This window comes from Rubricoccus marinus (assembly GCF_002257665.1).
GTDB lineage: Bacteria > Bacteroidota > Rhodothermia > Rhodothermales > Rubricoccaceae > Rubricoccus > Rubricoccus marinus.
The window spans coordinates 1,021,651-1,074,488 of record NZ_MQWB01000001.1 but is presented as its reverse complement, the minus strand read 5'-3'; the positions used below and the strand labels follow the sequence as shown (position 1 = coordinate 1,074,488).

Here is a 52,838-nt window from a genome sequence, read left to right as displayed (position 1 = left end):
CCACGTGCGCGTAGTGCCGCGCCTCCGTCTCGTACTCCACGTGCGCCGTCGCGATCGTGATGCCGCGCTCCCGCTCCTCGGGCGCGTTGTCGATCTCGTCGAACCCCTTCGCCACGCCGCCCGACTTCTCGGCGAGCACCTTCGTGATCGCCGCCGTCAGCGTGGTCTTCCCGTGGTCGACGTGGCCGATCGTGCCCACGTTGACGTGGGGCTTCGTCCGCTGGAATTGCTCCTTAGCCATGGTGAGCAGCGAGCCGGGCTCGCGAGTAGTGCTGGTTCAGAGAGAGAAAGACGCCTCTGGCGTCAGAGCCTCCTCCGGGAATTGAACCCGGGACCCCTTCCTTACCATGGAAGTGCTCTACCGCTGAGCTAAGGAGGCGAAGATGAACGCGGCGGGCGGCAGCCACGGTCATGGGGCGGGAGACGGGACTCGAACCCGCGACCACAAGCTTGGAAGGCTAGTGCTCTACCAACTGAGCTACTCCCGCGCGCGCCTCTGGCGGGACCCGGGGGTCACCGCCAGAGGCGAAGCGCGTATACGTGGGCAGGGAAGGATTCGAACCTCCGTACTCGTGAGAGAACAGATTTACAGTCTGTCGCCTTTAACCGCTCGGCCACCTGCCCAAACAAAAAAGAACATTCCGCTCCGCCAGAGGCGGCTCGGAGAGCTGGCGGAGGGACTCGAACCCCCGACATGCTCATTACAAATGAGCTGCTCTACCAACTGAGCTACGCCAGCAGCGTGTGTCAAACGGAGCGCGAAAGTACGGAGCCGCCGGATCGCGAGTCAACGTGTGCGGGCGGCGCCCGGCGCTTATGGGGGTGTCTTCTCGGTTTCTTGGGGTGCGGCGCGTCGGCCCCTCCGGCCTCGTACCCACCGCACGGCTCCGATGAGCACGATCCCGCCGACCAGCGCCGTGATGACTTTGCCGTACGTCCCGAGCGCGTTCAGCACGATATCCCATCGCGTCCCCACCCACGAGCCAGCCGCGACGAGAAGCGCGCACCACAAGAGAGCGCTGAGCGTCGCCCAGATGGTCGTCCGGAGAACAGGCAACCGCGACGCGCCAGCGAGTAGCGAGACCACCGACCGACCGCCTGCCAGAAACCGGTTCGCCACCACGACGCCCATCCCCCATCGTTTCAGCCACCGCTCGGCCGCCGCCAGAGGCCCGCGCGGGATCCACCGCAAGCGCGTGGGATCGGCGATGGCTTCGTCCAGCCTGTGGCCGACGGCGTAGAGCGTCATAAACCCCAGCGAGCCGCCGAGCGTCGCGATGGCGACCGTGGGCACGAACGCGATGGTGCCGATGCCGACGAGCCAGCCGCAGAGCACGATCAGTGTGTCTCCCCAGATGGGCGGCACGATGTTCTCCAGGTACGAGACCGCGAAGAGCACGCCGTAGATGCCCAGCGGAGGCAACGCCGCCAGCCAGTCCGCGAGCCCCTGGACGGATTCCATCATTCGCCTCTGGCGCCAGAGGCCCCGGTGCCCTCGTACTGAGGCAAGAGGAGCGCGACGGCGTGCGCGGCGGCGCCTTCGCCGGAGCCGACCCAGCCCATCCCCTCCCCCGTCGTCGCTTTCACCGAGACGGCGTCGAGGTCCACGCCCATCGCGTCGGCCAGCCTCTGGCGCATGGTATCGATGTGGGGGCGGAGCTTGGGCGCTTGTAGCACGACGGTAGAGTCCACGTTGCCCACGCGCCAGCCTCTGGCACCGATGCGGCGCACGATCTCGCGCAAGAGGCCAATGCTGTCGGCGTCCTTCCACTCGGCATCGGTATCCGGGAAGTGCGCGCCGATGTCTCCCATTGCGGCGGCGCCCAGGAGCGCGTCCGTAATGGCGTGCGCGAGCACGTCGGCGTCCGAGTGCCCGTCGAGGCCGACCTCCGATGGGATCTCGACGCCTCCGAGGACGAGGCGGCGGCCTTCTTTCAGGCGGTGAACGTCGTAGCCGTGGCCTATGCGCATATCCGATGGGTGTGTGGCGGGGACAGGAATCACGCCAGAGGCGGCCTCTGGCGCAAGAGGGAAGCGCCTACATCTCGCGGTGCGCCCAGAGCGCCCGCGCGAGGAGCCAGTCTGAGGGCCGCGTCAGCTTGATGTTGCGCTCGTCGCCCTCCACGAGCGCCACCGCCGCGCCCGTCCGTTGCAGCACGCCGACCTCGTCGGTCGCGGTCCAGCCCTCCCGTTCGGCGCGTGCGAGCGCATCGGCCAGAACTTCGCGACGGGAGCCCTGCGGCGTTTGCATCCGCCAGAGGCCCTCGCGGTCCACGGTCGCCTCGAACCGGCCGCTGGCGCCGCGCCGGAGCGTGTCGGCCACTGGAACGGCGAGCGCCGCGGCGCCAGAGGCGCGAACCGCCTGGATCACGGCCTCGATGTCCTCCGCTCGCACGAACGGACGCACCGCATCGTGGACGAGCACGATGCCGACCTCGTCGGGCACATGCGCGACGCCTCTGGCGACCGATGCCTGGCGCGTCGCGCCGCCCGCGACGACGGCTTTGAGGGCGTCCGCCAGAGGGGCGTCTTGCGACAACAGCTGACGGACGGGCTCCACTTCCTCCTCCCCCACCACGACCACGAGCCCCGTCACCCCAAGCGCGGAGGCCAGCGCGCGGAGCGTGTGGACGAGAACGGGCGCTCCGTCCAGTTCGCGGAATTGCTTCGCAGGATCGCCTGCCTCGCCGCCCATCCGCGAGCCGACGCCCGCAGCGGGCACGACGGCCCACGTCTGATCTGTCGTCATCTCGGACTTAGGGGGTGAGGCGCAAGAGGCGCTAGCTCATCGGTTGCTTGCCCAACCCTTCGGCCTCTGGCGGGGCGGTCGGGAGCGGGGCATCGTCTGGGACCGAGACGTCCAGCCCGGCCTCTTGCGGAGGGGCCTTGTCGGGGTCCGGCGGAGGCGCGCTCTCGTCTTCGCTCTCCTGACCGGGGTACTTCACGCGGAAGTGGTAGATGCCGCAGAGTAGCGTGTGGAACGTCTCGCGGATCTTGGCGAGGTCCGAAAAGGTGAGGTCGGTATCGTCGAGTTGGCCGTCGGCGACGCGGGAAGCGAAGATGGCCTCTACGAGCGAGCGGAGGCGGCGCGGGTTTGGCTTCTGGAGCGAACGCGAGGCCGCCTCCACGGAGTCTGCGAGCATCACGATGGCCTGCTCGTTCGTCTGCGGGCGCGGGCCGGGATAGCGGAACTCTGCTTCCTTGACCTGATCAGCGTCGTCGCCAGCGGCCTCCTTGGCCTTGCGGTAGAAATACTCGATCAAGCCCGTCCCATGGTGCGTGCCGATAAAGTCCAGGACCACCTTCGGGAGCTTGTTCTCGCGGCCGAGTTCGAGCCCGTCTTTGACGTGCGCCGCGATCACGATCGCGCTCATCGACGGCTTCAGCTTTTCGTGCGGGTTCTCGCCGGGCTGCTGGTTCTCAATGAAGTACTCGGGCTTGAGCATCTTCCCGATGTCGTGGTAGATCGCGCCCACGCGGGTGCGCAGCGCGTTCGCGCCGATGGCGTCGGCGGCGGCCTCGGCAAGGTTGGCGACCTGGAGCGAGTGGTTGAATGTGCCCGGAGCACGCATCGAGAGCTCCTTCAGCACGGGCCGGTTCGTGTCCGAAAGCTCCAGAAGCGTGATATCGGTCGTCACGCTGAACCCGCGCTCGATGCCTACGAGGATGGGCCAGACGAGGAGCAGCAAGACCGCGTTGATGCCCGCAGCGAGGAGTTCGTAGACCAGCCGGTCCCCGAACGGGTCGGCACGGAGCAGCGCGTAGGCGAAGATGACGAGCGCGTAGGCGAGGAACACCACGCCGCCGGAGGCCAGGAGCTGCGTCCGGTTTTTGACGTCGCGGACGGAGAACACGCCGAGCAGGCCCGCAAAGATGGTTGCGAACGCGATCTCGAAGTTGCCGCCGAAGATCAGACCCGCCAGAAGCCCGAGCGAGAGCGTCGCGAAGGCGGCCACGCGGCTGTCGTAGACGATCGCCATCAGGATGGAGACGAGCGCGACGGGGACCGCAAACGGCGCCGCCGAAAGGCCCACCACGCCCGCGATCCAGAAGCCGACAAGCACGAACCCGATCAGCAGCGCGACGAGGATCATCTGACGCAGGTCGTCGAAGATGCTCTCGCGCAAGAGGTAGAGGTAGAGGAAGAACAGCGAGAGCGCGGCGAACACGAGCAGGATCCTGCCGATGACCGTTCTAGGGAAGCTCCGATCCCCGGTGCGGGCGCGTTGCGCGATGTTGAGCGAGCGGAGCTGCTCGTACTGCGCGTCTGTCACCACGTCGCCGGTGCGGATGATGCGGGTGTTTTCTCGCACCTGCCCCCGGTTGGGCTGCACTTCGCTCAAGCGCTCCGCCCGCCGGCGCTCCGTGGCCTCGGCCTGGTAGATGTAGTTGGGCTCGAACGTGCGGCGGAAAAAGGTCATCCCGATGTCCACCGTATCCGGCCGCCCGGGCGCAACAGCGCGAAGCGAGCTCTGCGCGAGCGCAAATGCCTGGAGCTTGCCGACCACCTCGGCGAGCGGTACCTCGCTCTCGGTCCGCACGGCCGGGTCCACGTTGCGGACCACGAGGGTGCTCGCCAGAACGTCGTCGCGCGGCACGTCCAGCACGCCGCGGGTGAGGAGCTCGCGGCTGAGCCGCCCGGCCTCCCCTAGTAGGCGGTCATCCAGCGGCAGACCCGCTTCCTGGCCTCTGGCGTGGGCGTACGCGCTGCTTACCAGCCAATCAAGTTGCTGGTTGGTGAGGCCGCCACCCAGGTCCGCACGGAGCGCGAGGTAGCGCAGGCTATCCGTCTGAGCCGCCAGGTCCGGTCCGCCAGAGGTGCGCACGGTGCGCCAGCGGACGTAGGCGGCAAACGTGGAGTCCAGCCGCGCGTCCAGGGAATCGATCTTCGCGAGGGTGTTGTCCAACGCGTTCACGCGCTCGACGAAGATCGGCGGCTCCGCCCGTGCGACGGAATCGCGCTGGGCCTCCAGTTCCTCTTCCGGCAAGCGCACCGCGAAGTCGAACGGGGCGACAACGTCGTCGCGCGTCCAGACTTCGCCGACGCGGGCCGTGCCGTCGTAGACGGAGATCCGGGGGAACGCCAGCAGGGCGAGCACGCCGAGGCCGAGCAGCAGCGCCGCCCGCCAGAGGACGGCCTGGCGCGTCAGGCGTTGCGCGTCGTCGTCGGACGGGCGCTTCTCGATCTTGAGGGCACCGCTGCGGCGGCGGCCGGGCTTGGGGCCCAGCCCGAGGCGGTCTTGGATTCCCACGGGTGGTCGGATGGCGTGGCGCTAAGATCCGGCATTCCCGCGACGCGTGCCGCCGACTCTCGCCAGAGGCCTCTGGCGTGACGCGGAGCGCCGGGTGCAGGACTCCAGCTGCGGGCTCCTACGGTGTGGCCGTCTGCGCTCTAAAGAAGCCGCGCGCCCGGCCGCTTGCCCTTTACCGGGACGCTTGCTGAGGCGGGACCGTTTTGGCGCTTACGCGAATGCCTCGGGCGATGCCATCCAGCAAAGGCGGAACCGCCGCGATCACGCCTGCGGGCGCCGAGACATGAACGGACCAGAACACCTCACCGCGCTGCACGAAGTAGACGCGGCCGATCGTCTCGCCCCCCGCGATCTCAAACGCGGCGCCGGGCCCGAACGCGAGGTCCTCGTCTGGCACCGCGCCCGTCGGGCGGAGCCCGTAGTAGCCGCTGGCGACCTGCCCGCGCCGCCACCGCTCTTGCATCAGCGGGTTGAGCCCTACGACGCGCTCCACCACGACGACCGTTCCCGCCAGAGGCGCGGCAGTGGCTTCCCAGCGGTAGGTGGCGCGGCCGGGCAGCGTGGCTTCGTTGACCGCGTGCGTGCCGTCCCACCCCGCGGGGAGGCGTACGCGGAGCTCTGTCAGTTCGCTGAAATACACCACCGCCTCTGGCGTGGTGGTCTGCGCCTCCGCTAGCGAGGGCGCTGCGGTGAGCGCGGCCAGGACGACAAGCAGAGTCAGAAACGGAGTAGAGGTGCGCATGGCGGACCCAGGGAGTGCCTCCTCGGTATCGGCCGGCGGCGGGGGCGCTAAAGCGGCCCTTGGCGCCAGAGGCTACCCGCGCGTCGCCGTCACCCGGTCCGGGCCCTCCTCCTTGACCACGTGGCAGCCATCGTCCGCCAGCACGAAGCGCGCCGAGGCCCGCACGCCCTCGCCCGACGCTGTGAACGCAACGGGGTCTCCGTCTACGCGCAGACGCCGCGCGTCGGCGTCCGTTGCGACGGTGTAGCGTCCTTGCACGCCGGCCTCTGGCGCGTCCGTCGCGCCCATCGCCACCGCCAGAGGCTGTCCGGTCCGCTCGTTGACCGACTGCGTCGAGAGGCCCTCGACCGGGCGCCCGGCGCTGTCCACGACCTCAACCGTGATCATGACGAACTCCTCGGTGCAGACGAAGGGGTCCGCAGCGGCGTCGCACGAGGCGAGGGCGAGAGCCCCCGAGAGGAGAAACAAGCGGCGCATAGGTGGCGGGCGGTGCGGTCGCTACGCTACAGCCTCCAGCGTGCCCGCTTCAACGCCTCTGGCGTGAATCGCCCGCGCGCACGCGTGAACCGTTGCGGCCTCCTGCCGAACGGTCCGCCTCTGGCGCCAGAGGCGCGGATTAGAGCCGTGCGCGGATCTGGAGGCCCACGTCCGTCGCGCGGTTGCCGTCCACCAGGTTGTTGCCCGAGCCGATGCTGCGGCGGTCGCGGAACAGGCTCGTCCCGATCTTGCCCTGGATCTGGATGCCGTCGGTCGGCTCCAGCGTCAGCAGCGTGTAGGCGCGGGCGCCCTGCCCGTAGAGGACGGGGACAGCGAAGACGCCTGTCAGGTCGTTCTCGTAGGTGTACAGCCGCGAGGCGAAGCCGTCGGTCGAGAACAGCGTGAGGCGGGCGTCCAAGCGAAGGCCGTCGCGGATCTGCCAGCGCACATCGTTGAACAGGAGCCCACCGGTTTCGGTCGGCTCGCCAGAGGCTCGCGGCGCGAAGCGGACCACCTCAGCGCGCGTGCGGAAGCGGAGCTCGCGGTTGGCGGCCCACTCGCCCTGCACGCGGAGGGTCTGGCGCGTCTCGGGCGCGACGCCTTCGAGGATCGTCGTCGGGACGCCGCCTACAAAGTCGAGATCGCGCTCACGCGTCTCGGTCCGCGCCTGCATGTACAGACGGATCCAGCGGCGCGGGCGATGCTCCACAAACAGGAGCGCTTCGTACCCACGCGTAGGACGCGGCGTGGAAAAGCGGAGCCAGGGGAAGCGGTACTGGTCCAGATATGTGGAAATGGTCCACGTGCTGGAGGGTTTGACGCGGAGGCCGGTGTACAGCCCGGTCTCGTTCTGCCCGATCCCGTTGCGCTCGCCGAACGGGTAGCCGTGGAGCGTTGTAAAGCTGCGCGGGTAGTGCCGGCCGACCACGAGCAGGTCCGTCCCGCCGCCCAGGTCCGCCAGGAGCCCGCCCAGCCCACCGACGGCACCGCCCGGTGCCCGCGCGACTTCGGTAAAGGCTTGACCCGCACGCGTTTTCGCGTCGGCGTAGATCGAGACCATCGCGGCGTCTTGTCCCGCGAAGTCGAAGCGGTCGTCCGGGCGCTCGCCCGCCGCCAGAGGCGCGTCGAACCGTGCGGCGTAGCCGACGACGCCGATGCGGCCTTCCACGCGCGAGGTGGTCACACGGTACTCCGTTCCGCCGCCGACGATCGTCTCGCCAAGTGCGTCCTTCCGCGCGATCTCGCTTTCCGTCCGGTGCAGCCCGTCAATGCCGAGGCCGCTCACGAGGCCGCCCTGAAGCGCCTCTGGCGGGATGTCCGGGTCGGTGAGATCAAGCGAGTCCAGGCTGAAGACCGTCGCGTCCAAGCGCCGCCGGGAGGCGAAGCCGCTGGCGTAGAGCCGCGGCGTAAGCGCCACGCTCAGGCCGACGCCACGGAAGAACTGGTTTTCATCGACGGAACCATAGGGCCGAATCCCGCGGCCGTTGCGGATCGGCCCGCCCACTGCGTCCGGGCCCTTCCCGAAGCCCGCTGCGCGCCACAGCGTCAAGCCTTGCCCGTACTCCGCCACGAAATCGCCAATCACGAGCGCGTCGATGCGCCCGGCATCCAGAATCGCGAGGTGTGCGGAGGCGTAATCGTAGCCGTAGGTCTGCGTCTCGGGGTCCCAGCGGAACTGCTCGCCGGGGTCTTTTTCGAGCGTGAGGTTCAGGCTCACCTGGCGCCGATAGTTGGCCTGGATGCGGGTGTAGATCCGGTCTCGCGAGCCGGGATAGGCCCGCGTCGAATCCGGACCCTGGAAGCCCGAGGCCACATCCAGGCGGCGCTGCACGCGCTGCGTCAGCCGTGGCTCCAAGCCGCGCACAACCGTTCGAAGTCGTGGCGGCGTTGGAAAGCGCGGCGCCGCGGCGGCGCTTACGTCCAACGTCTGGCCAATCGTGAGGTACGGCCGCGCCTCTAGAAAGACATCGGACGTGAGCCCCTCCACGCTCTGGATCTCCGGGAGCGAGCGGAAGGCGCCCGTCGCCGTCCTCTGGCGCACGATCGCCGCCGCCAGGAGCCCATCGAACGCGGGGATCTGCGCGAGTTCGGAGACCGTCGCCGTGTTGATGTCGAGCGGGTTCTCGCGGAGGTCCTGGAGCAGTTCAAGAAGCACGGTCGGGTCCCCCGCCGACTCGTCCTCCAGCAACGCCTCCAGTTCATCCACCACGCCGTCCTGCGGGACCGAGGTCGTATCCGGCACGGGGTCCTGCGCCCAGGCCTCTGGCGCGAGAGCCAGGAACGCGAGGAGCACGGTCGCGAGACCGAGCCTCTGGCGCCAGCGGTCTTCAGAGGAGACAGGCGCCATGCTCAAAACCCGATCTGGAGCGAGACCGCCGGCGTGAGCCCGAGGTCTTCGTGGTGCTCCACGGCGAGATCTGCCGCCAGAGGCCCGGCGTAGATCCCCACGCCCGCCGAGAACGTCGTCGGGCCGGTGCCCACGCCTGCGCGCACCGCCAGAGGCTGCACCACGCGGGCTTCCAGCCCTGCGCGGACCGAGAGGTCACCGTCGAGGTTCTGATCGAGGTCGAGCGCGAGCAGTGCGCGGTCGCTCGGGCGGAAGGCGAGGCCGGCGGCGACACTCGGGACGGAGCCCAACGGACGCGTGAGGTCGGCCTCGGTATCGTCGAAAAAGCCGAGCGCGTTGCGGAGCGCGAAGCCGGCGCGGACGGTCGGGACCACGTCGCCTTGCACGCCGACGGAGAGGTGGAGCGAGCCCTTTGAGCCGAAGTCGTCGATGCTCACGCCGTCGTAGCCCACCGCGAGGCCAAGGGCGAGCGTGCGCGCGCTGCTGAGCGGCACCTCGCGGGCGAAGCCTGCCAAGATCCGCGTCTCGGCGTAGCCGTCGGCCCCGTAGGTGCGGCCGCTGGCGGCGAGGGTCCCCAGCGCCAGAGGCACGGACGCGCTCGCGCCCGCGATGCGGAGCCCTTCCAGTCCGTACGCCTGGCTGGCCTCTACGCCGAGTCCTCTGGCGGCGGTCGCCCACGTGGCGGGGTTGGCCTGCCCCCACGTCTGGCCACCGAGCGCGACTCCGACGCGGCCCATCGCGAGGCCTCTGGCGCCGCCTTCGGCGTACTGCGCCCGCGCAGTCTCCGCGCCGCCAGAGGCGAACGCGAGGGTCAGGGCGGCAAGGGCTAGGGCACGCAACATGGGCGCGGGCGGGTCGTTGGGGCGGCGTAGCTTTGAGAAGGTAGCCCCCTCCCCCGTGCGTCGAATCGTCCCGCTTCTGTTCGCCCTTCTGTTCGCCGGAGCGAGCCATGCCCAAGAGCTGAACTGCACCGTCCGCGTGGACCGCAGCCAGCTCAACGGCGACGAGTTCGCCTTTCTAGACGAGCTCCAGGAGGACGTCTCGCGGTACATCAACAACCGCGCGTGGACACAGGACGTCTTTCAGGACCGTGAGAGGATCGACTGCTCGATGCAGATCATCCTCAACGAGGCCGACGGGCTGAGCATCTTCAACGGCGAGATTGTTGTCCGCGCCTCGCGGCCCATCTACGGCTCCGCGCAGCCCACCCAGCTTGTCCTGATCAGCGACAACGACTGGGCGTTTACCTACACCCGCGGCCAGAGCCTCGTTTTCGACCCGGAGCGGTACGACTCGTTTACGTCGGTCCTGGACTTCTACACGTTCCTGATCCTCGGATACGACTACGACTCGTTCGCGAGTCTGGGTGGCACGCCGCACTTCGAGCAGGCCCGGCGCATCGCCGAGCGGGCGCGCTCCAACGCCGGCGCGCAGGGGTGGGGCAACGAGTTCGGCGAGGAACGGTCGCGCTACGACCTCATCCGCGAGCTTCTCGACCCGGCCTTTCTCCCGCTCCGCCGCGCGCACTTCACCTACCATTTCGAAGTGCTGGACCAGTTCCTGCTTGGTCCCGAAGACGCCTGGGACCGCGCCACTGGCGTTCTAGAGGAGCTCCACGAGCTGTTCCTCCAGTTCAACACGCGGCGCTACGCGACGGATGTCTTCTTTACGGCGAAGTACCAAGAGCTCGCCGCGCTCCTGCGCGAGGCACCCCAGCGCAGCGAGGCCTACGCCTTCCTCAGCGAGATGGACCCGGCCCACCTCTCCGAGTACGACAAGCTCGTGAGCGGTCGCTAGCCTCTGGCGCCCGAGGCCCTGTCGGTTCTCTAGGGCGGCGCGCTGTCTCTGGCGAGGCCGGCGGCGCGCTCAACTGGGGGCTCGGTCTTGCCCCGTCCGGCTACGCGGAGCGTCCGTACCTTTGGGGCGCACACCTCACGCCCATGCAGTTCGAAGGCTCCCTCGTCGCCCCCGACGGCTCCCGCTTCGCCATCGTCGCCAGCCGGTTTAACGACGCCATCGTCCGGCGACTCGTCGATGGCGCGCAAGAGGCCCTGGTCCGCCACGGTGCGGATGCGGACCTCATCGACACCGCGTGGGCGCCCGGCGCGTTCGAGCTCCCGCTCGTCGCCAATCGGCTCGCTGCCACCGGCCGCTACGACGCCATCCTTTGCCTCGGCGCTGTTATTCGCGGCGCGACGGCTCACTTCGAGTACGTCTCGGGACCCGTCGCTAGCGGTTGCGCGCGCGTGATGATGGACACAGGCGTCCCCGTGATGTTCGGCGTGCTGACTGTGGACACGCTGGATCAAGCGTGGGAGCGTGCGGGCACCAAGGCCGGAAACAAAGGCGCCGAAGCCGCCGCTGGCGCCATCGAGATGGTGCACCTGCTCCGTTCCATCGACGCGTCCGAGGGCCAGCCCTCCTAGCCCCAGCCCGCACCGCTTGAGCCTTCGCTACGCCGTCTCCTCCGGTTTGCTCATGCGGCTCCGCCTCGCGTTCACTCTTCTGCTGGCTTGTCTCGCCGGCGGTTCCTCCGTTGCCCAGACGTGGCAGGCTTACCCCGCCTACCGCGACGTTCGGGCGGTCGCGGCCTCTGGCGACGCCATCTGGGCCGCAACCCCGGCCGGCATCTTCGCCGTCTCTACCGCCGATGGCGCCTTCGAGCGGTACACGACCGTCGACGGCATCACGGGCGGTCAGGTCCGCGCCCTTGCTGTCGATGAGAACGGCCGCGTGTGGGCCGGCTACGCCGATGGCACGCTGGACCGCATTGACCCGGCCTCTGGCGAGGTGCGGACGTTTTTCGACATTCAGCGCGCCGATCAGTACACGAGCCGGGGCGTCAACCGCATCCGCCCCCGAGGCCAAACGCTCCTGATCGGGACCGACTTCGGGCTCGTGATCTGGGACCTCGCGCGCGACGAAGTGCGCCAGACCGCCTCGCGACTGGGCAGCTTGGACGCGGCGACGCCTGTCAACGATGTGATCGTGGCGCCAGCGGCCAATGCCAGCGGCGACGCTTACTGGCTCGCGACGGACGAGGGCATCGTAAGCGCGCCTCTGGCGACCTCCAACCTCCAGATCCCATCAGCGTGGACGATAGAGGACGGGTTTAGAAACGAAGCCTACTCGCTCGTCGCATACGACGGCACGGTCTGGGCCGGGGGGCGGCCGGGTGGTCCGTTCGGGGATCTCTACCGGCGCGCAGCCTCTGGCGAGTGGCAGCGCCAACTCTTCGTGGACCAGACCCTTTCCGATCTCGTCGTCGTGGACGGCACGCTTGCGGTCCTGGATCAAGGCTCGTCTCGCACGTTCCTCGTGCGGCCCGGAGCACCGCTCCGCACCTTCAACGCTTCGCCAGAGGCCATTCGGCATCAATCCCTGGCGCTTGGACCGGACGGGCGCCTGTGGGTCGGAGATGCCGGGGTCGGGCTGTTCCAGTACCCCCCGCTCCCCTCTTCCGACGGGACGCTCGTGGTGTCTCCCGATCCGAGGCTTCCGAGCGGTCCGTTTACGAACAGCATCGTCAGCGTCGATGTCGGCCGCAATGGCCGCATCTGGACAGCGTCGGGTACGGCCGCCGTTGGCGTCTCCGGCGCCGCCGCCGTCAACTGGTTTGAGGATGGCATGTGGACCACACTGCGCACGGACGAGACGGCGCTTCCCAGCACCTCATTTAAGCGGATCGTCACCCGATCAGAAGGAGGCGCGCTCGCCGGGACCGATGGCCTCGGACTCGCTGTGATTAGTGAGGACGGCGACGTAACGGTTTTCGACCGCAGCAACTCCACCCTGTTGGGCGCGACGGGCGCCCAGAACTTCCTCGTCATCTCGGACATGATCCGCGAAGGAGACCGCTGGTGGATCGTCAACAAGAGCAGCCCGCTCCCGCTCCACTCCTTCCCGGGCACCGCTGACGCGACGCGAGCCGATTGGAACGGCCTTCCCCCGCCGCCCGGCGGCCCCTCGGGCATCGGCGCCGATGCTATCGAGTTGGACAACTTCGGGCAGAAGTGGCTCGCGATGGGCCCGCAGGGGCTCATGGTGTGGGACACCGGCAGCGATCCGCTGAGCCCGGCCGACGACCGCGGCCGCGTGTTCACGACAGGCTTTAACGGCCAGGGCCTGCCCAACGGGAACGTGACCTCGCTCGTTCGGGATTTGGAAGGGCGGATATGGATCGGCACGCGCCGCGGGCTCGCCGTCATCTTCTCGCCAGGCTCCGCGTTCGGCGCAGACAACGCCCTCGCCGAGCCCGTCTGGCCCACTACCGGAGACGGCGAGGGCCTGGATTACCTCTTGCGCGACGCCGACATCAAAGACCTCGCGCTGGACCCTGCCGGCCGCATCTGGGTGTCCACCACGACGGGCGCATTCTTGCTCACGCCAGAGGGCGACGGCATCCAACTCCGCCTCGGCGCTGACGGCACCCCGCTCCCTACGGATGACATCATTGACATTGAGGTGGACGCCAGCACCGGCCTCGTGTACATCGTGACCGCGAACGGGCTCTACTCCTACAAGGGGGACGCGACGGGACCGGATCTCGATTCCGAAGCGCTCCGCCTCTCGCCGAACCCGTACCGCCCGTCCGAGCACGCCCGCGTGACCATCGCGGGCATCAACGCACCCACAAGCCGCGTCCGCGTGCTCACCCTGGACGGACGCGTGGTGTACGAAAGCGACAGCGTGTTCGGCGGCTCGTTTCAATGGGACGGCCGCGACGCGCGCACCGGCGACCTCGTGCCGTCGGGCGTGTATATCGTTGCCGCCTCTGGCGTCAACGGCGAAGGGACGCTGTACGGCAAGGTGGCCGTGCTCCGCTAGACCGGCTGGCTCAAACACTCCGTCCTCTGGCGCCGCGACTGCTAGATCATCGTTCAGAGTTTCTTCGTGCGAGGCCCCCGAGAGTGTCTGTACCTTTTCGGCACGTTCCGCCCCAAGCGGGATGCCATGGTGGGTGTAGCTCAATTGGTTAGAGCGCCAGTTTGTGGTACTGGAGGTCGCGGGTTCGATTCCCGTCATCCACCCCAGTCAGGGCCCCGGCCCTGACGCCCTGCCGCGTTCGTCTAACGGTTAGGACGCCAGGTTTTCATCCTGGTAATAGGGGTTCGATTCCCCTACGCGGTACCTCAGCGGCCCGTCCCCTTCCGGACGGGCCGCTTTGGGTTTAGGCCTCTGGCGCGGCGCCAGCGGTGCGGTGGTAGGCCTGGGACGCCAGAGGCCCGAAACAAAGAAGAGAGCGTTGCGCAAGCGATCCGCCCTTTGACTTGACAACGCAAAGTGCTTTCACTACAATGAATACAGATCGTGAACACCATGCCTCAGGACCGTCCCCCGCTCCGCCGCTCTCAACCCGCCGCCCGTCCCGAGGCCGCGGCGCATGCGCACCTCCGGTTTATCCGCGAGACGATGGCCCGGACCGGGACGTTTACCGCCGTCCCCGGCTGGGGCGGTGTCGCGATGGGTGGAACGGCAGTCGCGGCTGCGTGGATCGCCCACCAGCAGCCGACCGTCAGCGCATGGCTGGCCGTGTGGGCCGCCGAGGCGCTAATCGGGTTTCTGATTGGTCTGTGGGCGACGCTCCTCAAAGCGCGCCGTTCGTCTGCACCCGTGCTGAGTGGGCAGGGACGCAAGTTTTTCCTGGGGCTCCTGCCCGCCGTCCTCGTCGGCGTGGCGCTGACCCTCGCCGTGTACGGGTTCGAACTCGACCCGACCTCGAAGTACGATCCGCGGTCGATCCCCGTCGTCAGTTCGCTGAGCCTGCACCTCCTCCCGGGCATCTGGTTGCTGTGCTACGGCGCCGGCGTCGCGGCAGCGGGGACGTTCTCGGTTCGCCTCGTGCCCATGATGGGGACGGCGTTCATGCTGATCGGCGCGATCGCGCTTCTTGCGCCGTCGGGCTGGGGCGACGCGTTTCTCGCGCTCGGCTTCGGCGGCATCCACGTCGTTTTCGGCGCGCTCATCGTGCGCAAGCACGGCGGCTAGCCTCTGGCGCCAGAGGCCCCTCCCCCTTCCGTTTCATCCTGACATGGCCATCCGACGTACCACACGATCCACCGCAGCCTCTGGCGTCGCTAGCGGCGTGCCCGACCTCGACCCGGTGATTCACCAGCGGGTGAGATTGGGGATCGTGAGCGCCCTCGCGGCGGGTGGCGCGACGAGCTTTACCGACCTCAAGGCCGTGTTGGAGTTGACCGACGGCAACCTCTCCGTCCACGCGCGAAAGCTGGAAGAGGCCGGATACCTCCGCGTCACGAAGTCCTTCGTAGACCGGATGCCCCACACCGAGTTCGACCTGACTGACGCGGGCCGGGCCGCGCTCGCGAGCTATCTGGACCAGATGGAAGCCGTCATCCAGGCCGCGAGGCCATAGCGAGCGACCAATGGGCCTCTGGCGCCAGAGGCTCAAACGAGACACCACACTTTGCACGTCGCGCCCCAACTTTGCATTTCAAACCACTTCACATGGACCCCTCCCACCTCCTCAACTACTTGGACGCCCCGCCGACGTTGGAGCGCCTGTACCGGGACGATCCACACGCGTTTGCGCGCGCTTTCTCGGCTGCTTGGGACTCCCACTCTGCCGAGCCCGGCCTCGCCTTCTGGCACGCCCGGTTGGATGCCGAGGGCTTACTCACCGCGCAACCTCTGGCGCCAGGGGCCGAATCCACGTGGCGCTGGGCGGAAGTGCTGAGCGCCGAGCGCGCACGTGGGCTCCTGGGGTGGGCCGTCGGACTCATCGTGCTGGCGGTTTTGTGGTTCAAGCTCCCGGAGCTTCTCGGATGGACGAGCTGGGAAGGCCCACGCAGCAACCGAATGCGAGCCGACCATTTCCACCAGCGGTTCGCACCGTTCTACGTGCTGTTCCCGGTCCTCGTGCTCCTGGCGCGGCGCTACCGACCATCCACGCAGAGCATGCTCACGGCCGGGAGCGTCGTGGCCGCTCTGCTCGCTATCCAGGCGTTCAGGCCTCTGGCGGACCTGAGCACGGAAGCGGAAGGCGTGGCGTGGCTTTCGGTTCTCCACCTGCCGACTCTGCTTATAGCGGTGGGGTCCGCGCTCGCCCTCGGGCGCCAATGGCGGTCGGTCGAGGGGCGGATGGGCTACCTACAACTTGTCGGTGAGGGCGCTGCGCTGGCGATTCCGCTCCTGATCGTCGGCGCGCTGCTCACCGGATTAACGGCGGCGCTATTCGAGGCGATCGACATCGAAGCGTGGCACGTGTTGGGAGAATGGGTCGTCCCGGCCGGGCTTCTCGGCGTGCTGCCCATCGGCTTGCTTCTGGCGGGCCAACGTCCCGAGAGCGCGCGGTTGGCGCCGCTCGTCGCCCGCGTCTTCGGCCCGATGGCGCTTGCCGTGCTGACGGTCTACTTCCCGTTTCTGCTCCTCAGCGGCGAGCTGAACGACCGTGACACGCTGCTGACCCTCAACATCGCGCTGATCGCCGTTCTGGGGCTCGTGCTTCTCATCGAGGCCGAGCGCCCGGACGTAGAGAAGCATTGGACGGACTGGGTCGGGGCGGGACTCGTAACGCTCGCCCTAGCGGCCGACCTCACCGCCTTCGCGTTTGTTGCCGGGCGGCTCGCCGAGGGCGGGTTCACGCCCAACCGGCTCGCCGTCGTCGGCTTCAACGCGCTGATCGCGGTTCACTTCGCGGGCATGGTGCTCCCCCTCTGGCGCCGGCTCGCGGGCAACGGCTCCGCGCCCGTCGAGGCATGGACGGCGCGGTACCTCACGGTCTACACGATCTGGAGCGCGTCGGTTGTGCTCCTCTTCCCCTTCCTCTTCTAACCCCTCGGACCTCTGGCGCGATGCGTTCTCGCCAGAGGCCGATCTCAGATTCCTCTCACGCCTCCAAACTTTGAAATGCAAACCACTCTTCGCAAAGGACTCCACGTCGCGCTCGTCATGGACGGCAACGGCCGATGGGCCGAGCAACGCGGCCTCCCCCGGACAGAAGGGCACCGCGCCGGCGTCGAGGCCGTGCGCCGTGTCGTGCGTGCCGCGCCGGCCTCTGGCGTGACCACGCTCACGCTCTACGCCTTCTCGTCAGACAACTGGAAGCGCCCACGCGCCGAGGTGACGGCTTTGATGGGCCTGTTCGGCCTCGGCCTCCGCCGCGAGGTGCCCGAGCTCAAAGCCTCTGGCGTGCGCCTGACCGCCATCGGCCGCCGCGACCGGCTGCCCGGCACGATCCGCTCCGCCCTCGCCCGCGCCGAGTGGGAAACGCGCCACGGCACGCGCCTGCACCTCCGCCTCGCGCTGGACTACTCCTCGCGAGACGCCCTGTGCCGCGCCGCAACCGACCTCGCCTCTGGCGCACGCGCGGCCTCGCCAGAGGCGTGCGCCGTCACGCGCGAAGACATGGAGGCCGCGCTCGGACGTGCACTCCACCCGGACGGCGTGGACGCCTGCCCCGTCGATCTCTTCGTGCGCACAAGCGGCGAGCGCCGCCTGAGCGACTTCCTCCTCTGGGAGCTGGCCTACGCCGAGCTCCTCTTCCTCGCCCTCCCCTGGCCCGACGTGACCGGCGAGACGCTCGCCGACGCCGTGGCGGACTTCCGCTCCCGCCAGAGGCGCTTTGGCGGCCTCGCTCCCTCAAGCGCCGCCCAGGCCTCTGGCGCCTCGGCTTCCAACGCCCCAGTGCCCAACACGCCAGCCTCTGGCGCCCTCGCTCACCTCGCCGCCTGATCCATGCCCCGCCTCCGTACCTCCGCCGACTGGCGCGACATCTTCGCGCGCAACACCACCGCCGACCGCCCCATTCCGTGGGACGAGCCCATCCGATGGACGCCAGAGGACCGGCGCGCCATCGTCGCCTCTATCCAGGAATTCCAGTTGGGTGAGCAGTCCGAAGGCCGCTACCTCCGCCTGTGCGCGGACCGATACGCCGCCCGAACGGGCGACGTGGACTACCCGAAAGCGATGCGCCTCTTCGTCGGTGAAGAGGTCCGGCACGCGGCCGAGTTGGCGCGCCTGCTCACGGGCGCAGGCGAACGCCTCAAAACGACCACACCTCTAGACGGCGCCTTCCGCATCGTCCGCAAGCTCGGGTCTGGGGACGGTCTGGAGGTGTGCCTCCGCGTGCTCGTGACCGCCGAAATCGTAGCCCTCTCCTACTACGCCGCCTTGCGCGACGCCACCGAGTGCCCGGTGACGCGGGCGCTCTGCACCCAGATCCTGCGCGACGAGTCCGCCCACGTCCGATTCCACGCCGAGCGTCTCGCGCTCTTCCAGGCTGCCCGCTGGCCTCTGGCGCGAGGCATCGTCCGCGCTGCCCATCGCGCGCTGATGGCGGGCACCACGCTCGCCGTCTGGGCGGGCGCGCACCGCCGCGTGTTCCGCCGCGCCGGGCTCTCCTACGCCGACGTCGCAACAGACACGTCCCGCGCGCTCTCCCGCCGCGTCTTGCGTGTCGAGGCCGACGCGCACGCCCCCATCCCCTCCGCGCTCCCCATCGCGGCCTGATCGCCTCCGGCGCCAGAGGCCCACTCCCCCGCTCTCACCTCCAGCGTCCCCGCCAGAGGCCCCGTCACCCCACCGGATTCCCCGCTCCCATGACCAAACGCATCTTTGCCATCTCGTTCATCTTTATCTGCTGCTGCGTCGCCTGGACAATGCTCGGCGCGACGGTCGTCGAGCGCACGCACTCGCAAGACCGCGACATGCAGCTGGCCGTCGGCCGCCTGTGGGGCGGCGAGCAGGTCCAGTTCTCACCTGCTGTCTCTCGCGTCGAGACCGTTTTGGAAAACGTGACACGGCCCAAGGAAGGCGCACCCGGGGAGACCGAAACCAAAGCCGAAATGCGCGAGGTGTGGAACGCGACGAGCGCGACGAGCAGCCGCATCCGGACCCAGGTGGAACTGGAGCACCGGCGCAAGGGGCTCCTCTGGTACCCCACGTACGACATCGCGTTCGAGGGCCGCTACGGCATTGAGAACGAGACCGAGAAGCCGGCGACGTACGACTTCCGCTTCCGCCTCCCGTCGCAAGCGGCCGTCTTCGGCGACGTGGAGTTGCTCGTCAACGGCGACTCCGCCGAGGCCAGCGTCGACGGCGGCGCCCTCGCGCACAGGCTGGAGCTAGAGCCCGGCGAGAGCGCGGAGATCCACGTCGGCTACACGTCGCAAGGGACGGGTACGTGGCGCTACGAACTCTCCCCGACCGCCTCTGCTCAGGAATTCGCCTCTGGCGCCAGAGGCCCGGCCGGCGGCGTGGCGACGATCCGCGACTTCGCGCTGACGATGACGACGGACTTCGCCGACGTGGACTTCCCTCCTGGCACGCTGTCCCCGACGGAGAAGCGCAAAACCGGCAAGGGCTGGTCGCTGGCCTGGGACAAGGGCACGCTCGTCACCGACGCCGCGATCGGGATGGCGATGCCGCAGAAGCTCAACCCCGGCCCGTGGGTAAGCCGCGTGACGTTTTTCGCGCCGGTGAGCCTGTTCCTGTTCTTCTTCGCCGTCTTCGTGCTCACGCTCCTGCGCGGCGTGCGGCTCCACCCGATGCACTACTTCTTCCTGGGGGCGGCCTTTTTCGCCTTCCACCTGCTTCTGGCGTACTCGGTGGACCACCTGAGCGTGGGTGTGGCGCTCGTGATCTCGTCAGTTGTGAGCATGGGCCTCGTGGTGAGCTACATGCGGCTGGTGAGCGGGCTGCGGTTCGCGCTCGTCGAAGTCGGCGGGGCACAACTGGTGTACCTCGTCGGCTTCGCGTGCACCTTCTTCCTAGAGGGCTTTACCGGCCTGGCCGTCACGCTGCTCTCCATCGCGACACTGTTCATCGTCATGCAGGCCACCGGCCGCATCGACTGGGAAACGCTCCTGGCGCGTCCCGACGAGCCGCCGGTCCGACGCAGCCAGCCGGCGGTTAGCGCGAGCTAGCGGCGCCTCGGGCGCTCTCCCATCGCGGCCTCTGGCGAAGCGTTGCGCCAGAGGCCGATGTGCGTTTAGCGACCGGGCGTGCGGCGCTCCGCCGTGACCTCGCCAGAGGCGAGACGGAACACCACGTCGGCACGGTTCAGCGTGCTCTCGTCGTGCGTGACCATGAGGAGTGTGCGGCCTCTGGCGCGCGTCATGCGCTCCAAGAGGTCGAGGATGACGAGGCCCGTATCGCCGTCCAAGTCGCCCGTTGGCTCATCGGCGAGGACGAGCGACGGCTCATGCGCGAGCGCCCGCGCGATGGCGACGCGTTGCTGCTCGCCACCGGAGAGCCGGTCTGGAAACGCCGCCGCGCGGTCGGCGAGCCCCACCTCCTCCAAGAGCGCGTGCGCGCGGTCGCGAGCCTGGGGCGCGGCGACGCCGTTAAGGTCCAAGAGGAAGCGGACGTTTTCCTCGACCGTCAGCGTGGGCACGAGGTTGTAGAACTGGAAGATGAACCCGAGGTGCTGGCGCCGGAACAGCGTCCGGTCGCGCTCGCTCAGCTTCTCCAGGTGCGTGCCGTCCACGACGACCTCGCCGCCGTCCGGCTGGTCGATCCCCGAAATGAGATTGAGCAGCGTGCTCTTGCCCGCGCCGGACTTGCCGACAAGGGCGCCCAACGCACCACGCTCCAGTTGCAGATCGGCACCCGCGAGCACGTCGCGGAAGCCGGCGCCTTCGGCGTAGCGCTTGGTCACGCCGCGAAGGTTGAGCACGAGGTCGCCAGAGGCTGCGGAGGTCGAAGCCGCGCCAGAGGCGGGCGTGGGGAACGCGTCGGTCATGCGCGATGGACCGCTGCGCGCGCGCGGGGTTTCGGACGCCTCTGGCGCAGCCCCTGCCCGCACGAGGGCGGGCGGGGGGTTGCCCTCTCAACGTCCGGCTCCACAGCTTCTGTCGTAGGCCCTTCGCACGGTCTTCCCCGGCACGCCTGCACCCTTGTGCCCAAGCGGCCCGTTTCCGCCATTCCCTGACGCCGTGCCCGTCCGACGCCCGCCTAGCTTGGCGCCTCTGGCGCCAGAGGCCCCTTTCGGGTCCCCGCGTCCGTTCCTGTTCCCCTTCTCCTCCTCCATGCGACTCCGCACACTCCTCGTCCTCCTCCTCGCCTTCGCTGCCACAGGCGCGTGGGCGCAAAACGCCGCTGGCGTCTGGACGTTCGACCTCATCAACCCCGAAGCCAACGAAGCCGTCGACTCCGGCTTTCTGGTGATCGCGCCCCCCGGCGAAGACGGGCGCATGACGCTCGACGGCCAGGGCCTGGACGCGACGCTTACCGGCACCACCCTCACGGATTCCGACGGCACCTTCAGCTACGCGGGCACCTTCGAGGTCGGCGGTGCCGGACCTCCGTTCAGCCTCAGCGGCACCGTCGACGGCGACGAGATGACCGCCACGCTCGTGCTCGGCAACAGCACGCTCACCATCGAGGCCGGGCGCATCGACATGGAGACGATGGAGGAGGCGATCGCCGAGGCCGCGCCGCCCATCGAGCCGGTCAAGGATCTCTTCGAGCCGTTCCAGCTGCCCACGCCCAACGTGTACCGCAGCGCCAGCGGCCGCCCAGGACCGCAGTACTGGCAGCAGGAGGCGGATTACAAGATCGCGGTGAGCCTGGACCCGTCCACGCACATCGTCTCGGGTGAGGTCGTCCTCAGCTACACCAACAACAGCCCGGAGGACCTGGACAAGATGTGGTTCCAGCTGGAGCAGAACCTGTTCGTGCCCACCAGCCGCGGCGCCAGCGCCGGGAGCCGCGCCGACGGCGCCTCGCTGGACGAGCGCAACGGCTACCGCCTCGGCACCATCACCGTGGACGGCCGCACCGTCACGCCGTTCGTGGACGACACGCGCATGCGTCTCGACCTGCCCGAGCCTTTGGAGGCCTCTGGCGGCGAGACCGAGGTCCGCATCCCGTTCAGCTTCCGCGTACCCGAGGGCCCTGGCACGCCCCGCATGGGCCGCCTGGACGTCGCCGATGGCACCATCTACAGCATGGCGCAGTGGTACCCGCGCGTGACCGTCTTCGACGACGTGAACGGCTGGAACAACCTCCCCTACCTCGGCAGCGGCGAGTTTTACCTGGAGTACGGCGACTTCGACCTCGCGCTCACCGTCCCGGCCAACATGGAGGTCGTCTCCACCGGCGCGCTCCAGAACCCGAACGACGTGTACTCCCGCGAGCAGCGCCAGAGGCTGGAGCGCGCCCGCACGTCTAGCGAGCGCGTGTACATCGCGACAGAAGACGAGATCGGTCAGCCTGGAGCCCGCTCCGGCATGACCACGTGGCGCTTCCGCGCCGAGAACGTGCGCGACGTGGCCTGGGGCGCCAGCGCCGCCTTTATCGTGGACGCCGCCAACGCGCCGGTCCAGATGGCGGACGGCTCCACCAACAACGTGCTCATCATGAGCGCCTACCCGAAGGAGGGCCTCGGCACGCCAGAGGAGCCCGGATGGGAAGAGGCCACGCACTTCGGCAAGGCTTCCATCGAGAACAACTCGTACTGGTATCCCTACCCCTACCCGGTCGCGATCTCGGTCGCGAGCCACATCGGCGGCATGGAGTACCCCATGATCCACTTCTCGTCGGTTCGCAGCCGCCACTTCAGCCTCTTCGGCGTCGTGGACCACGAGTTGGGCCACAACTGGTTTCCCATGATCGTGGGCTCCGACGAGCGCCGCCACGCGTGGATGGACGAGGGCTTCAACACGTTTATCAACGGCCCCTCGGCGATCCAGTACTACAACGAGAACCCGGACACCAGCATCGCGGGATACGGCCAGGCCGAGCGTACGCAGGGCGTTCAGCTGCTCCAGCCAGACACCTTCGCGCGGCTTACCGGCTCCTTCGGTAGCGGTGACGACGAGATCCTGACCTACGCCGACCAGCTCTCGGGCCAGGAAGGCGGCTGGAACAGCTACTTCAAGCCCGGCATGGGCCTGAGCCTGCTCCGCACGGCCGTTCTCGGCGAGGAGCGCTTCGACCGCGCCTTTAAGGCGTACATCGAGCGCTGGGCCTACAAGCACCCGCAGCCCGCTGACTTTTTCCGCACGATGGAGGACGTGAGTGGCGAGGACCTTGACTGGTTCTGGCGCGGCTGGTTCGACACCGTCCGCACCTACGACGCCGAGATCGACGACGTGGACGTGCAGGACGGCATCGCGCGCGTGACCGTTTCCCACGTCAGCGGTCTCGTCTTCCCGACGACCGTCGAGGTCACCTTCGCCGATGGGTCCACGGCCCGCCTGGCCGTCCCCGTCGAAGGCTTCGGCGTGAGCGAGGAGGTCACGGTTGAGATCCCCACCGACGGCCGCGAGGTCACGATGGCGCAGATCGATCCCGATGGGCTCTACCCCGACGTGGACCGCGAGAACGACGTGTACGTGCTGGAAGAGATGGAGTAGCGCCGAGGCGCACCCGTTCGCTAGAGGCCTGCCTCTGGCGTCTCCGCCCCGCTGGCCGCGTGCCGGCGGGGCGGTTTGCGTTCAGCCCCTGGCGTCCGAGCACACGCCGCGCTCGCGCATGCCGCCAGAGGCCGTCGTAGCCTGTGGGATGCGCGTCCTCTTCGTCTGCTCCCGCAACCGCCTCCGCAGCCCAACCGCCGAGCGCGTGTTCAGCGAGGCCTCTGGCGTCCAGACTCTCAGCGCCGGGACCGCGCCCGACGCCGACGTGCGCGTCTCGCTCGACCTCATCGAGTGGACCGACTGGATCGTGTGCATGGAGCCGCGTCACGCGCGAGCGATCCGCCGCGATTTCGGGCCGCACGTCGCGGGCGTGGAGATCACGACGCTCGGCATCCCGGACGACTACGCGTTCATGGACCCGGCGCTGGTCGACCTCCTGCGCCAGAGGCTGGCGGGGCGGCTGTAGGCCTCTGGCGCCACCCGCGCGGCCCGCGCTCCGGCTTCGCTCGCGCTTCGCCAGAGTGACGCAACGCTGGCGCCCGAGGTGGCATAGGTTCGCGGCCCCTCGTGCTGCCCTCAGTGTCCGACACCCTGCCCGCTCCGTTTATTACCGGCATCCGCCCTCAGGGCGGCTTCCGCCTGCGCGACGGGCAGTCGCAGTTCCTCTCCGCCTGGGCCGGCGCCCTCGCCAGAGGCGAGCGCAACGCGCTGGGCGTCTTCGTGCCGGGCTATGGCAAGACGATCACGGCGCTCGCGAGCTACCTCGTCGCGCGCGAGATGGGCATCGCGAACCGGCTCGTCGTCTTCGTACCGCGCGGCAACCTCCGGGACCAGTACGCCGACGCGCAGGAGCTCGCCTTCGTGTTCCAGAGCCTCGGCAGCACGCCGCCGACGTACTGCGTGGCGGACTCGGACCGGGTGTTCGTCAAGAACCTCCAGACGGAGTTCGTGGTGACCACGTACCAGTACGCTGCGGGCGACCGCGGCAACGAGGCGCTTCTGGAATACTGCCGGCAGTCCAAGGCGCTCTTCGTCTTTGACGAGGTACACCACTTGGCCGACGAGGGCACGTGGGCCACGCGACTCGCCCGGTTCCCCCACGCCGCGAGCGTGGCGCTTTCCGGCACGCCGCTCCGGAGCGACAACAAAACCCTTTTCGGCGTCCCGTTCGACGAGGACGCCGACGGCGTGCAGACCTACCGCGCGCTCCACGAGGTGACGATGCGCGACGCGCACGAGGAAGGCCGCATCCTCAAGCGCGTGGACGCCCACGTGGTGGACTACTCCGTGCGGATGGTCAACACGGAAAGCGGCGAGGAAGTGGACGTGACTCTTTCTGAACTCCGCCAGGAGGTCGAGGCCTCTCGCGACGTGGACACCTACCTCGCGCGGCGCAAGCTCCGCTTTCACGAGGTGTACCTGGACGCCCTCGTGGGCCCGGCGGTGGCACGGTTCCAAGAGAAGCGCGGCGAGTTGGTCCGCGCGCTCGCCAAGTCCGGCAGCCTGCTGGACGGCTGGCGCGATCACCAGATGCTCGTTATCGCGATGAGCAACGCGCACTCCGCCGCCATCTTGGACTACGTCAAGCGCCGCTTCCCCGGCCTCCGCGCCGAGCGAATCGGTCAGGACGTGCCTCTGGCGGAGCGGACGAAACACCTCAACGACTACCGCGAGGGCCGGCTAGACGTGATGGTGCAGGTGGACATGATCGGCGAGGGGACGGACATCAAGCCGATCTCCGTCATCGTCAAAGCCGACCTGGTGCGGGCGCTCAGCAAGACGCTCCAGCAGGTCTTTCGAGGCATGCGCTACGTCCCGAGCTGGCCCGAAGAGGCCAACCGCTGCGACCTCTACGCGGCGGATGACTCGGACGTGGTGGAAACGCTGCGCTGGCTCGCCAGCGAGGAGAAGGTCGGCATCAAGATGCGGAAGGAGTCCAACCGCATCGTGGAACCCGCGGCCATCCCGGACCAACCGGAGCGGAGCGCATGGGCGCTCAAGTCCGTCCGCGACGCCGGGCGGCAGACGCACCGCCAGGAGCAGTTCGGCCGCGCCCGCTCCAGCCGCACGTTCCACGCCGACGCGCCCGCGCCAGAGGCCGCGCCCGTGCAGTTCGACGTGGCCAAAAAAGAGCGCGAGCTCCGCCTCGCCTGCTCCGAGATCGCCAAGGAGCTAGCCTTTGGCATCGACGTGCCTGTGAGCCACGTCCACGCGGCGTGGAAGCGGCAGATCCGCGGGCAGGCGCAAGCAGACGCGAGCGTGGTGGCGTTGGAGAAGAAGAAGACGTGGCTGGAGCGCTGCCTGCGCATGGGGCGGCTGGTGTAGCCTCTGGCGCCAGAGGCCTGATAGGCCGACCGGCGCGGCGGCTGTCTCCTTCACCGACCGCGCCTCTGGCGAGGGCTGAAGCACCGGGTATCTTCGGCGACCTCCCACGACGGCGCCCCAGGCGCATCCCATGGACATCGACTTCCTCACTTCGGCCGGCCGGGGTCTGCTCGGCCTCGTCGGCATCATCGCCATCGCGTTCCTGCTTTCGTCCGACAAGAGGCGCATCAACTGGCGGACGGTCGGCGCTGGGCTGCTGCTCCAGCTCGTCTTCGCGGTCCTCTTCCTCAAGGGCGAGGACTTGGCCGAGACGTTCGCGCCGTTCGGGTGGCCGCGCGCGGCGTTTGCGTGGGTGGCGGGGCTCTTCGTCAAGTTCCTCGCGGCCGTGGAGGCTGGAGCGACGTTCATCTTCGGCACCCTCGCGCTCTCACCGGGGTCTGAGGGCTCATTGGGCTTCTTTTTCTTCGCCTACGTGCTGCCGACCGTGATCGTGTTCGCGTCGCTGATGTCGGTCTTGTACTACCTCGGCATCATGCAGTGGATCGTGCGGGGCGTTTCGTGGGTGGTGCGCCGCGCGCTGGGCACGAGCGGGCCAGAGTCCTTGAGCGTGAGCGCGAACATCTTCGTGGGGCAGACCGAGGCGCCGCTGGTGATCAAGCCGTACATCAAGAACCTCACGCGCTCCGAGCTCATGGCCGTCATGACGGGCGGCATGGCGACCATCGCAGGCGGCGTGCTCGCGAGCTACGTGGCCTTCCTCGGCGAGCGCTACGCGAGCGTGGCCGGCATCGCGGTGGAGGCCGGGCAGCAGCTTTTCGCTGAGCAACTGTTGGGCGCGAGCGTGATGGCGGCGCCCGCGGCCCTCGTCCTCGCGAAGATCCTCATCCCGGAAACGCGCCCCGTGACGGACAGCCTCTCGCCAGAGGCGCACGCCGCCGTCGCCAGCACGGCCTCTGGCGTGGTCCCTGTCACCGACGCCGGTGAGGCGACCCTTCCCGCCACCTCCAGCGACGAGGCGCAAGAGGCCGCCGTGGAGGCGCTGGAGGACGCCGGCCCCAAGAACATCATCGACGCCGCCGCCACGGGCGCGGCCGACGGGATGCAGCTCGCGCTCAACATCGGCGCGATGCTCATCGCCTTTCTCGCGCTCATCGCGATGATCAACGGCATCATCGACTGGAGCGCCGGCTTGTTCGGCTACACGATGACGCTGGAGAGCATCCTCGGCGTCGTGCTCGCGCCTGTCGCGTGGCTCATCGGCGTGCCCACAGCCGACATCACGACGTTTGGCGGACTCCTCGGGACAAAGGTGATCGCCAACGAGTTCGTGGCCTACAGCCAGTTCGCGGACTTGCTCGGGACCGGCGTACTGGACCAGAAGACGATCGTCATGGCGACGTTCGCGCTGTGCGGCTTCGCCAACCTCTCGTCCATCGGCATCCAGATCGGCGGCATCGGGCCTCTGGCGCCGGAGCGGACGGGCGAGATCGCGAGTCTCGGCCTCCGCGCCGTCCTCGCGGGCACGCTCGCGAACCTCATGACCGCCACCATCGCAGGCGTGCTGCTGGGATAGGGATCAGCGATGGAGGGTTCGGGTTCTGCCCATCCCTCCATGCCTCCATCCCCCATCCCTCCCGAGCCCACCCTTCTCGCCGTCGACCTCGGCGTCCGCACCGGCCTCGCGTTTTTCGACGCCAGAGGCCGGCTGCTGTCGTACCGCTCGCAGAACCTGGGCAGCCGGGCGCGGCTCAAGCGGGCCGCGCACTCGCTTCTGGCGGAGACGCCCGAGTTGGAGCGGCTGGTGCTGGAGGGCGGCGGAAACCTCGCCGAGCTATGGAAAGCGGCAGGTCTGCGGCGCGATCTCCGTGTCCGCATCATGGACGCTGGCGTGTGGCGACGAGGCCTGCTCTTACCGCGCGAGAGGCGGTCAGGCGCACTCGCCAAAGAAGCTGCGGACGCCTACGCCCGACGCATCATCACGTGGAGCGAGGCTGCGAACCCAAAGGGAAAGCTCAAGCACGATGTCGCCGAGGCGATCTGCATCGGCCTCTGGGCGTGCGTAGAGGCAGGCTGGCTAGACGGCGTGCCGCCAGAGGTCCGGCGGTAGGGCACGGGAGCGAACCGCGCCTCTTGCGCTGCGGGGGATGCGTACCGAGGGAATGCGTACTGCATGATGCGTAGGGGAGGCCGTACACGCCTCTGGCGGTGGCGCCGAGCAGAGAGCCCCGAGACAACTTCTCGTCCCTCGGCACCAGAGGCCAGGCGGGGAAACGACCTCCCACCGGAACAAAAAAAGCCGCGCCCCTCACGCATTACGCATTACGCATTACGCATTACGCATTACGCATTACGCATTACGCATTACGCACCTCGTGGCCTCTGGCGTGGAGCGCCGCGAAGGCGTCGTCCAGCCGGTCGTCTTTCACCAGCAGCCAGTCCGTGTCGAAGGTGGAGACGACGAAGACGGGGACGCCCGCTTCCGCCAGAGGCTCGGCGAGGCTCGCGAGCACGCCCGTCAGCGCGAAATCGAGCGAGCCGGCGATGGCCATCGCGCGCCAGCCGCGTTCGGCCTGCACGCCCTCCGGCACGGCCTCTTGCGCGCACACGACCGAGAGCTCGGCGCCCGTCCGCGTGACGGACGCCAGAGGCCCGCGCCACATCCACTCCTCCACCTCCGCCTCTGGCGCGAGGCGGCACACCGCCAGAGGCTCCAAGGCGAGCGTCAGCCTCACTCGAAGGGGATCGTCAGGCGGACGTAGTTGGGGATGGCCTTGCCGCCGCGGCGCGGGTCCTCGATGACCCAGGCTGAGGTGTAGGTCGAGGTCGCGGCCTGACGCATCACGAGCGCGTCCAGCGTCGGGTTGACGCTCTCGACGACCTGCACCGCCACAGGCTGCTTGTCCGCGTTGACGTACGTCTGAACGGCGACGCGACCGGTGACGCCTGCGTTCTTGAGGCTGTCCGGGTAGACGGCAGGGGCCGTGGACGAGCCGGGAAGCGCGGTGGACTGGCGGTACGTGGACACGTCCGTGCCATCGCCAAGGAGCGCCTTTTTAACGTCGTTGAGCGCGGTGTTGACCTCGTCCTGGAAGTTGACGTTGGAGTACGAGCGGTCGAGCAGCGGCACGGCCTCGGCCTGGAATAGGCTGTCCACGATCTCGGGCGACGTGCGGTAGAGGTACAGCAGCTCTTCCTTCGCGTAGCGGATCACCTCCGAATCGGTCGAGTCCACGACGCCGATCGCGGCGACGGAGGAGAGGTCGCGGAAGGCGCCGGTCGTGTCGGCGCCCGTGCGGATCCACCGACCGTCGCCGAGGTCTTCCCACCCTTCGGGGGGCTCGATGCCACTACTGGTGTTGCAAGCCGAGAGGCCCGTCACGACCGCGACCACGAGGGCGATAACCGTGAGCACAATGGTTCGGGGCGAGGGCGCGGACGGGAAAGGCACGAGCAGTCGGGCAGGTGAGTGCGCCAAGATACCGGCGCCAGAGGCCGAGCCGAAAGGCCTCGCGCGATGGCCTCTGGCGCGAGAGTCCTCCCGTTCAGTTCCATCATCGTACGTTCACGGTTCACCGCCCCTTCGGACTATGACGACCAACCTCTCTTATCCCGACCGTAAAGTCCGCCTCGTCGCGGCGGGCGTCATCGGCGTCCTGCTCCTGTTCGGCCTGATCGAGAGCACGCTGTTCGCGTGGGTGCTGGGCGTGATCGCCGTCGTGCTGGTTGCGACCGCTGCCGTGGGGTTCTGCCCCCTGTATCGATCCGTTGGACTCTCCACCCTCCCCCGCCGCCGCTCCTGAGCCTCTGGCGCTGAAGCGTTGCGGATCCTCCGCCAGAGGCCTCTCGCGCTAGGCCCAGGCGGAGAGCAGGAAGCCGAGCGCTGCGCCGCCGAGCACGATGTAGACCGCGTTCAGCTTGAACCGGATCACTGCGACGGCAGCAAGCAACGCGATCACGACCGCGGGCCACGACACGAGCACGTCGCGCCCGAGTTGAAGCGTGACGGCGAGCATCAGCGCGACGGCGGCCGCGTTGACGGCGTCTAGAAACGCCGAGAGCCACGCCGACTGCCGCAGGCGCGGGATCAGCGGGTTCAGGATGCCCACGAAAACGAACGACGGCAGAAAGATGCCGAGCGTCGCGACGGCCGCACCGCCGACGCCGAGCACGAGGTAGCCGATAAAGGTGGACGTGGAGAGCACGGGGCCGGGCGTGAACTGCCCGATGGCGATGGCGTCGAGGAGTTGCCCTTGGGTAAGCCAGCCGAGGTCGTCTACGAGCCCACCTTCGAGGAACGCCACGAGCACGTAGCCCGAGCCGTAGAGCACGCTGCCCACCTTCAGGAAGAAGAGGAACAGCTTCCACATCGACACGCTGGACGCCGCGCCCAGGCCGCTGGCGCCAGAGGCGAGGCCCGCGCCGCTGCTCTGCAGAAACAGGATGGGCAACCACCGCGAAGCCGTCCCGCTGTCGCCAGGGGCGACCGCGCGGAGCGCGAGCGCGCCCAGAATGCCCCCCACGAGGAGCGCCCACACTTCCCCTAGACCCGCTAGCACCGCGCTAGCGACGAGAACCGAGATCACCGCCAGAGGCCAGCCTTTGATCGCTTTCTTGCCCAGCTTCCACAGCGCTCCTGCGATAACGGCCAAGACCGCAGGCTTGATACCATACAGGAATGGCTCAACGACGGGCAGCTCGCCGTACTCCACGTACGCCCACGCCGCGAGCCCCGTGAGCAGGACCGCCGGACCGATAAAACACGCGCCCGCCACGAACAGTCCGCGCCACCCCGCACGCTCGTAGCCGACGTGCATCGTCATCTCGGTCGAGTTCGGGCCCGGGATGAGGTTCGTCGCGCCGATCAGGTCCAGGAAGTGCTGGCGCGAGAGCCACCCACGCCGCTCCACCACCTCGTCCTCCATCATCGCGATGTGCGCCGCCGGGCCGCCGAAGGCGATGAACCCGAGCTTGAGGAACAGCCGCGCGACCTCGCCCAGACCGCCAGAGGCTTTCGGCCGCGCCTCTGGCGCAGCTGGCATCGTGGGCTCTGCCTCTGGCGCCAAAGGCGCGTCGCCGGTCTTGCTCATCGCGCTGAACTGCTGGTTATCGCTCGGCGGTCACGCGGGCATTGAGAATCACGTCGCCTACGCGGATCTCGTTGGCCACGTCCTGCCCTTCTACGACGCGGCCGAACACGGTGTAGCGGCCGTCGAGGTGCGGCGTGGGGCTGTGCGTGACGAAAAACTGAACGCCCTCGGTGTCCTTCCCGGACGAGGCGATGCCCGCGGTACCGGTGCGGTAGCGGAGGCGCGAGAACTCGCTGCGGATGGGGACATCCGGGCCGCCGTAGCCGTCGCGGCGGAAGTAATCGCCGCCCTGGAGCACGAAGTTGGGGACGACGCGGTGGAACGGCACGCCGTCGTAGTTGCCCTCGCGAGCGCTCCGCGTCATCGTCTGCACCGTTTGCGGCGCTGCCTCGGCGTCCATCTCGATCCCGATCTCGCCGCGCGTGGTCTGGAGCGTCAGCAGCGGATGCCGGCCCAGCCGGCCCAAAAACGCCCAGTCGATGCCGACCGTCTCGGCGGCCTCGCCAGAGGCCTGCGTCAGGTCCACGTCGATGCCCTCCACGAGCCGCTTGTTGAGCGCGTCCACGGCGGCCTTCCGCAGCGGCGGCGAGGTTTCGGCGTTGAGCGCGATGCCGAGCAGGAAGTCGAGTTCGCTCCCGTCGCGCCCCTCGCCGATCGCGTTCAGGATCGCGACGCGGGCTTCGAGCGCCTCTGGCGCGTCGTAGCTCTCGTACACCTCGCGCAGAGCTTCTGGCGCGCCGTAGCGCGCGAACAAGGTGTCGCCGAGAACGCCGGCCGCGCTCCCGGTTGTCGCGACGTCCTGACGGCGGAGGCCTTCCAACAGAGCGGGCGCGAGGGTTTGGGCGAGGGATTCGCTGCGCTCGCGGCGCCAGAGGCGGCCCATCGCGCCGAGCGCGGCGCTCGCGACGAGAGCGCGCTCATCCTGCGCGAGCGTCAGAAGGGCGTCGGTCGCCACAGCGTCGCCGGAGGCCGCGCCCAACGCCGAGGCGCCAGCGGCCCGCGCGAACACGTCGCTCTGCGCCTCTACCCATCGCGCCACAAACGCGCCGTCCCCTGCTGCTGCCATCGCGGGCAACAGCGCCGCCGCCGCCTGCCACTCGCCAGCGGCACGGCTTTCGATCCACGTCCGCGCTCGGTCCACATACACGGGAGGCAGCGCGTCTGCGCCCGCAATGGATGTCGCCGCCACGACGCGTACGTGCACGCTGGGATCGTCCAATGCGGCGAACAGCGCGCCTCTGGCGTCCCGGGTCTCTACGATGCGGCCGAGCGAAGCTGCGGCGTTGACACGGACGCGCCAGTCGGGGTCGGTCTGGAGCGCACGCGCAAGGCGGGGGGCGTCCTCGGCCTCTCCGAGCCGGCCCAGAGCCCGCGCGAGGTGCATCCGCGCCGGATCGCCAGCAGGGAGTTCGTCGAACGCATCGCGCACGCGCTCGGCGCTAGAACCCCAGCCGTCTGCACGAGAAAACGCGTAGGCCGCGTCCTCGCGGAGCGCGCCAGAGGCCGAGGTCAAGTGCCTCGCGAGCACGCCGAAGGCGTCGGCGCTGAGCCTCTGGCGCATGGCCAGCCGCGCAAGCGCGAGGGCGCGGTCGGCTTCGCGGACCGGAGGGAGGTCAAGCTCCAGCAGCGCGTCCCCGTCCGCCTCGCTCCCGACCTTGCCGATAGCGTCGATCAGTTCGTGCTGGACGGCGGGCGTCCCCTCACGACGCAGCGCGAGGAACAGGAACCCCGCCGCGCTGGAGTCGGCGGTCTGGCCTAGTGCCCACGCGGCGTCGGCGCGTACCAGCGGTACGCTGTCCTGGAGCGCGTCCGTAAGCGGCCCCACGGCCTCTGGCGCCTGAACCGAACCCAACGCAAGCGCCGCGCGGGCGCGCACCGACGCGTCGCCAGAGGCCAGCGCGTTGACGAGGGGCGCCGCGCTCCGCAGCACCTGCGCGTCCACGATCGCCTGGAGCTCGGGCCGCTCCAACAGCGCGTCGGCGGGCCGGTAGATGGCCTCTGGCGAGGGCGCCACAGGCGGCGACCCGGCGCAGCCGCCGAGGACGAGGAGGGCGGCGAAAACCGGCGCGAGGCACGCCGTCAGGGTCTTGAACATCCTAGAGAGGTGAGAACCAGCGGCGGCGGCAAGGGTACGAAAGCCACGCAGTGCGAGAAGGGGGACTCGAACCCCCACAGGTGTTACCCCACCAGATCCTAAGTCTGGCGCGTCTACCAATTCCGCCATTCTCGCAGGCCGTCCAAGATAATACCTCCTCTCTCCCATGCTCTCTCGCTTCTCCCTCGTCGCCTTCGTGCTGATTCTGGCCGGATGCGGCGGCTCCGCGCCCGTCGCCACGCCAGAGGCCGCGCCGCCCACGGTGGCCGCGCCCACGGAATCCGCCCAGATGCCGGGCGCGATGCCCATGCAGACGCCAGAGGCCCCCTCCTCCGTCCTGGACGGCGTGGAAGGCCTCACGTTCGATCCCGACACGGTTCAGGCCGGCCGGTTCGACAACGGCCGGATGTTCACGCTTGACGACCCGCCGCGCGACTACCTCGCGGAGACCTACGACTTCCGCCCGGACGACGAATGGTTCGAGCGCGCTCAACTCGGTGCGCTCCGCTTCGCGACGTACTGCTCGGCGTCGTTTGTGTCCGCGTCGGGCTTGGTGCTCACCAACCACCACTGTGCGCGCGAGTCTGTGACAAAAGCCTCGCTCGAAGACGGCCAGGACTACAACGAGGCTGGCTACTACGCAGGCACGATGGCGCAGGAGAAGCCCATCGAAGACCTGTTCGTGGAGCAGCTTATCGAGATCATCGACGTCACCGCCGAGGTCGACGCCGCAGCCTCTGGCGAGGCCAGCGATGCCGAGAAGCAGCAGGCACGCGCTGCCGCAGTCGAAGCGATCACCACCCGGATGACCGAAGAGCGGGGCGAGGACGTCCGCGCGCAGGTGATCACGCTCTACGCCGGTGGTCAGTACAAAGCGTACATCTTCAAGCGCTATGGCGATGTGCGACTTGTCTTCGCGCCCGAGACGGCGTTGGGCTACTTCGGCGGCGACCCGGACAACTTCACATATCCCCGCTACAGCCTGGACTTCTCGCTTTTCCGCGCCTACGGTGAGGACGGCCAGCCTGTCCGCCCCGATGTCTTCTTCCCCTTCCAGGAAGAAGGCTCGGACCCGGGTGATCTCGTCTTCGTGATCGGCAACCCCGGCTCCACGACGCGGCTGAACACCGTCGCAGAATTGGCCTATCGGCGCGACGTGACCGAGCCCGCGCTCTTGGACTTCCTGACCTCTCGCGAGGCCGCTTACAAGCGCTACCTCGACGCGACGCCTGACGACCCGCTTTACGCGGAGTTGGAAGACACCTACTTCTCGCTCGGCAACGGTCGCAAGGCTTACACCGGACGCGTTCAGGGTCTCCGCGATCCGTACATCCTCGCGCGCCGCGAAGCCGCTGAGCGTGCCTACCAGCGCGACCTGCGGGCCAACGCTCAGGCGCAAGGCCTCTACGGGGACATCGTGGACCGCATTTCGGACAACCGGACGCGCGCGAGGGACCTGGCGCCTCAGGCACGCGCCTTTACGGCGTTCGGCCCCGGCTCCCCCTACAACGGAGCCGTCCTGAACCGCGGCCTCGCGTACGTCCTCAGCGAGGGCTCGCCAGAGGCTCTTCTCGCCATCGAGGACCAGCCGGAGCTTCTCCAGACGTACCTCTTGGAAGCCCGCTTCCAGGACTTCGAGGACTACCTCGGTGCCGATGACGAGGTGACCCAGGCGCTCCTCAAGGGCCGAACCGCCGCCGCCGCCGCACAGGCGATGGTCGACGGCTCCGCTCTGACCACGGCGGAGTCCACGCAAGAGGCTATCGACTCGGGTGCGGACCTCTCGCAGGACCCTGCGGTCCTCGCGGCCAACGCGGTGCTTCCGGCGCTGCGCGCGTACTTCGGCGCGATCCAGCCGCTCAACGCGGAGCAAAGCGAGTTGCAATCCAAGCTGGCGCGGAGCCGCTTCGAGATCTACGGCACGAGCACGCCGCCTGACGCCACGTTCTCGCTCCGCATCACGGACGGCGTCGTCAAGGGCTACCCGTACAACGGGACCGTTACGCCGCCATACACGACGTTTTACGGACTGTATGACCGCTACGTCAGCCAGTGCCTCGGCGGCGACACGAGCGCTACAGCAGACGAAACCTGCGACTGGTACCTCCCGAGCCGCTGGCGCGAGATGCAGGGCAGCCTCCCGCTTTCCACGCCGTACAACTTCGTGAGCACCAACGACATCATCGGCGGCAACTCGGGTTCGCCGGTTCTCAACCGCGACCTCGAAGTCGTCGGCATCGCGTTCGACGGCAACATCGAAGGCCTGCCCGGCAACTACATCTTCGACGATACCCTCAACCGCACGGTCTCGCTCGATGTCCGCGCCATGCTGATGGTGCTGGACGACGTGTACAAGCTGGACCGTTTGGTGGACGAGTTGACGGACTGAGTCCTCTCGTGCATGTTGCCTCCGGCGCCGGTCTGCCCTCGTCCGCGAGCGCGCAGGCCGGCGCTTTTCTGTGCGCCAGAGGCCTCTGGCGTGTCTCCGATGGGGCGTCAGCTAGGGAGCGACGATCGTCACCATCTGCGTCTCAAGAAACCGCTCGCCTTCGACGCGGATCAGGTACGCGCCAGAGGCCAGGCCCGACGCGTCCCACTCGACCCGCCGCGCCTCTAGAACAGGACCGTAGTGCAAGCGCGTGACGCGTCGTCCGCGCGTGTCGTAGACCTCGACCCGGACGTCCTGCGGCGCGTCGACGGTGACCTGGAACGAGAGCCGGCCGCGCGAGGGGTTGGGCGCGGCGGCGGTAACGGCGAGTCCTCTGGCGCCAGAGGCCTCTTGCGAGACCGGCAGGCTTCCGTCCAGCCACGCGAGGCGCTGGCTCAGCCAGCCTTTGAGGTAGTCGACTTCTTCCTGGTAGGTCTCGCCCACGAAGTCGTTGGGCCAGACGCGGCGGCCGATGACGGGCCAGCGCCTGAAGTTGCGCGCCTGCGCCTCGTCCAGAACGGCGGCGGTGCTATCGATAAACGCGAGCAGCGCGTCCGTCTGGAACGGTCCGGCGCGGAGCGATTCCCACCGCGCGGTCATGTCGGAGCGGAACGCCTCGGTGTTGGCGAGTTCGCGCCACCAGAAGGGAATGGGCTGCGTGTTGTTGAACGTCCGCGTGTTGTAGTGATAACCCTCGGGGTCCGCGCCGTCGTAGTAGTAGGCGTTGCCGAAGGCGATGTTGAAGTCCCACACCGGGCCGGCGTGGAGAAGCGGATCGTTGGAGTCCTTGTCCTTGTGGAAGTACGTGCTCAGCCGGTACGCGTCCACGTTCCGCGCGGCCTCGTTGACCAGCATGAAGTCCACGAACGAGCCCACGTCGATAACGCTCGGGTATCCCGCCTGGGGATCGGCCGGGTCGCCAGAGGCCATCCTCGATTCGAAGTCCTCCATGAACGCCTGGATGTACGCGGCCTGCTCCGCGACGATCTCGTCGGCGGCGGGCTCGCGGTACTGGAAGTACGGGCGGAACGAGGTCGGGTACGGCGCCGGATAGGCGGAATACCATCCGTCCTCGTCGGGCCGGTCGAGTTGGATCACGTACCCGCCCGTGAGGTCGTCTCCAGAGGTCTCGTCGGGCTTGAGGTTGTTGACGTCGATTCGCCCGTCGTCGCGCTTGACCTTCTCCATCATCACGTACACGCCCACGTACTCCCCGTTGAGGACCACCTCGCACCACCGCGTCCGCGAGGCGTACCGGCCCGTGGCTCGCGCCATGTGGTAGGCGAGCGCGTTTCGCATGAGCGTCTTGTCGCTGTACGGGGCGTGCAATACCCAGTCGTTCTCGTCCGGCATCCCGAGGATGGAGACGTTGCGGTTGTCTCCCGAAGCGTCCCGCGTTTCGATGCCGTACTGCTTCTTTGGGAAGCTCTGCGACGAAGCGCCTCGGACTTCGATGCCGATAAAGCCGTCGTAACCTGTCGGGCTGTCCCCCACGTGGTTCCGCTGTCCCGATCCGTTGTCGATAACTCGCATGCGGCCCGGAACTTTGGGCTCGTCCGGGATCTCCTCATCGGTCTCGATCAGCACGATAGGAAGATTGGAGGACGTAAAGTCCACCTGCGCGCGTATGGGCGCAGCACTCCACACGATGATCAGGCACAGGAGAAACGTGCGATGTAGCAAACTCGACATCAAAAGCAACCGTACGGGGACACGGGCCTACCCCACCGCATCCTCCGTGTTTCTGGAGACGGTAGATCCGCTCTTCCCTCTTGCGTCCGCCTCTGGCGCCAGAGGCCTATCGCTCTGGAGGCGAAGACCTGCGCGTGATCCGCTCCTGAAGCCGCGCGATCGGGATGCCGAGAAAGCGGACCGTCGCGAGGTTGAGCGCCGCCCGCCCGTCCGGCTCCAGGTAAAGGCGTTGCTCCATACGGATGTCCGGCTTCGCGAGCAGATACCGGATGCGAAGCAGCGATCCCTCGACGGTGATCTCGGCCTCACCGGTAGCGTCCGTCAGCGAAGCCGTGTACCGCGCCGGGCTCTGAGGCCGCATGATCCACGTTCGATCCTCTGGCGCCTCGCCCGCGATCGTGATGGTCTGGTCCAGTTGGAACGTCCCGTCCGCCAGAGGCGTGCCGACGCTCTGCACGCGCACGCGTTTGGGGAAGCCGTTGCGGAACGTGAGCGTCCCGATACCGCTCGTGTGGCCGAGGAAGAACACCTCCGGCCGAAACGCGGGCTCGGAGGCGGGCGGGGCCACGACCGGATGCGTGGCCAGGCAGCCGCTGGCGAGAAGTACGATCAGCGCCAGAGGCACCCACGCGCGACGCATCTCAATAGCGGAGAAGAGCGGCGACGTGCCCGGCCTCCGAGAGAGGCTCCATCGGGTCGGCAAAGTCCACGCTCGCGCCGGTCCGGGCGGCGTGCTCGGTGATAACCTCGGTGAGGTCGACGGCAAACACGTCGGAGGCGCCGCACCGCTGGCACGTTTCGGGCGTGCCGTAGACGACGTGCTCGCACGCGCGGCACTTCGTCCCGCCGATCTCGGCCTCACGGTCCAACAAAATCGCCTCGGCGCGCGCGGCCCGTAGCGCGTCCAGAACCGAAACCGGCCCGAACGCAGAGAGCGCTCCGCTCAGACCTTGCTCGCGGATCTCGCGCCAGAGGCCTTCTTCCTCCTCGCGCTCGGCCTCGTCGGAGAGATCCGTGGCCTGCTTCATCAACTGGGCCTCTGGCGCATCGGTCTCGGCCACGTCCATCGCGACGAGCTTGTCTGCGAGGTCGGACCGGAGCGCGCCCTTGACCGCCAGCGCGGTCTCCTCCGAGCCCAGCAGGACGAGGCGGGCGAACGGGCGCTCGGCATCCAACTCGACGAGGCTGTCCGCGATGCTCTGCGCGTACACGCTCAGCTCTTTCTCGCGCCGCCGCGCGTAGCGCTTCTGGCTCCAGCCGCCCTTTTTAACACTGTTCTTAACGTCGCCGCGAACGCTCCCCTCCTGCTCCGCCTCGCCAGAGGCCACGAGGTAGATCTTGGCGCGCGTGTTGTCGACCACGGCTACGGCGAACGTCTCGTGCTCGTCCAAGAGCTCGTAGGCGGGGCGCACGTACGGCGCGTCTCCCATCCACGCCCGGCTGCCGACCTGTACGGGGAGCGGATAGGCCACCGCGAGGTCGGCGCCCCAGCTCGCGAAGATGACCAGCGCCCCGCCCTCGGGCGCACGGTTCTCGTCCAGTAGGCCTCTGGCGATGTCCAGGCTCTTTTCAAAATGCTCGGTCTCCTCTTCTTGGTCCGCCAGAAGTGAGCGGATGCGGGCAAAGCGGGAGTCGAGGACCGAGCGGTCATCGCCCGCGTCGAGGTACACCGTCAGGAACGCGCGTTCGGGACCGACGAGGTCGGAGAGTTGACGGAGGGCGCCGGCGGAGATCATAGGGGTGGGGTGTGAGCGGCCGCCTCCAACGGCGCGGACCGCGACAGGATTCTCCCCCAGTCCGCCTCTGGCGCCAGAGGCCCACGCATCGCAAGCCGTTCCAAGCCTGTGGCACGCGCATAAAAAAGCGGCGGCCTCCGAAGAGACCGCCGCCTGGTCTTGTCTGAGCGCCAGAGGCTACTCGGCCTTGTCCGCGACATCTTCGGCGTCGTCGCCCTTGACCGTCACGTCGGCCTTGCCCATCTCGGCGGACTCACCGGCTTCGTCGTTGGCGTCGCCCACGATGTCGCTGGTGGTCTTGCTCAGCACGTCGGGGACCTCAGGGGACTCCTCGGTGCTGTTGACGCGGTCGATGTCGGTCTTGGCGTCGGCCGTGTTCGGCGTCTCGTCCTCGACAGCGGCTTCGACTTCGCCTGCAACGCCCTCGGTCTGGAGGTCACCACTCTTGACGGCGGCCTGGCTCTTCTCCGAGGTCGGGGTTGCCCCCTGCTCCTGCGGACGCTGAGCCGTAGCCTCCTCGCCGATCGTCGGCTCGTCCTCGCTCCGGTTGCCCGTTCCAACGGACCCTTCCAGGTCGCTGGCAGCGGACGAGACGGTCGGGGTGAGCTCGCCCTCTTCGGGCTGCTCAGCCTCGACGGCCTTCGACTCGGACTCGGACGGCTCGCCCGAGGCCTCGGCCTCCTCCATCTGAGCGCGCAGGGCGGCCAGACCGGAGAGCTCTCCGAGGGTTGCCGGGCCAGAGGCCGCACGCTGGTAGTTGCTAACAGCGCGGCGCTCTTCCTGGATCTTCTTCGTCTTCTCCATCCGCTCGGCGTGCTGCTCGGCACGCTCGGCGGCACGGCGCTGGGCCGTCTCAGAGCACACGATTTCGCGATCCTCACGGTCGAGGCGGATCACCGTCAGCTCCAGCTCGTCGCCAGCGGCGTAGGCGTCGCCCGGGTTGCCCTGGCGGGCCAGGTGCGAGGCCGGGATGAACGCTTCGGCGCCGAGCGGGAGCTCGACGACAACGCCACCGGCGTTGGTGTCCGTGACGGTTCCGGTCGTCCCGGAGCCCTCGGCGTACACGTCGGCGTACTGGCTCCACGGATCGGTGGACACCTGCTTGTGGCCGAGCGAGATGCGGCGGTTCGCCACGTCGATGTCGATCACGATGACATCCAGCTCCTGGCCCTTCTTGACCACCTCAGACGGGTGCTTGACGCGGCGCGTCCAGCTCAGGTCGGAGACGTGCACGAGGCCGTCGATGCCGGGCTCCAGCTCCACGAAGGCGCCGAAGGTGGTGATGTTGCGCACCTTGCCACGCGTGACCGTGCCGACGGGGAAGCGAGACAGGAGGCCCTCCCACGGGTCGGGCTCCAGCTGCTTCATGCCGAGGCTGATCTTCTTGTCGTCGTCGTCGATCTTGAGAATCTTGACCTGGACGGCCTGACCAAGCTGGACCCGCTGGGTGGGGTGCTTGACGTGCTCCGTCCACGACATCTCGGAGATGTGGACGAGGCCCTCGATACCGCGCTCCAGCTCCACGAAGGCGCCGTAGTCGGTGATGGAGACCACCTTGCCGTCGAGCTCCATGCCCTCGGTGAGACGCTCGTGGATGTTGTCCCACGGGTGTCCGAGGAGCTGCTTGTAGCCCAGCGAGATGCGCTGGCGCTCCTTGTCGTAGTCCAGGACCACGATCTTGATCTTCTGGTCGAGCTCCAGCACCTCGCTCGGGTGGCCGACGCGGCCCCACGAGATGTCGGTGATGTGGAGCAGGCCGTCGACGCCGCCGAGGTCGACGAAGGCGCCGAAGTTGACGATGTTCTTGACCGTGCCCTCGAGCACCTGTCCGACTTCGAGCGAGTCCAGGATCAGCTTGCGCTGCTCCATGAGGTCCTTCTCAACGAGGGCCTTGTGCGAGATGACGACGTTGCCGTTCTGGGGGTTCGTCTTGACCACCTTGAACTCCATCGTCTTCCCGAGGTACGCCTCGAAATCGCGGACGGGGCGCACGTCGACCTGGGAGCCCGGGAGGAAGGCCTCCGAGCCGAGCAGGTTGACGATCATGCCGCCCTTGATGCGCTTGACGATCTCACCCTCGAGGACGGTCCCGTTCTCGTGGGCCTCCTCGATGATGTCCCAGCGCATCCGGTCGATGGCCTTGTTGCGCGAGAGGCTGAGCTGACCGCGACGGTCCTCCAGCCACTCGACGTAGACCTGGATCTCCTCGCCGATCTCGGGGACCTCGTTGAACTCGTTCTTCGCGACGACGCCATCGGACTTGAAGCCGATGTCGACGACGATCTCCTTGTCCGTCATCCCGACGACCGTTCCGGTCGTGAGCGAGTGCTCGTCGACGTCGCTCATCGAGCTGTCGACCATGGAGATGAAGTCGTTGTCGCTCAGCTGCACGCCGTCGCCGCTGGCGCCGGAGTCCATGCTGTTGAGCTCGTCGAGCGTGATCGTGCGGCCGAGGTTGAGGCCGGTGTAGCCGGTGATGGGCGCGTTGGCACCATCGCCAGAGGCCGCTGATGCAGCGGGCTTCTCGCCACGCACGCGCTCCACGGTGTCCTCAACCGCGTGCTCGACGCGGTCTGCGACGGACTTGGCCGTCTTGCTTACCGCTTCAGCGGCGTCCTCGACGGCGTCGGCAGCGGCAGCGGCGGCCTTCTTGGCGGCGCCGGTGGCGCGCTCGATCAGGCTCTCCTCGCCGGCGGCCTCTGGCGCGTCTGCGGTCGCGCCGTCGCCAGAGGCGGCGGGCGTCTCCTCGGGAGCGGTGGCGGGCGCCTCGTTCTCGGGAGTGGTCGTCTCGGAGGTCTCCTCGACGGGTGTGGTCTTGTCGTCAGCCATATAGATGGAGTCGGTGGGCCTGCTCTCCGGGGTTGGTGAACGGAGGCGATGCGGCAGGCGGCAGCCGGTGGGGGTCTAAAAGTGAGAAATCCGCTCGGGCGCGGCTCGCGCGCGGTCCCGTCGGGGTCTGGTGAGAAAAACTCTACGACGAGGCGTCGGCGTCCGTCTCGCCAGAGGCCTGGGCCTTCTGGACGGTGCGGACGGTCTGGACGACGCGCTCGACCTGCTCCTCGGGCGTCAGCGCGGTCGTGTCGAGCACGATGGCGTCTGGCGCGGCCTGGAGCGGGGCGAGGGCGCGGTTCTGGTCCCGGCGATCGCGCTCGGCGATCTCCGCGCGCACCTGGTCCACGTCTGCGGTTTCGCCTCTGGCGGCGAGATCGGCAGCGCGGCGCTGGGCGCGGGCCTCGATGTCAGCGATCAAAAAGAACTTGACCGGGGCGTCGGGAAAAACGACGCTGCCCATGTCCCTCCCTTCGGCGACCACGGCGCGGCCGTGCGAGGTCCAATCGGCGGCGACGGCGCGCTGCGAGCGCAGCATGGCGTCCCGGACCGGGCCCAACGAGGCCGCGCGGGAAGCCGCTTGCGCGGCCGGTCCCGACCGGATCCGTTCTGTGACGTCGTCGCCGTTGAGCCGAACCGTCAGCGCCGAGGTATCGGGATGGGGATCGAGTTCGACCGTCAGGGACGGCACGAGGACAGCGGCGGCGGCATCGGTAAACGGCTGGTCCTGGTCCAGGAAGGCGAGTCCGATCGCTCGAAACATCGCGCCTGTGTCCAGATACAGACCGCCCAACCGTTGTGCAGCGCGCCGCGCGGTAGTACTCTTGCCGGACCCGGCTGGGCCGTCAATGGCGACAATCACGCAGAATGGTGCTCTGGGGAGCCTTACAGTATAGGCGCCCGCGCGCGTGGGACCAACGCGCTGAGGTGTGGATTAACCGTGCAGGAACGGGAGGCTAGCCGCACACAGGCAACGCGGCCACGCCAGAGGCCTCTGGCGTGGCCACATTCCTTCGTTGGGCGTCCGCTGTCTAGAACGAGACCTGGACCGCGTACACCCCACTTGCCCCGGCCGCGACGTACACGGTGGAGCCGTGGATCAGGACGTGGTTGACCTGCGCGTCCCCGAAATCGAGGCGGCCCAGACGCTCCAGGGCAGGCTTTCCGTCCTCACCTGTCGTCCAGCGTGCCATCAGGACGCCGTCGTCGGCGTTGGCGACGGCGACGAGGTCACCGGAGGTCGCGACGCTCTTTACGGCCCCGCTCTTGAAGTAGGTCAGGAAGGCGCCGCTGGCGTCGAGGACGTCGAACCCTTCGTTCCCGTTGGGGACGTAGACGCGTCCGCCAGAGGCGTGCATCTTGGCGATCGCGCCGTGGAGGAACGGGCGAACCGTATGGACGGGCTCACCGATGCCGCTCCGGATGCTCGCGGGGCGCACGTTCCCGGCTCCGTCCAGCACCAAGAGGTCGTCAGCGTCGTCGCCCGCGACGACGACGCTCCGGAGGTCCGTCGCCATCCCAATCAACCGCGCGTTGAGCGAGCTGCGCTGGATGCGGTAGAGCCCGCCGTCGTAGCCCGTCACGGCGAAGAAGTCGTTCCCGGACTCCGGGTACACAACGTCCATGACGAAGTCCGAGCCCAGCTCTACCATCTTGGTCTTGTTGCGTCGCGTGTCCACGCGTGCGAACACGGCCAGCGACTCAAACCTCAGGCTCTGCGTCTCAGGATGGGTGAGGTCGAGGCTACCGGAGAGGAAGAGGTCGTCATCTCGGTGGTAGACGCCCGCGAGGTCCAGGTAGGAGGCGGTAAACGCGGAGGACTGCCCCGGGGCGCCCGGATCGATGAGGTCATAGCCCCCGCCGAAGGGGTTGCCGGGGACGAGGTAGGAGCCCGTCACCTTATCGCCATCGAGAGCGAGGTGCGTGGCGTGCGTGCCCGCCGGCGCCGCGACGTTGTACAACGGCGCCAGGGCTACACGTGCGCCTTTCGCCGACACTGAGGCCTCTGGCGTGAACGCGATGCCATCCGGACCGAGCGCGCGGTAGCGGTCCCCCACCACGCCGCTGGAATCGACGACCGAAACCGTCTCGATGCTCTGGATCTCGCCATCTGCGAGGTCTGCGCCAGAGTCACAGGCGGTGAGGGCGCCAGAGGCGAGGAATGCGATGCCGAGGAGGCGAAGGCGGGACATGGAAAACGACCGATAAGAAGGTGGATCTAGAGGATCGGCATATCCCCTGCCCGTCCCAATCAGTCGCCTCCACCGTCGCACAACCGCGACGGCCTGGGGGGCCGTCGCTTCAGGCCTCTGGCGCCAGAGGCTCAGCCGTCGTTCTCCAGCAGGTCGTCGATGCGGTCCGCGATGTCGTCCAAGTGCGCGCGCGTGGCGGCGTCGGCGCCTCTGGCGCGGCGGGCCTGCGTGCGGATGGTCTTGAGCTCAGCGCGCGCGGCGGCGCGGATATCGGACTGGCTGAGGTCGGTCCCACGGCGCTCGTCCTCCGTCATCAGCGCTTCCAGCGTCTCCACGTAGCCGCGCTGCAGGTGGCGGCGCTGCGTCGAGATCGCAGGCCTCTGGCGCGCGAGCTCGCTCCAGATGTCTTCGCGAACGGCGTCCATGTACTCCGCCAGAGGCCACGCCTCACCGCCGTCGATGGCCTCGCGCTCCACGAGTCGGTGGAGGCGTTCGGCGTCGAGAACGCCGTCCAGCGTGCGCATCTGGATGCCGCGCATCCGGTCGACGGCGCCAGAGGCTTCGATGCGGCGCAGGATCTCGCGGTCCAGGAGCCACTCGGGCGTCTCGAACACGTTCTGCGCGAGGAAGTCCAGCGCGCGCTCCTGCTCGGCGCGTGGCACGGGCTCGTACACGACGCCAGCCTGGTCCGTCGATTTTGGCGTCACGCGGACGCCACCCAGGACGGTGACCACGTGGCCCATGTAACGGGCGTACATGCCCTGAAGCTCGCCGTAGATCTCGCCCAGGTCGTCGTAGCCCTCGCCGGGCGTGCTCGTCCACTCGATCAGGTTGGGCACGACGCGCTTGAGGTTTGCGACCGCGTAGCCGCTGGCGGCGACGGGATCGTTGCCCATGTCCTCGGTTTGTGCGTCCGGGTTGTAGCCACCGGAGCCCGTCGAGAAGCGGTACATCGGGTCGCCTTCTTTTTCCGCGATCAGCGCGTCCAAGCGCGCCGTCTCGGCCTCTGGCGAAGTGATGCCGGGGTACCAGCGGTAGCCCCAATTGATGGCGTAGTCGTCGTACAGCCCCACCATGCGGACAAAGCGCGTCACGCCGTCGCCGGGCTGCGCGATGTAGTTCTGCCGCGTGTAGTCCATGATCGTCGGCGCGACGCCGAACTCGGACGTGAACGCCGGGCTGCGAAGGCTATCCACCGGGAAGGAACTGGACGCGATCATGTTGTGCGGAAGCCCGAGCGCGTGCCCGATCTCGTGCGCGATCACCTGTCGCATGGTCTCGCCGATCAACTCCTCGTCGATCTCCAGCGAGCGCGCCTGCGGGTTGGCTGCGCCGGTCTCGATCATGAGCCGGTTGCGGTAGGAGCGGATGTGGTTGTGGTACCAGATGATGTCGCTTTCGATGATCTCGCCACTGCGCGGGTCGCTGACGCTTGGGCCGGTCGCGTTGCGCGTCTCGCTCGCCACGTAGCGGACCGTCGAGAAGCGCACGTCCTCGGGATCGAACTGCGTGCTGTCGCCAGGGGCCGGCGGCATCTCGCAGCGAATCGCGTTCTTGAAGCCCGCGGCTTCGAACGCGCGGTTCCAGTCCTCGACGCCCATGCAGAAGTACGGGCGCCAGCGCTCCGGCGTGCCGGGGTCGAGCGTGTACACGATGGGCTTGACCGGCTCCACGAGCTCGCCTCTGGCGTAGGCCTCGGGGTCGGTCGGCTCCAGGCGCCAGCGGCGGATGTAGGTCTTCTGATCGGCCTTCTGGGCGTTGCTGCCGAAGTCGATCTGCGAGACCGTGAACCATCCCACGCGCTCGTCGGCCAGGCGCGGTGTCATCGGCTCGGCGGGAAGCAGAATCATGCTCTGGTACATCTGCATCGAGATGGTCCCCGTCCCGGCGTTGGAGGGCGGCTCGGCAGCATCGAAGGTCATCGTGTGACGCACGTTGACGTTGAGCGGGAACGCGCGCGCCTCATCGATAAACGAGCGCTTAGGGTCCAGCCGACGCACCTTGTACTGCGTCCGCAGCGACGTCGGCAGGCCCGTAATCGCGGGCACGTCGTCGGTGTACAGGCTCGTCACGTCCAGGACCACGCCCGCGCTGTCGGGCGAGAGCGCCGCCACGTCGAACGCCATCACGACGGGCTCGAAGTTGTTGACGCGCACGCTCTGCGCAATCGCGAGGGTATCACTCGCGACCGACGTGTAGGACGCTTTGCGCAAGAGGACGCGGTTGCCGTTGCGCTCCCACTTCAGCACCTGCTCGGCGGTCTTGCTGCCCGCGTTGATAAACGGGCTCAGGTCCGCGGGCGTCTGCGCGATCCGGCTGACCGCGAGCATCTCGCGGCTCATGAGTGAGTCCGGGATCTCGAAGAACAGCTTGTCCCCAATGCGGTGCACGTCAAACAGGCCGCGCTCGGTCACGGCGTCTTCGGTGATCACCTCGTCGTACGGCTTGGGGTCGCCGTCTTTGGGTTTGGGCTTCTCAGCCTTCTCGCCAGAGGCAGCCCCACCCGGGGCCTCTGGCGAAACCGTGGGCGCGGTGGTGGAGCAACCAGCGAGGGCGAGAACGGCGACGAGCGTGAGCAGGCGAGACAAAGCGGTGCAGGCAGTGGAGGCCAGAGAATACTCGCCTCCGAGAGCGCGTGCGAGTCCCGCCAGAGGCCCCTGCCGCCATGAATTGCGAATGGGACCCCGCGGGATGCGAAACCCGCCGCGCCTCTGGCGCTACCACGACTCCCTTCCATTTCCCCTCTCTCTCATGTCTACCCTTTCTGACGTCCGCATCGCCATTCTCGCCACCGATGGCTTCGAGCAGGTCGAGTTGACCAAGCCCAAGAAGGCTCTCGAAGACGCGGGCGCAACCGTCCACATTGTCTCGCCTGACTCCGGCTCTATCAAGGGCTGGGACCAGGACCACTGGGGCGAGTCCGTCGAGGTCGACAAGACGATCTCCGAAGCATCCGCCGGCGATTACCAAGGCCTCGTGCTCCCCGGTGGCCAGATCAACCCGGACAAGCTTCGCATCAACGACGACGCGCTGAGCTTTATCAAGGCCTTCGCCGATGCTGGCAAGCCCGTCGGCGCGATCTGCCACGCGCCGTGGCTCATCATCGAGGCGGGTCTCGCCGAAGACCGCCACATGACCTCGTTCAAGAGCATCCGCACGGACCTCAAGAACGCCGGCGCCAAGGTTCGCGACGAGGAAGTCGTCGTCTGCCCCCACGGCAACTTTACGCTCATCACGAGCCGCAACCCGGACGACCTCCCGGCCTTTAACAACGCGCTAATCGAGGCCTTCTCGACGGCAGACGCCGCCGCCTAAGACCGCTCCGCCAGAGGCCTCTGGCGAAATGAACCGAGCCCCGATCCGGGCTGCGCTCCATGCGCACCGGGTCGGGGCTCGTTCTGTGTAGGCCTCTAGCGCCAGGGGCCAAGCGTTTAGTTCTGGCTACCCACCGGGAACTCGATGGAGATCGTGCCGGGGTAGCGAATCGGGCCGAGCGCGGTGTTGACCGTCGGGCGTGCCTGAAGCCGGATCATCGATGGCTGGCTGCCGTCACCAGCGAGGTCACCGATCAGGTCGATGATGTCACCCGCGTTGTTGCCAAAAAAGCGGACGAGGTCCAACTCCATGTCGATCGGGATGAGGCTGCGCTGGCCAGGCTGCAAGCTCACCGTTTCGTTGTAGGTGCCGTTGATGGTCTCGGTCCCGTCCAAGAACATCGTCCAATCCAGTGAGAGCACCTGCGCGACCGGGTTTCCCGTCGGGTTGTCGGCGCCCACGAACAGCGTGAAGCTCAGCGGCACTTCGCCACGGAGCGCCGCCGCCGTGATGCGCGCCCCATCGGCAACGCCGACCCGCCGGTTCTGAACAAGCCGGTCCAGGTCTACCCCAGCAACCAAGCCGTTGGAGACACGGTCGAGGTCGAAGTCGACGTTCTGGAAGTTGGCGATCTGCTGGAGCGTGGTGCAGCCCGGAGCGAGGGCGAACAGCGCGAGCAGGACAGGGACGAGGCGTAGCGAGCGGAGCATAGAAAGGGAGTGGTGGAGCGGAGTAGAACGGTACGGACCGGACCCTACGTACGCCAGAAGCCGCCGCTGGCGTCTCCCGCGTCACAGGTTGCACACCAGAAGGGAGCCTCTGGCGCCAGAGGTGTTACCCGTGGCCCAACAGGAGAAGCACCGCCATCAGGCCGATGCCGAGCAGCATCATCGCGAGTTGGCCTACGGCCTTTGTCGCGGGATAGCTGTGCCGGCGGTTGAGTTCCGGGATGAGGTCGCTGCCCGCGACGTAGAGAAACGAGCCTGCCGTCACCGGGAGCAGCCACGTGTACAGCGCGTCGCCAGAGGTCTCACCGGCCATGAGCAGGACGAGAAGCGCGCCCGGGATTGTCGCGAGCCCTGCGAGGAAGTTGTACAACAGCGCCCGGCGCGGTTTGAGCCCTGCGTACACCAGAATGCCGAACATGCCGATCTGCTGCGGCACCTCGTGCGCCATTACGGCCAGCGTGGTCACGAGGCCTGCTTCGATGGACACGCCGTACGCCGCCGCTACGACGGCACCGTCGATCAGGTGGTGCGCAACCGTCCCGACGATGCTCATTGTCGCCAGAGGATCGCCGTGGCTGTGCCCGTGATCGTGGGAGTGCCCCGTAGCACCTTCGATTGCCTCTGGCGCGCCGTGCTGGTGCTGCCAGTGCAGGAACTTCTCCAGCACGAAAAAGGCCATCACGCCCGCCAGGACGAGCAGGCCCGTACGCGGACCGCCGCCGAGCCTCTCGTAGGACTCCGGGATCAGGTGCAAAAGCGCGCCGCCGAGCATCGCGCCGACGGCGAACGCGACGAGCAGGAAGAGCAGCTTCTGGAGCCGTTTCGGACCCAGGGAAAGCGTGATCGCGCCCGCGAGCGAGGTCAGACTGACGATGAAGACGCTTCCGAGGGCGTAGACCCAGATTGGCATGTGGTCGCTCCTCTAGAGCCCGAGGTGATGCGCGCGGGGGCGCGGATTACATGCCTTTGCCTTCAGACTCAGCCTTTTTCACCTTGTCCATGTCGAGGTGAACCGTCGGCTTCTCGATCTCCGAAGAGCCGGGGTCCTGCACGAGGTTCATCGACGGCTGTACTTCCTCGGACTGATCGTCGTCGCCGTCAACCTCGTTACCGAGGCCAGAGTTGTCCTGAACGTAATCTGGACGCTCGTCGCGGAGGTGGAGCGGGTCTTTCTTGGTCGAGAGGTCGGACATGGTTTCGATCGGTAGATGGGCCGCTGATACGGCGCGGCAGAGCAAGGGTTCGCGCCTCTGGCGCCAGAAGCTTCGCGCCGCGTCCCCGCTCTAGGCTGGCGCCTGGATCGGGTACTCCGCCTCCACGTCGCCAGAGGCCATCCGCTTCAGGCGGCGCTTGATCATGCGCTTGCGGAGCGCGGAGATGTGGTCCACGAACAGCACGCCGTCCAGGTGGTCCAACTCGTGCTGCACCACGCGTGCCAGCATCCCGCTCGCGATCATCTCGATGGGCTCGAACTCTCGGTTCAAGAACCGGAGCGTAATCATGTCCGGCCGCACGACTTCCTCGCGCAGGTCTGGAATCGAGAGGCACCCCTCTTCGAAGGACTCGCTTCTCGCCTCCTCAACGGGCCCGATCACGGGGTTGATCAGCGCCAGAGGCCGCGTGGCCCATTCCGGCGTTTCCCCACCATGCTCTTCCGCGATGTCCTCCGCGTAGGGCGAGAGGTCGATCACGAACACGCGCAACAGCTTCCCGATTTGCGGCGCCGCGAGGCCAATCCCGTTGGCCTCATGCATCGTATCGATCATGTCGTCCACAAGCGCCGAGAACGCTTCTCGGTCAAAGCCCGGCGCGTCCGGATCTAGAGGCGGCGCGGGCTCGCGCAGGACGGACTGACCGTAGGTGTAGATCGGCAGGACCACGGGTATCGGGGAGGTGTGAGCGCAGACTACGCGCCTCTGGCGCTAGTCGCTCCCCTCCTCGGCATCCTCCAGCCAATCTTGAAGGATGATCGCCGCCGCCGCCGCGTCCACGTGCCCTTTGGCCTTGCGACGCTTCTGGCGGGGGACGCCGTTCGCGATCAGCGCTTCGCGCGCCCGCCGCGTCGAGAACCGCTCGTCCTGCACCTGGATCTCCACGCCCGGCAGCGCCTTTTTCAACCGGGTGATAAACGGCTTCGTGCGCTGCACGGCCTCCCCCTCTGAGCCATCCTCCGCCAGAGGCCACCCCACCACGACGACCTCAATCCCATCGCGCGCGTGGATCGCCTGCAGCTCTTTCAGTGCCACAGGCGGCACGAACGTCCCCACAGCTCTCGCGAACATCCGCAACGGATCGGCGACCGCCACGCCCACGCTCCGGCGCCCCACGTCAACAGCGGCTATACGGGGCGGGGCGTCGATCATGCGCGGGGCCTCTGGCGCCAGAGGCAGAGTAAGGGTAGACCGCGCCGCCTTTAAACAGCGCGAGGCCGGGCGCAATGCCCGGCCTCGAAACCTACGGAGCACATCGAGCGCTACGCGGACTGGTGCTCGTGGTGGCCGTTGAGCACCGGCTCCGAATCGGCGCTCCCTTCGGGGATGGCGTAGCCGAGGTCCGCCAGAGGCGCCTGCAGCACCTCGCGGAGCTTTTTGCTGGGTTTGAAGTGCGTCTTCCGGCGCGACGGGATAAACACCGTTTCGTTCGTTTTGGGGTTGCGTGCCTTCGGCTTGGCCTTCGTCTTCTTGACCTCGAACACGCCGAAGTCGCGGAGTTCGATGCGGACCTCTGGGTCTGCCTCTTCCATCAACTGACGGATCGACATCACGACGGCGTGGACCCAGGGCTCGCATTTGTAGAGAGGGACTCCCTGAAGCTCTGAGACGCGCCGGGCCACGTCTTTCTTGGTCAGCGTAGGCACGCGGTTGGGCGTGGTTTCCATGTGGTAGGATGGGGTGGTGCTAGCGCCAGAGATAGGCGGGCAGAGACATATGACCGACCGGGGCTGAGAGATCCCGCTCATCGGATCAGCACGTGCCGGGAGGCGGAGTCAAACATACGGTACACAGTGACCTGATCGTATAAGGGCACCTGATATTCCCCCCAACCTCAAAGCAGACCCAAACCCAACGCACATATATCCATCCGAGCCGGCACCCGGCGTGCAGCAGCTACTCTTCGAGCCGATAGACTCCGTAGACCCCATCCAGGCGTCCGACCCGTTTCATGATGCGGCGTAACTGCCCGAGGTCAGACACATACAGGCCGACGATCCCCTCGAACATGCCGTCCTCCCCGGCGATGGTGATGGAGCGGATGTTGGTCTTGAGGTTCTTCGAGATGACCGTGGTGAGGTCACTCACCAGCCCGACACGGTCCTCGCCGACGATGCGGAGCGCGGAGACGAAGTGCACGTCCTTCTGACGGCTCCACTCCACGTCGATCACGCGCTCGGCACGTTCCAGCAACAGGTGCGGGGCGTTCTTGCAGCTGTTCCGGTGGATGTTGATCGCGCCTGTTTTGGAGATGTAGCCGAACACCTCGTCGCCCGGGATGGGCGTGCAGCACGTGGCGTACTCCACCGCCATGTCGGTGTGCGCCTCGCCGTCGATGATGAGCGACGGCTTGCCCCGCTCGCGGGCGACTTCCTTGAAGGTCTCCGCGTACTGCTCCACTTCCAGACGCGCCGGGCTGGCCTCTGGCGAGGGCTCCGGCGTAACGCGCTGGCGTAGCTGCTCCACGAAGTCCGAAGGGTCGTAGAGGCCGGACCCGATCTCGTAGTAAAGCTGCTGCGTGGACGGAAAGCGGAGCTTGCTGGTGACGCGCTCCAACTGCTGCTTGTCCGCCTCCACGCCGGCGCGGCGCATCTTCTTTTCGAGCAGCGTCCGCCCATGATCTACAGCCTTCCGGCGCTTCTCGTTGATCCACTGCCGGATGCGGGAGCGCGCTTTCTGCGTGACGACAAACCCCATCCAGTCTGGATTGGGCGACTGCTTTTTAGACGTGAGGATCTCGACTTGATCGCCAGAGGTCAGCGTGTGAGACAGCGGCACCATCTTGCCGTTGACCTTCGCGCCGATGCAGTGGAAGCCCACCTCGGAGTGGATCTGGAACGCGAAGTCGACCGGCGTGGCCTCTTGCGGGAGCGTAACGAGGTCGCCGCCGGGCGTGAAGACGTGGATCTCCTCGTCGTAGAGTTGAAGCTGGAAGTCGCGCACGAACTCACCCGCGTCGTCGCTGCGGGGAGACTCCAGCAGGTCCCGCGCCCAGGCGTACATCGCGTCCAAGCGCGCGTCGCGGCCGGCATCCAGCGGCACGGCGCCTTTGCCGCCAGAGGCCTCTGGCGCGATGGTTTTGGACGACGGCGGCTTATCCGTCCCGGTGTTCTCCTTGTACTTCCAGTGGGCAGCGACGCCGCGCTCGGCGATTTCGTGCATCTCCGCGGTCCGGATCTGGATCTCGACCGCGCGACCGTCCGAGCCCAGGACCGTCGTGTGGAGGCTCTGGTAGCCGTTGGACTTCGGGACCGAGATGAAGTCGCGGAAGCGCTCGGGGATGGGCGCGTAGAGGTCCGTGAGGACGGAGTAGGCGCGCCAGCAGTCCTCCTTTCCCTTTTTCCCCTCGGAGTTGAGGATGACGCGGATCGCGAACAGGTCGTAGATGCCATCCAGGTCCACGTCCTGGCGCTTCATCTTGCGCCAGATGGAGTGGATGGACTTGGGGCGGCCGTAGATGTCGAAGTCGAAGCCGGACTCCGTCAGCTCGCGCCGGATCGGCTCGATAAACCGCTCAACGAACTTCTCCCGTTGCTTTTTCTTCGCGTTGAGGCCTTTGGCGATGGTCTTGAACGCCTCCGGCTCCAGGTACTTCAGCGAGAGGTCTTCGAACTCGGTCTTAACCTCGTGGAGGCCAAAGCGGTGCGCCAGAGGCGCGTAGAGGTCACTCGTTTCGGTCGCGATGCGGATCTGCTTGCGCTGCGGCAGCCCGCCGAGCGTGCGCATGTTGTGGAGCCGGTCGGCGAACTTGACGAGGATGACACGGATGTCGCTCGCCATCGAGAGCATGAGCTTGCGCACGTTCTCGGCGCGGCCCATGGCTCGGGAATCGAACACGTGACCGATCTTGGTCACGCCGTCGGTGATGCTCGCGATGTCGTCGCCGAACTCCTCGCGGATGAGGTCGATGGAGAGGTCGGTGTCCTCCACCGTGTCGTGCAGGAGCGCCGCCGCGACCGTCACGTCGTCGAACCGGATGTCTCGCGCGGCGATGACCGCCACCTCCAACGGGTGCGTGATGTACAGCTCGCCAGAGGCCCGCCTGTCGTCGCGGTGCGCCC

Annotated in this window: 45 protein-coding genes and 7 tRNA genes; 19 read left to right on the top strand and 33 right to left on the bottom strand. The window is 67.7% G+C overall.

Annotated features, from left to right (window positions below; translation table 11 throughout):
- The 13 genes from BSZ36_RS04335 to BSZ36_RS18835 form a co-directional block, all read right to left on the bottom strand.
- On the bottom strand, window positions 1–241 hold a 241-nt coding region (locus tag BSZ36_RS04335; RefSeq protein WP_245837460.1), incomplete at its 3' end, for a GTP-binding protein.
- A gap of 66 nt (window positions 242–307) precedes the next feature.
- A tRNA-Thr gene (locus BSZ36_RS04330) sits at window positions 308–379 on the bottom strand.
- Between the two features lie 33 nt (window positions 380–412).
- Window positions 413–488: transfer RNA gene (locus BSZ36_RS04325), tRNA-Gly, on the bottom strand.
- Between the two features lie 53 nt (window positions 489–541).
- Window positions 542–624 (bottom strand) — tRNA-Tyr (locus BSZ36_RS04320).
- Between the two features lie 42 nt (window positions 625–666).
- Window positions 667–739, bottom strand: a tRNA-Thr gene (locus BSZ36_RS04315).
- A gap of 75 nt (window positions 740–814) precedes the next feature.
- The gene (locus BSZ36_RS04310; protein ID WP_094546366.1) at window positions 815–1,465 is read right to left on the bottom strand and encodes a DedA family protein; all 651 of its coding nucleotides are present in this window, start codon (window positions 1,463–1,465) and stop codon (window positions 815–817) included.
- Window positions 1,462–1,971, bottom strand: a complete 510-nt coding sequence (gene ispF / locus BSZ36_RS04305; protein WP_094546364.1) for a 2-C-methyl-D-erythritol 2,4-cyclodiphosphate synthase — start codon at window positions 1,969–1,971, stop codon at window positions 1,462–1,464. Before ispF ends, BSZ36_RS04310 begins: the two co-directional genes overlap by 4 nt.
- 67 nt (window positions 1,972–2,038) lie before the next feature.
- Window positions 2,039–2,749 carry a 2-C-methyl-D-erythritol 4-phosphate cytidylyltransferase gene (ispD, locus tag BSZ36_RS04300; RefSeq protein ID WP_094546362.1) on the bottom strand — a complete coding sequence of 237 codons (711 nt, stop codon included), beginning with the start codon at window positions 2,747–2,749 and terminating at the stop codon, window positions 2,039–2,041.
- 31 nt (window positions 2,750–2,780) lie between these two features.
- Window positions 2,781–5,252, bottom strand: a complete 2,472-nt coding sequence (locus BSZ36_RS04295) for an HD family phosphohydrolase (RefSeq protein ID WP_094546360.1) — start codon at window positions 5,250–5,252, stop codon at window positions 2,781–2,783.
- 172 nt (window positions 5,253–5,424) lie between these two features.
- Window positions 5,425–5,994 carry a hypothetical protein gene (locus BSZ36_RS04290; protein WP_094546358.1) on the bottom strand — a complete coding sequence of 190 codons (570 nt, stop codon included), beginning with the start codon at window positions 5,992–5,994 and terminating at the stop codon, window positions 5,425–5,427.
- 72 nt (window positions 5,995–6,066) lie between these two features.
- On the bottom strand, window positions 6,067–6,471 hold the full coding sequence (locus tag BSZ36_RS04285) for a hypothetical protein (RefSeq protein ID WP_094546356.1): 405 nt from the start codon (window positions 6,469–6,471) through the stop codon (window positions 6,067–6,069).
- 139 nt (window positions 6,472–6,610) lie between these two features.
- Window positions 6,611–8,818, bottom strand: a complete 2,208-nt coding sequence (locus BSZ36_RS04280) for a ComEA family DNA-binding protein (protein ID WP_094546354.1) — start codon at window positions 8,816–8,818, stop codon at window positions 6,611–6,613.
- Window positions 8,819–8,820: 2 nt separating this feature from the next.
- Window positions 8,821–9,660 carry a hypothetical protein gene (locus tag BSZ36_RS18835; RefSeq protein WP_179271016.1) on the bottom strand — a complete coding sequence of 280 codons (840 nt, stop codon included), beginning with the start codon at window positions 9,658–9,660 and terminating at the stop codon, window positions 8,821–8,823.
- 55 nt (window positions 9,661–9,715) lie between these two features.
- Between BSZ36_RS18835 and porD the strand changes: the two genes are divergently transcribed.
- The 11 genes from porD to BSZ36_RS04225 all read left to right on the top strand — a co-directional run bounded on the left by porD (window position 9,716) and on the right by BSZ36_RS04225 (window position 19,704).
- Entirely contained in the window at window positions 9,716–10,615 is a 900-nt protein-coding gene (gene porD, locus BSZ36_RS04275) for a type IX secretion system protein PorD (protein ID WP_179271015.1), read from the top strand.
- Window positions 10,616–10,758: 143 nt separating this feature from the next.
- Window positions 10,759–11,244, top strand: coding sequence for a 6,7-dimethyl-8-ribityllumazine synthase (ribH, locus tag BSZ36_RS04270; protein WP_094546350.1), 486 nt, complete (start codon window positions 10,759–10,761; stop codon window positions 11,242–11,244).
- 16 nt (window positions 11,245–11,260) lie between these two features.
- On the top strand, window positions 11,261–13,645 hold the full coding sequence (gene porZ / locus BSZ36_RS04265; protein WP_143536748.1) for a type IX secretion system anionic LPS delivery protein PorZ: 2,385 nt from the start codon (window positions 11,261–11,263) through the stop codon (window positions 13,643–13,645).
- A gap of 129 nt (window positions 13,646–13,774) precedes the next feature.
- Window positions 13,775–13,851 (top strand) — tRNA-His (locus BSZ36_RS04260).
- Between the two features lie 25 nt (window positions 13,852–13,876).
- Window positions 13,877–13,948 (top strand) — tRNA-Glu (locus BSZ36_RS04255).
- 189 nt (window positions 13,949–14,137) lie between these two features.
- The gene (locus BSZ36_RS04250; protein WP_094546346.1) at window positions 14,138–14,806 is read left to right on the top strand and encodes a hypothetical protein; all 669 of its coding nucleotides are present in this window, start codon (window positions 14,138–14,140) and stop codon (window positions 14,804–14,806) included.
- Between the two features lie 43 nt (window positions 14,807–14,849).
- The gene (locus BSZ36_RS04245) at window positions 14,850–15,194 is read left to right on the top strand and encodes a winged helix-turn-helix domain-containing protein (protein WP_094546344.1); all 345 of its coding nucleotides are present in this window, start codon (window positions 14,850–14,852) and stop codon (window positions 15,192–15,194) included.
- 92 nt (window positions 15,195–15,286) lie between these two features.
- On the top strand, window positions 15,287–16,612 hold the full coding sequence (locus tag BSZ36_RS04240; protein ID WP_094546342.1) for a DUF4153 domain-containing protein: 1,326 nt from the start codon (window positions 15,287–15,289) through the stop codon (window positions 16,610–16,612).
- Window positions 16,613–16,687: 75 nt separating this feature from the next.
- The gene (gene uppS, locus BSZ36_RS04235) at window positions 16,688–17,512 is read left to right on the top strand and encodes a polyprenyl diphosphate synthase (RefSeq protein ID WP_094546340.1); all 825 of its coding nucleotides are present in this window, start codon (window positions 16,688–16,690) and stop codon (window positions 17,510–17,512) included.
- Between the two features lie 3 nt (window positions 17,513–17,515).
- A complete protein-coding gene (locus BSZ36_RS04230) occupies window positions 17,516–18,289 on the top strand; it encodes a ferritin-like domain-containing protein (protein WP_094546338.1) in 774 nt (257 codons plus the stop codon).
- 89 nt (window positions 18,290–18,378) lie between these two features.
- Window positions 18,379–19,704 carry an inner membrane CreD family protein gene (locus tag BSZ36_RS04225; RefSeq protein ID WP_094546336.1) on the top strand — a complete coding sequence of 442 codons (1,326 nt, stop codon included), beginning with the start codon at window positions 18,379–18,381 and terminating at the stop codon, window positions 19,702–19,704.
- A gap of 65 nt (window positions 19,705–19,769) precedes the next feature.
- Here the strand turns inward: BSZ36_RS04225 and BSZ36_RS04220 are convergent, their stop codons facing one another.
- Window positions 19,770–20,522 (bottom strand): ABC transporter ATP-binding protein, encoded by a 753-nt coding sequence (locus BSZ36_RS04220; RefSeq protein WP_094546334.1) that lies wholly within the window; start codon window positions 20,520–20,522, stop codon window positions 19,770–19,772.
- 286 nt (window positions 20,523–20,808) lie between these two features.
- On the opposite strand from BSZ36_RS04220, the gene BSZ36_RS04215 reads away from it, so the two are divergent.
- From BSZ36_RS04215 to BSZ36_RS04195, 5 genes are all read left to right on the top strand, one after another.
- Entirely contained in the window at window positions 20,809–23,139 is a 2,331-nt protein-coding gene (locus tag BSZ36_RS04215; RefSeq protein WP_094546332.1) for a M1 family metallopeptidase, read from the top strand.
- Window positions 23,140–23,287: 148 nt separating this feature from the next.
- Entirely contained in the window at window positions 23,288–23,605 is a 318-nt protein-coding gene (locus BSZ36_RS04210; RefSeq protein WP_094546330.1) for a low molecular weight protein tyrosine phosphatase family protein, read from the top strand.
- A gap of 113 nt (window positions 23,606–23,718) precedes the next feature.
- The gene (locus BSZ36_RS04205) at window positions 23,719–25,464 is read left to right on the top strand and encodes a DEAD/DEAH box helicase (protein WP_218827550.1); all 1,746 of its coding nucleotides are present in this window, start codon (window positions 23,719–23,721) and stop codon (window positions 25,462–25,464) included.
- 130 nt (window positions 25,465–25,594) lie between these two features.
- Window positions 25,595–27,037, top strand: coding sequence for a NupC/NupG family nucleoside CNT transporter (locus tag BSZ36_RS04200; protein ID WP_094546328.1), 1,443 nt, complete (start codon window positions 25,595–25,597; stop codon window positions 27,035–27,037).
- A gap of 39 nt (window positions 27,038–27,076) precedes the next feature.
- Entirely contained in the window at window positions 27,077–27,571 is a 495-nt protein-coding gene (locus BSZ36_RS04195) for a hypothetical protein (protein WP_094546326.1), read from the top strand.
- A 247-nt stretch (window positions 27,572–27,818) separates the two neighbouring features.
- On the opposite strand, the gene BSZ36_RS04190 is transcribed toward BSZ36_RS04195, so the two are convergent.
- Both BSZ36_RS04190 and BSZ36_RS04185 read right to left on the bottom strand, forming a co-directional pair.
- The gene (locus BSZ36_RS04190; RefSeq protein ID WP_218827549.1) at window positions 27,819–28,196 is read right to left on the bottom strand and encodes an ACT domain-containing protein; all 378 of its coding nucleotides are present in this window, start codon (window positions 28,194–28,196) and stop codon (window positions 27,819–27,821) included.
- The gene (locus tag BSZ36_RS04185) at window positions 28,193–28,912 is read right to left on the bottom strand and encodes an energy transducer TonB (RefSeq protein ID WP_143536747.1); all 720 of its coding nucleotides are present in this window, start codon (window positions 28,910–28,912) and stop codon (window positions 28,193–28,195) included. Before BSZ36_RS04185 ends, BSZ36_RS04190 begins: the two co-directional genes overlap by 4 nt.
- A gap of 139 nt (window positions 28,913–29,051) precedes the next feature.
- Between BSZ36_RS04185 and BSZ36_RS04180 the strand changes: the two genes are divergently transcribed.
- Entirely contained in the window at window positions 29,052–29,264 is a 213-nt protein-coding gene (locus BSZ36_RS04180; RefSeq protein WP_094546322.1) for a YgaP family membrane protein, read from the top strand.
- Window positions 29,265–29,312: 48 nt separating this feature from the next.
- Here BSZ36_RS04180 and chrA read toward each other — a convergent pair whose 3' ends face one another.
- The 3 genes from chrA to BSZ36_RS04165 all read right to left on the bottom strand — a co-directional run bounded on the left by chrA (window position 29,313) and on the right by BSZ36_RS04165 (window position 32,781).
- Entirely contained in the window at window positions 29,313–30,503 is a 1,191-nt protein-coding gene (gene chrA / locus BSZ36_RS04175; RefSeq protein ID WP_094551150.1) for a chromate efflux transporter, read from the bottom strand.
- A gap of 64 nt (window positions 30,504–30,567) precedes the next feature.
- Window positions 30,568–32,646: a peptidylprolyl isomerase gene (locus BSZ36_RS04170; RefSeq protein WP_094546320.1), complete on the bottom strand. Its 2,079-nt coding sequence runs from the start codon at window positions 32,644–32,646 to the stop codon at window positions 30,568–30,570.
- Window positions 32,647–32,697: 51 nt separating this feature from the next.
- Window positions 32,698–32,781, bottom strand: a tRNA-Leu gene (locus BSZ36_RS04165).
- Window positions 32,782–32,812: 31 nt separating this feature from the next.
- On the opposite strand from BSZ36_RS04165, the gene BSZ36_RS04160 reads away from it, so the two are divergent.
- On the top strand, window positions 32,813–35,035 hold the full coding sequence (locus BSZ36_RS04160; RefSeq protein WP_094546318.1) for a S46 family peptidase: 2,223 nt from the start codon (window positions 32,813–32,815) through the stop codon (window positions 35,033–35,035).
- Between the two features lie 111 nt (window positions 35,036–35,146).
- On the opposite strand, the gene BSZ36_RS04155 is transcribed toward BSZ36_RS04160, so the two are convergent.
- From BSZ36_RS04155 to BSZ36_RS04125, 7 genes are all read right to left on the bottom strand, one after another.
- Window positions 35,147–36,766 carry a CotH kinase family protein gene (locus BSZ36_RS04155; RefSeq protein ID WP_094546316.1) on the bottom strand — a complete coding sequence of 540 codons (1,620 nt, stop codon included), beginning with the start codon at window positions 36,764–36,766 and terminating at the stop codon, window positions 35,147–35,149.
- 106 nt (window positions 36,767–36,872) lie between these two features.
- Complete coding sequence (locus tag BSZ36_RS04150) at window positions 36,873–37,406, bottom strand: DUF3833 family protein (RefSeq protein ID WP_094546314.1); 534 nt, start codon at window positions 37,404–37,406, stop codon at window positions 36,873–36,875.
- Window position 37,407: 1 nt separating this feature from the next.
- Complete coding sequence (locus BSZ36_RS04145; protein WP_094546312.1) at window positions 37,408–38,502, bottom strand: baeRF10 domain-containing protein; 1,095 nt, start codon at window positions 38,500–38,502, stop codon at window positions 37,408–37,410.
- Window positions 38,503–38,679: 177 nt separating this feature from the next.
- A complete protein-coding gene (gene rpsA, locus BSZ36_RS04140; RefSeq protein WP_094546310.1) occupies window positions 38,680–41,331 on the bottom strand; it encodes a 30S ribosomal protein S1 in 2,652 nt (883 codons plus the stop codon).
- A gap of 142 nt (window positions 41,332–41,473) precedes the next feature.
- Complete coding sequence (gene cmk / locus BSZ36_RS04135; RefSeq protein WP_094546308.1) at window positions 41,474–42,193, bottom strand: (d)CMP kinase; 720 nt, start codon at window positions 42,191–42,193, stop codon at window positions 41,474–41,476.
- 169 nt (window positions 42,194–42,362) lie between these two features.
- Window positions 42,363–43,523, bottom strand: a complete 1,161-nt coding sequence (locus tag BSZ36_RS04130; RefSeq protein ID WP_094546306.1) for a hypothetical protein — start codon at window positions 43,521–43,523, stop codon at window positions 42,363–42,365.
- 131 nt (window positions 43,524–43,654) lie between these two features.
- Complete coding sequence (locus BSZ36_RS04125; protein WP_218827547.1) at window positions 43,655–46,111, bottom strand: zinc-dependent metalloprotease; 2,457 nt, start codon at window positions 46,109–46,111, stop codon at window positions 43,655–43,657.
- Between the two features lie 163 nt (window positions 46,112–46,274).
- Between BSZ36_RS04125 and BSZ36_RS04120 the strand changes: the two genes are divergently transcribed.
- Window positions 46,275–46,838 carry a type 1 glutamine amidotransferase domain-containing protein gene (locus tag BSZ36_RS04120; RefSeq protein ID WP_094551148.1) on the top strand — a complete coding sequence of 188 codons (564 nt, stop codon included), beginning with the start codon at window positions 46,275–46,277 and terminating at the stop codon, window positions 46,836–46,838.
- 116 nt (window positions 46,839–46,954) lie between these two features.
- Here BSZ36_RS04120 and BSZ36_RS04115 read toward each other — a convergent pair whose 3' ends face one another.
- From BSZ36_RS04115 to BSZ36_RS04085, 7 genes are all read right to left on the bottom strand, one after another.
- Window positions 46,955–47,548: a hypothetical protein gene (locus BSZ36_RS04115; RefSeq protein WP_094546302.1), complete on the bottom strand. Its 594-nt coding sequence runs from the start codon at window positions 47,546–47,548 to the stop codon at window positions 46,955–46,957.
- Window positions 47,549–47,672: 124 nt separating this feature from the next.
- The gene (locus BSZ36_RS04110) at window positions 47,673–48,476 is read right to left on the bottom strand and encodes a ZIP family metal transporter (protein WP_094546300.1); all 804 of its coding nucleotides are present in this window, start codon (window positions 48,474–48,476) and stop codon (window positions 47,673–47,675) included.
- 46 nt (window positions 48,477–48,522) lie between these two features.
- On the bottom strand, window positions 48,523–48,759 hold the full coding sequence (locus BSZ36_RS04105; protein WP_094546298.1) for a hypothetical protein: 237 nt from the start codon (window positions 48,757–48,759) through the stop codon (window positions 48,523–48,525).
- Between the two features lie 90 nt (window positions 48,760–48,849).
- On the bottom strand, window positions 48,850–49,446 hold the full coding sequence (gene def / locus BSZ36_RS04100; protein WP_094546296.1) for a peptide deformylase: 597 nt from the start codon (window positions 49,444–49,446) through the stop codon (window positions 48,850–48,852).
- Window positions 49,447–49,488: 42 nt separating this feature from the next.
- A complete protein-coding gene (ruvX, locus tag BSZ36_RS04095) occupies window positions 49,489–49,929 on the bottom strand; it encodes a Holliday junction resolvase RuvX (protein WP_094546294.1) in 441 nt (146 codons plus the stop codon).
- 110 nt (window positions 49,930–50,039) lie between these two features.
- Window positions 50,040–50,444, bottom strand: a complete 405-nt coding sequence (locus BSZ36_RS04090) for an HU family DNA-binding protein (RefSeq protein WP_094546292.1) — start codon at window positions 50,442–50,444, stop codon at window positions 50,040–50,042.
- Between the two features lie 229 nt (window positions 50,445–50,673).
- Window positions 50,674–52,838 (bottom strand): RelA/SpoT family protein (locus BSZ36_RS04085; protein WP_094546290.1); only part of this gene is annotated, 2,165 nt, incomplete at its 5' end.

Excerpts from the sequence above, each read along its gene's own strand:
- BSZ36_RS04105 (WP_094546298.1), bottom strand. The coding sequence starts at position 48,759 with ATGTCCGACCTCTCGACCAAGAAAGACCCGCTCCACCTCCGCGACGAG.
- BSZ36_RS04195 (WP_094546326.1), top strand. The coding sequence starts at position 27,077 with ATGCCTCCATCCCCCATCCCTCCCGAGCCCACCCTTCTCGCCGTCGAC.
- ispD (WP_094546362.1), bottom strand. The coding sequence starts at position 2,749 with ATGACGACAGATCAGACGTGGGCCGTCGTGCCCGCTGCGGGCGTCGGC.
- BSZ36_RS18835 (WP_179271016.1), bottom strand. The coding sequence starts at position 9,660 with ATGTTGCGTGCCCTAGCCCTTGCCGCCCTGACCCTCGCGTTCGCCTCT.
- BSZ36_RS04160 (WP_094546318.1), top strand. The coding sequence starts at position 32,813 with ATGCTCTCTCGCTTCTCCCTCGTCGCCTTCGTGCTGATTCTGGCCGGA.
- BSZ36_RS04250 (WP_094546346.1), top strand. The coding sequence starts at position 14,138 with ATGCCTCAGGACCGTCCCCCGCTCCGCCGCTCTCAACCCGCCGCCCGT.
- BSZ36_RS04170 (WP_094546320.1), bottom strand. The coding sequence starts at position 32,646 with ATGTTCAAGACCCTGACGGCGTGCCTCGCGCCGGTTTTCGCCGCCCTC.
- BSZ36_RS04280 (WP_094546354.1), bottom strand. The coding sequence starts at position 8,818 with ATGGCGCCTGTCTCCTCTGAAGACCGCTGGCGCCAGAGGCTCGGTCTC.
- BSZ36_RS04230 (WP_094546338.1), top strand. The coding sequence starts at position 17,516 with ATGCCCCGCCTCCGTACCTCCGCCGACTGGCGCGACATCTTCGCGCGC.
- BSZ36_RS04150 (WP_094546314.1), bottom strand. The coding sequence starts at position 37,406 with ATGCGTCGCGCGTGGGTGCCTCTGGCGCTGATCGTACTTCTCGCCAGC.
- BSZ36_RS04115 (WP_094546302.1), bottom strand. The coding sequence starts at position 47,548 with ATGCTCCGCTCGCTACGCCTCGTCCCTGTCCTGCTCGCGCTGTTCGCC.
- BSZ36_RS04220 (WP_094546334.1), bottom strand. The coding sequence starts at position 20,522 with ATGACCGACGCGTTCCCCACGCCCGCCTCTGGCGCGGCTTCGACCTCC.
- BSZ36_RS04180 (WP_094546322.1), top strand. The coding sequence starts at position 29,052 with ATGACGACCAACCTCTCTTATCCCGACCGTAAAGTCCGCCTCGTCGCG.
- BSZ36_RS04120 (WP_094551148.1), top strand. The coding sequence starts at position 46,275 with ATGTCTACCCTTTCTGACGTCCGCATCGCCATTCTCGCCACCGATGGC.
- ruvX (WP_094546294.1), bottom strand. The coding sequence starts at position 49,929 with ATGATCGACGCCCCGCCCCGTATAGCCGCTGTTGACGTGGGGCGCCGG.
- BSZ36_RS04215 (WP_094546332.1), top strand. The coding sequence starts at position 20,809 with ATGCGACTCCGCACACTCCTCGTCCTCCTCCTCGCCTTCGCTGCCACA.
- BSZ36_RS04145 (WP_094546312.1), bottom strand. The coding sequence starts at position 38,502 with ATGATCTCCGCCGGCGCCCTCCGTCAACTCTCCGACCTCGTCGGTCCC.
- BSZ36_RS04090 (WP_094546292.1), bottom strand. The coding sequence starts at position 50,444 with ATGGAAACCACGCCCAACCGCGTGCCTACGCTGACCAAGAAAGACGTG.
- ribH (WP_094546350.1), top strand. The coding sequence starts at position 10,759 with ATGCAGTTCGAAGGCTCCCTCGTCGCCCCCGACGGCTCCCGCTTCGCC.
- BSZ36_RS04290 (WP_094546358.1), bottom strand. The coding sequence starts at position 5,994 with ATGCGCACCTCTACTCCGTTTCTGACTCTGCTTGTCGTCCTGGCCGCG.
- BSZ36_RS04310 (WP_094546366.1), bottom strand. The coding sequence starts at position 1,465 with ATGATGGAATCCGTCCAGGGGCTCGCGGACTGGCTGGCGGCGTTGCCT.
- rpsA (WP_094546310.1), bottom strand. The coding sequence starts at position 41,331 with ATGGCTGACGACAAGACCACACCCGTCGAGGAGACCTCCGAGACGACC.
- uppS (WP_094546340.1), top strand. The coding sequence starts at position 16,688 with ATGCAAACCACTCTTCGCAAAGGACTCCACGTCGCGCTCGTCATGGAC.
- BSZ36_RS04130 (WP_094546306.1), bottom strand. The coding sequence starts at position 43,523 with ATGTCCCGCCTTCGCCTCCTCGGCATCGCATTCCTCGCCTCTGGCGCC.
- BSZ36_RS04285 (WP_094546356.1), bottom strand. The coding sequence starts at position 6,471 with ATGCGCCGCTTGTTTCTCCTCTCGGGGGCTCTCGCCCTCGCCTCGTGC.
- BSZ36_RS04155 (WP_094546316.1), bottom strand. The coding sequence starts at position 36,766 with ATGTCGAGTTTGCTACATCGCACGTTTCTCCTGTGCCTGATCATCGTG.
- chrA (WP_094551150.1), bottom strand. The coding sequence starts at position 30,503 with ATGCCAGCTGCGCCAGAGGCGCGGCCGAAAGCCTCTGGCGGTCTGGGC.
- BSZ36_RS04200 (WP_094546328.1), top strand. The coding sequence starts at position 25,595 with ATGGACATCGACTTCCTCACTTCGGCCGGCCGGGGTCTGCTCGGCCTC.
- BSZ36_RS04210 (WP_094546330.1), top strand. The coding sequence starts at position 23,288 with ATGCGCGTCCTCTTCGTCTGCTCCCGCAACCGCCTCCGCAGCCCAACC.
- BSZ36_RS04240 (WP_094546342.1), top strand. The coding sequence starts at position 15,287 with ATGGACCCCTCCCACCTCCTCAACTACTTGGACGCCCCGCCGACGTTG.
- BSZ36_RS04225 (WP_094546336.1), top strand. The coding sequence starts at position 18,379 with ATGACCAAACGCATCTTTGCCATCTCGTTCATCTTTATCTGCTGCTGC.
- BSZ36_RS04245 (WP_094546344.1), top strand. The coding sequence starts at position 14,850 with ATGGCCATCCGACGTACCACACGATCCACCGCAGCCTCTGGCGTCGCT.
- BSZ36_RS04110 (WP_094546300.1), bottom strand. The coding sequence starts at position 48,476 with ATGCCAATCTGGGTCTACGCCCTCGGAAGCGTCTTCATCGTCAGTCTG.
- ispF (WP_094546364.1), bottom strand. The coding sequence starts at position 1,971 with ATGCGCATAGGCCACGGCTACGACGTTCACCGCCTGAAAGAAGGCCGC.